This window comes from Pantoea sp. sgz302252 (assembly GCF_047713085.1).
GTDB lineage: Bacteria > Pseudomonadota > Gammaproteobacteria > Enterobacterales > Enterobacteriaceae > Scandinavium.
In genome coordinates this window covers 1-57671 of record NZ_JBLFJW010000029.1, presented here as the reverse complement: position 1 = coordinate 57671, position 57671 = coordinate 1, and the positions used below count along the sequence as shown (strand labels likewise).

Genomic DNA, 57671 nt, shown 5'->3' with positions numbered 1-57671 from the left:
TAAGGAAGGCGTTCAGTACAATTAAAAGCGGCATTTCACGCCGGACATGGCAGAAGTATCACTGTAGCTGTTGTGCAGCAGTGCCGCCCCAGTGATTAAGGGATGGCGTACGCCCAGCTTTAGCTGGGGGGGCGTTACGCGAACCGTCAATGGAGACGGTTTCACGTTCATTCTCACCCATCCAGACGGCTTGCTAATTAGTGATTAATAAAGTGATAGCGCTTAAACCCGGCGGATTATCTTTTCAGTTCACGAATGAGCCAGGAGAGTGCACAGCATGCGAGGGAAATATTCGCATGAATTATGTGTTGCAGGAAATTTACCTATTTGTGGTGTGGATTTAGCGCAAACTGAGACGAAAGGGTGATTTTTAGCAGGACGATCAGGCTTTTGCCTGACGGAAGAACGGGCCGGGCAGGGACATGCTGAAAGGAGAGATAAACAGGAGGACACAATGGCCTGGCGACCTTTTCTATTTCTGATTACCACGCAATATCCGCAGCTTTCGCATCGCCGTGGACGACTCACGTTGGTCCGATAACGTACTTTTGCGCGGGAATTCACGAAGCTTTTCCGATTTTTTTCTAAAAACAGATCGGTATTAGCCAGACGTTTTAATTCCTTTATCAAATTGATGCTGCCGGAAATACTGCGCCCATGACAACAAGGGGAGCAGACACCATGGCACGCACATCGCACTTATCTTTCCTGGCCACATTGGCCTTTATCACTTTTCAGGCGCAGGCGGTGAACGTCACCGTGGCGTATCAAACCTCCGCTGAACCGGCCAAAGTGGCACAGGCTGACAACACCTTCGCAAAAGAGAGTGGGGCGACGGTCGACTGGCGCAAGTTCGACAGCGGCGCGAGCGTGGTTCGTGCGCTGGCCTCCGGCGATGTGCAGATTGGCAACATCGGTTCCAGTCCGCTGGCGGTTGCGGCAAGCCAACAGGTTCCTATTGAAGTATTTTTGCTGGCCTCACAGCTCGGAAACTCCGAAGCGCTGGTGGTGAAGAAGAGCATCAGCAAGCCTGAGGATTTGCCAGGTAAACGCATCGCGGTGCCGTTTATTTCAACGACCCATTACAGCCTGTTGGCCGCACTGAAACACTGGGGTATCAAGCCCGGTCAGGTACAGATTGTGAACCTGCAGCCACCGGCCATCATCGCCGCCTGGCAGCGAGGAGATATTGATGGGGCGTATGTTTGGGCACCCGCCGTGAATGAGCTGGAAAAAGACGGCACGGTGTTGACGGACTCTTCCAAAGTCGGGCAGTGGGGAGCGCCAACCCTGGATGTTTGGGTGGTGCGCAAAGATTTTGCCCAGCAACATCCTGATATCGTTAAAGCTTTTGCCCGCAGCGCCATTGAGGCTCAACGTCCCTATATCGACAATCCTGACAGCTGGCTGACAAAATCAGAAAATCTGCAAAAACTGTCGAAACTGAGCGGGGTGCCGGAAGCTGACGTCCCGGGGCTGGTGAAAGGGAATACCTATCTGACGGCAGCACAACAGTCTGAACAGCTCAATGGCCCGGTCAATAAAGCGATTGTTGACACGGCTCAGTTCCTGAAGGAACAAGGCAAAGTGCCTGCGGTTGCGGCTGATTACAGTCAGTACGTGACTGACAAATTTGTGAAGTAGGGGAGATAAGCATGCTGCAAATCTCTCATCTGAGCGTCGATTACGGTGGCAAGCCCGTTCTGGACGACATCTCGTTAAGCGTTGACCGAAGAGAGCTGTTAGTGGTTCTCGGACCTTCGGGGAGCGGAAAAACCACACTGCTGAACCTGGTCGCCGGATTTATGCCTTACGAATCCGGCAGCATTACGCTGAACAATCAGCCCGTGCGCGGGCCGGGCGCTGAGCGTGGCGTGGTGTTCCAGAATGAAGGGCTGCTGCCCTGGCGTAACGTCCAGGACAATGTGGCTTTTGGGCTGCAGCTCGCGGGGATGAATAAGGAAGCCCGTAACGAAATAGCTCGTCAGATGCTGAAAAAAGTGGGGCTTGAAGGCGCAGAGAAGCGCTTCATCTGGCAACTCTCCGGTGGGCAACGTCAGCGTGTGGGCATTGCCCGCGCACTGGCGGCTGATCCCCAACTTCTGTTACTGGATGAGCCCTTCGGTGCACTGGATGCTTTTACTCGCGAACAGATGCAAACGCTGTTGCTGCGTTTGTGGCACGAAACGGGTAAGCAGGTTCTGCTGATCACTCATGACATAGAAGAAGCGATTTTCATGGCGACGGATCTGGTCTTGGTTTCCTCAGGGCCGGGTCGGGTCACTGAACGCCTGTCGCTCGATTTTGCGCACCGTTTTGTGGCGGGTGAATCTTGCCGCAGCATTAAATCCGATCCGCAGTTTATCGCCCAGCGTGAATATGTGCTGAGCCGCGTGTTTGAACACCGGGAGGCCTTCTCATGAGCATTCTCGTCACCGATAAACCGCGTCGTCAACGGACAAACTGGCGCTGGCCGCTTTCTCGTCAACTGACCCTGAGCATCGCGACGCTCGTTGTGCTTCTGGCTGTGTGGTGGCTGGTTACCGCGCTGCATCTGATTGCTCCGCTGTTCTTACCCCCGCCAGCTTTGGTTTTACACAAGTTAATCACTATAGCCGGGCCAGAAGGTTTTATGGATGCCACGCTGTGGCAGCATCTGGCAGCCAGTTTGACACGTATTCTGATCGCTTTGCTGGCGGCAGTTATCATCGGCATCCCGGTGGGGATTGCGATGGGGCTTAGCCCGACAGTGCGAGGGATACTCGATCCGTTGATTGAACTCTACCGCCCGATCCCGCCGCTGGCTTATTTGCCGCTGATGGTTATCTGGTTTGGCATCGGCGAAACGTCGAAGATCCTGCTTATCTATCTGGCGATTTTTGCCCCTGTGGCGATGTCGGCGCTGGCTGGCGTGAAAAGTGCACAACAGGTGCGACTGCGGGCAGCGCAATCGCTGGGCGCTTCCAAAGCACAGATTTTATGGTTTGTTATTTTGCCCGGCGCACTGCCGGAGATCCTGACCGGGTTGCGTATCGGGCTGGGTGTAGGTTGGTCAACGCTGGTGGCGGCTGAACTGATCGCTGCTACCCGCGGTTTAGGGTTTATGGTGCAGTCCGCGGGAGAATTCCTGGCCACCGACGTCGTGTTGGCCGGGATCGCGGTGATTGCCATTATCGCTTTCGTTTTAGAGCTGGGTTTGCGCGCATTGCAGTGCCGCCTGACGCCGTGGCATGGAGAAAGAGCATGAGTGAACGTCTGAGTATTACCCCGCTGGGGCCGTTTATTGGGGCGCAGGTTTCCGGGCTGGACGTGAGTCGGCCGCTCAGCGATAACCAATTTGAGCAGCTGTATCATGCGGTGCTACGCCATCAGGTTGTTTTCCTTCGTGAACAAGATATTACGCCTCAACAACAGCGCGGGCTGGCTTTGCGTTTTGGCGATTTGCATATCCATCCGGTTTATCCGCACGCTGAGGGTGTGGAGGAAATTATCGTGCTGGATACGCATAACGATAATCCGCCAGACAACGATAACTGGCATACCGACGTGACCTTCATTGAGACGCCTCCGGCCGGGGCAATTCTGGCGGCGAAACAGCTGCCGGAAACGGGCGGTGATACGCTCTGGACCAGCGGTGTTGCGGCCTGGGAAGCGCTCTCTGCGCCACTTAAAGCTCTGCTGAGTGGGCTGAAGGCTGAACATGATTTCCGAAAATCCTTCCCGGAATATAAGCACCGTCATTCTGAGGAAGAGCACCAGCGCTGGCTGGATGCCGTCGCAAAACACCCGCCATTGTTGCATCCAGTGATCCGCACGCATCCGGTAACGGGCAAGCAAGCGCTGTTTGTGAATGAAGGGTTTACGACCCGAATCGTGGATGTCACCGATAAAGAGAGCGAAGCGCTGCTCGGTTTTCTGTTCGCTCACGTGACCAAACCTGAGTTCCAGGTGCGCTGGCGGTGGCAGCAGGGTGATATCGCCATTTGGGATAACCGGGTGACGCAGCATTATGCCAATGCAGATTATTTGCCACAGCGGCGAGTCATGCACCGGGCAACCATCTTAGGCGATAAGCCTTTTTATCGGGCGGGATAAGAAAAAAGGAGACGCCCGGCAGCAAAAGCCGCCGGGCGTTAAGATCAACGCAGAATTTTCTTCTCTGCAAGATCCAGCGCGAAGTAGCTGAAAATCAAATCAGCGCCCGCACGCTTGATAGCACCCAGACTTTCAAGAACGACTTTCTCTTCGTCTATAGCACCCGCCTGAGCGGCGAATTTGATCATCGCGTACTCGCCGCTCACCTGATAGGCACCAATCGGCAGCTCGGTACGTTCACGAATATCCCGCAGAATATCCAGATACGCTCCCGCCGGTTTTACCATCAGGCAATCTGCGCCTTGAGCCTCATCAAGTAACGACTCACGAATCGCTTCGCGGCGGTTCAAGGGGTTCATTTGATACGTCTTACGGTCGCCTTTCAGCGCGGTGCCTGCGGCTTCACGGAAGGGGCCGTAGAAGGAAGAGGCGAATTTGGTGGAGTAAGACATAATTGCGGTGTCAGTGAATCCGGCGGCATCCAGTGCCTGGCGAATGGCCTGAACCTGACCGTCCATTGCCGCAGAAGGGGCGATAAAATCAGCCCCAGCTGCCGCTGCAACCACAGCTTGTTTGCCCAGATTTAGCAGGGTTGCATCATTATCTACGCCGTGATCGCACAGCACGCCACAATGACCATGAGAGGTGTACTCGCAGAAACAGGTGTCTGACATCACAATCATTTCAGGCACGGTTTGCTTACAGATGCGGGACATGCGTGCCACCAGGCCATCTTCCTTCCAGGCATCGCTGCCGGTGGCATCCGTGTGATGCGAAATACCGAAGGTCATCACCGAACGAATGCCCGCATTGGCGATGCGCTCAATCTCGCGGGCAAGGTGTTTTTCAGGAATGCGCATGACGCCAGGCATGGCTTCAATGGCTTTGAAGTCGTCAATGTCTTCTTCAACGAAGACAGGCAACACCAGGTCGTTGAGGGTCAGTGATGTCTCTTCAAACATAGCGCGCAACGCAGCGGATTTGCGCAGACGGCGAGGGCGAGTGATCAAATCGGTCATGATAAGCCTGAGAGTAAGGGAACATCCGATAAGTTTACCTGAATTATGGATGAAGTGTTTCACTATAGTGGTGGTTATGTTTAGGACTTTTCACTGTAACCTTAATTATTATTTTATCAAATGTTTTTATTCGATTTGATAACGAAACGGCCGTTTTATTTAAGAATATTTCCCACTTTGCATTTGTTGTCTGAATTATTAATGTGGTGGCGGTTAATATATAATTTAAACAGTGATGTGGGTCACTCATTCTGATTTTGTCTTTCCAGCTGCATGGATTGTCCGCATTCAAACTTTTAAAAGAGATTAATTGAACTAATGTACAGCGGACACGCATAATTCCGTGGCAAATTAATTTTGCCTTGATGGATCAACATAATTACGTCCCTGAGGAGGGATGACGAATGCACTCGTGGAAAAATAAACTAGTCGTATCACAATTGGCCGTAGCCTGCGCATTAGCAATCGCTTCTCAGGCAAATGCAGGCACGGATGTCTCTAACAACACCTATGAAACCTTTGTTCATTACAACGATGCAACCTATGCAGATGGCGTTTACTATCAGGGTTATGCAGGTTGGAACAACTACGGCACGGACAGTGCTTATAACGGCGATATTTATCCTGTTATTAATAACGCCACCGTTAACGGCGTTATCTCCACTTATTACCTCGATGACGGGTTGTCTACCAATACCAACACTAACTCGCTGAGTATCAAAAATAGTACGATTCACGGTATGATTACCTCCCAATGTATGACGGAAGAGTGTACTAACCGTGATACCACCGGGTATATCTACGATCGTCTGACTTTAGATGTCGATAACTCAACCATTGACGATAATTACGAACATTATACTTACAACGGTACCAACAGCGATAAAACTGCGGATACTCATGTTGTCGATGTTTATAATCTCGGCACCGCTATCACGCTGGATCAGGAAGTTGACCTGACCATCCAGAATAATTCACACGTTGCGGGAATTACGCTGACTCAGGGTTATCAATGGCCAGATACTGACGATAAAACCGTCAGCACGGGTGTCGACAGTTCTGAAGTCTTTAATAACACCATCGTGGTGAAAGATTCTGTTGTGACGTCTGGCTCCTGGAGTGACGAAGGCACCAGCGGCTGGTTTGGTCGTACTGACAATGCCAGCGACTATGCGAATGACGTAAATGCCGGTATGGAAGATGTCGCATTGGCTGTTATTGCGAATCCATCCGCAGATAACGCGATGCAGACCACGGCAACCTTCAGCAACTCTACGCTGACTGGTGACGTGCTGTTCTCCAGCAACTTCGATCAAAACTTCTTCCCTAACGGTGCGGATTCCTATCGCGATACTGATTCCAACCCAGACACCAATGGTTGGGATGGTACCGATCGTCTGGATCTGACACTGGACAACGGTAGCAAGTGGGTCGGTGCTGCAATGTCTGTCCATCAGGTTGATAGTGATGGTGATGGCGTTCTCGATGGCTACGCAGCAGGCACTGATGCAACAGCAACGCTGTATGACATTGAAGCCAACAGCCTGTGGCCGAGCTCAACTTACGGTGTTGATAATACCGATACCGCCTATAACGAAGCGGGCCATGTTGTCGGCAACGAAGTTTACCAGAGCGGTCTGTTTAACGTGACCCTGGATCATGGTTCAGAGTGGGATACGCGTAAATCTTCGCTGATCGATACCCTGACGGTGAACAACGGTTCTCAGGTTAACGTTGAAAATTCAACGCTGATTTCTGACAGCATCACCCTGAACAACGCATCCGACATGAACATCGGTGACCAGGGTTATGTGGCGGCAGACAGCGTGAGCCTGAACAGTGGCTCAACCCTGACCCTGACCGAAGAACTGGGTGAGCTGTATGCCAATACTATCAACGTAGACGGCAATGCACAGCTGAACCTGGGCTTGGGCCAGGTGGATACCGCAGATCTGAAACTCACCAATGGCGGTACTTTCAATATCGCCAGCCGTGATTATGTGCTGAACGGTGATATGACCAACGGCCACACCAACGATGAGTCTCAATCTAACTACGGTTATGGTGTTGTTGCAGCTAACTCCGATGGTCACCTGGCCGTGAACGGTGATGTTGCGGGTAACTACAAAGTTCGCATTGATAATGCGACCGGTGCGGGTTCTGTTGCTGATTACAACAACAACGAAATTATCCGTATTTACAACAATCAGGCGGATACTGTTGCCACCTTCTCAGCAGCAAACAAAGCTGACCTGGGTGCTTACACCTATCAGGCTAAGCAAGTGGGTGACACCGTTGTGCTGGAACAGCGTGAGCTGACCGACTATGCCAACATGGCGCTGAGCATTCCTTCTGCAAACACCAATATCTGGAACCTGCAACAGGATACGCTGGCTAACCGTCTGACCAACGCACGTCACGGTCTGGTCGACGACGGCGGTGTGTGGGTGAACTACTTCGGTGGTAACTTTGATGGCGATAACGGCGTGATCCATTATGATCAAGACGTTAGCGGCATCATGGTCGGTCTGGATACTCAGATTGACGGTAACTACGCGAAGTGGATCGTCGGCGGGGCAGCAGGCTTTGCGAAAGGTGATATCAGCGACCGTTCTGGTCAGGTTGATCAAGATAGCCAGTCTGCCTACGTCTACACCTCTGCTCGTTGGGCGAACGATGTCTTCCTCGACGGTAACCTGAGCTACAGCCGCTTCAGCAATGACCTCTCAGCAACCATGAGCAACGGTCAGTATGTTGATGGCGACACCACTAACGACGCCTGGGGCTTCAACCTGAAACTGGGTTATGACTGGAAATACAACGTAGCGGGTTACGTCACCCCTTACGCGGCAATTTCTGGCCTGTTCCAGTCTGGTGATGACTACCGTCTCAGCAATGAAATGCGTGTAGACAGCCAGTCTTACGACAGCATGCGTTATGAGTTGGGTATGGACACAGGTTATACCTTCACTTACAGCGAAGATCAGGCGCTGACCCCGTACTTCAAACTCGCTTACGTCTATGATGACGCGGGTAACGATGCTCACGTGAACGGCGATAACATCGATAACGGTGTTAAAGGTTCCGCAGTTCGCGTAGGTGCCGGTGCAGAGTTCAACTTCACTAAGAAGTTCAGCGCATACACTGATGCCAGCTATCTGGGGGGCGGCGACGTCGACCAGAACTGGGGCGCTAACGTAGGTGTGAAATACACCTGGTAATAGCCCACTGAATAAAAGCAGGGAATACGTTCCCTGCTTTTTTTTAAGTAAGGAACTGACACAGGAAGTGACGTCGTATGTTTGCCGTAAAACCCTTGTCCGCATTTGCTGTTCTTGATAAGGTTTTTTCACCTATCGCAGCTCCAATTACACTTTCAGTTTCTGAGAAACTCATCCTGAACACGGAATCACCTAAGGTGACGATCGTTCGTCAGGGGATCATTAAAATTGATCGTACTCAGGAAGAACTTCTGGTTTCTATTTCTCCCGCTCCCACCATCATTGATTTGCCCGGTGTGCACCTGACGGGTCATGAGATTTATCAGATAACCGCGCTAACGCCCTGCGAGGTTTATCAGTTGGATATGGCGGAATGCCAGGCTTTATTGGATAAACACCAGCTATGGCGTGAAGCCTTCGAGTGGGTGAGTTGGCTGTATCGGGTACTGGAACAACGAGATGTGCACTTGATCGGTAAGAGCTCATACAGCCAGATCAGAGCCACGCTGCAACATATGTCGCGCTGGGACCCAGCGCTACGAGCCAAAATTGGCGTAATGAATTATATCCAACAGCGCACGCACATTTCGCGTTCTGTTATTGCTGAGGTATTGGCGGCATTACGGGCAGGAAAATACATCGAAATGGATAAGGGCAAACTCATCACCGTACACCGTTTGCCCCTGGAGTATTAAAATCAGGACTCAGGAATCACCAGTGGTTTGTTACCGCTAAGTTCCGTCACCAGCCCGTTGATCCCATCACTCATGTTGACGAAACGCGTGAGAGGAGAGCGAGTCACCACGACAAATGCGCCGATGTTATGCTGCGGGATCATCGCCATATAGGTAATGAACCCGCCACCCCCACCGGTTTTTTGAATAATGCCGGGGTGACCATTTTTCGGTGCCATATAAACCCATCCCAGACCCAGTGCGTCTGCCTTTCCAGGCACATCCATACCAATGACTTTGGTTAACTGACTACGTTGATAAATCAACGTTTGCATTCTGTCGGCCTGCTGATTGCGCGTATAAAAATCAGAGGAAAGGAACTGTTGCATCCAGCGCATCATGTCGCCCGGGGTGGAATAGACGCCACCGCTGCCAATGGCTGCCAGCGTATTATCGCAAGGGCTGGCACCTTTTTCCGCGACCATCAGACGCTGACACTGATCGGGTGACGGCGTAAAGGTGGTGTCTTTCATGCCTAACGGGCGGGTTATCTGCTCTTCAAACAGCTGAGGGTAAGGTTTACCTGCCGCTTTACTCAACGCATCGGCCAATAAATCAAACGCCAGATTTGAATACGCGGCCTGTGATCCTGGTGTGGTTTTCAGCGTGGCGGTGCTGAGCCAGCTCCAGCGCTGATTATAGGTCGGCCAGACAAACACCGGACGGTGTGCCGCACCGCCTGGCTGCTCACGCGGCAGGCTGCTGGTATGTGTGGCAAGGTTCACCAGCGTAATCGGCGTACCCTGATACGTAGGGACTTTGGCACCCGGCGGCGCATACTTGCTCAGCGGATCGTTGAGTTGAACGACACCCTGATCGAGCATTTTCACCAGCATCTCGCTGGTCATCAGCTTGCTTAAGGATGCAATACGAATCACCGAATCCAGTTGCGGATGCACGTTGCTGCCAGGGCGGGTTTCGCCGAAGCTGCGAAAGACGCGTTGATTGCCATCAATGACAACAAGAGCCATGCCCGTCGCACCACTGCCGTAGTAAATGTGGTTGGCGTAACGGTCAACGATATCTGAGGCAAAAACCGGATCCGGAGAAGTTTGAGCGGCCTGAGCCACTGGCAGCGAAGCAGCACACAGCGCTGCAATAAAAAGCAGACTACGTTTCAAGGAAGGCATCCGTGAAGTGAAAGGGAAGGTTAATGCTTATTAAAACGATAATACGGCCGCTTGCAAAGCGCCTTGAGTCCCGTTTTGCGTAAGAAAAACGTAACGACGGGTAAACAGGACGATTTTTCTGCACGCCTTTACGCGCTTTTGTGAACTCGCGCGTATGATACTCTCAACCTTCACAGTCAGTTACGGAGCAAATGATGTCAGAGAAACGTGTTGTCATGGTGATTGATATGCAAAATGGTGTCTTCGCGACACCTCGCCGCCAACGGCAGGAATGTGTCGCAAAAATCAACCGTTTAATTGGCGCAGCCGACAGTGTCATCTTCATTCAGCACAGTGAAGACGGTGGGCTGGAGGAGGGGAGTGAGGGCTTCGCTTTGTTGTCAGAACTTGAGCAGCCAGCCGATGCGCTTTATGTCACCAAAACGGCCTGTGATGCGTTCTATCAAACCCAGCTTGAGCGAGTTCTGGCTGAGAAGAGTATCAGTAAATTTGTCATTTGCGGCTGTGCGACAGATTACTGCGTGGACACCACGCTGAAAATTGGCGCAAGTAAGGGCTACGGCATTACGGTTGCAGAGGATGCTCATACCACCGCTAACCGCCCGGCGGCCCAGGCCGAAACGCTGATTGCGCATTACAACGAAGTCTGGCGCACATTAACTGTACCGGGTAATCCGGTGAGTGTGAAACCCGTCGAAACAATTGTTGCGCAATGGCAAACGAACTAAGCGTTTTCCCGTAGGTCAGAGGGTAAGTCCAGGTACAGCACCACCTTTTGTCGCGGTGAATGCCGCACATTTTTTTTGTGGTACACAGCAACCTCAAAACGATAAGAATTCAGCAGGAGAGCAGTTATGTTTAAGTCTTTTTTCCCAAAGCCGGGGCCTTTTTTCCTCTCGGCTGCCCTTTGGGCACTGATCGCGGTGATCTTCTGGCAGGTGGGGGGGAATGCCTGGCTACAACACGCCATTGGAGCTTCCGCCACGGTTCCTGTAAGCGCCGCCCGCTTCTGGTCGCTGAACTTCTTTGCCTTTTATGTCTACTATCTGTTTTGCGTGGCTCTCTTTGCCGCGTTCTGGTTTGTGTACTCCCCGCATCGCTGGCAGTACTGGTCAATTCTGGGCACCTCGCTGATTATTTTCGTCACTTGGTTTAGTGTGGAAGTCAGCGTTGCGATCAACGCCTGGTATGTGCCTTTCTGGGATCTAATTCAGAGCGCCCTGAGCAAACCTGGCAGCGTGTCCATTGCTCAGCTCTATTCTGAAACCAGTATTTTTCTGACGATTGCGCTGATTGCGGTGGTGGTTGGGGTGCTGAATCTCTTCTTCGTCAGCCACTATGTTTTCCGGTGGCGTGCGGCCATGAACGAATATTATATGGATAACTGGCAGCGCCTGCGTCATATCGAAGGTGCCGCCCAGCGTGTGCAGGAAGACACCATGCGTTTTTCCTCCACCCTTGAGAACATGGGCGTCAGTCTGATCAATTCCGTGATGACGCTGATTGCGTTTTTGCCGGTTCTTATTGCGGTATCCCCCAAAATCCAGGCGTTGCCGATCATTGGTCATATTCCTTATGGTCTGGTGATTGCCGCGATAGTCTGGTCGCTTATGGGCACAGGGATGCTGGCGGTTGTAGGGATCAAACTGCCAGGTCTTAACTTTAAAAATCAGCGAGTGGAAGCAGCCTACCGTAAAGAACTGGTGTATGGCGAAGACGATCCAAATCGGGCCGCGCCACCGACGGTGCGTGAGTTGTTCAGTGCCGTGCGTCGCAACTACTTCCGTCTGTATTTTCACTACATGTATTTCAACATTGCCCGTATTTTGTACCTGCAGGCTGATACGGTGTTCGGGCTCTTCCTGTTGTTTCCGTCCATTGCGGCAGGAGCCATCACTTTGGGGATCATGAACCAAATCCTCGGCGCTTTCGGGCAGGTGAGCAATTCATTCCAATATTTGATAAATTCCTGGACGACGCTGGTCGAACTGATGTCCATCTACAAGCGTCTGCGCAGCTTCGAGCGCGAACTGGATAACCTTCCGGAACAGGAAGTGACGCAAACTTTTAGCTAACACAGGGAAGTACGATGGCGACTATTCGCAAGATCTCACCCTCTTTGACGCTGCTCGCTGGTGTCATCCTGGCGGGCTGTACTAGCCAGCAAGCGGAGCTAAAACCCGGTGAAAAACCCGTGGATGTCGCCACGGTGGTGAAGCAAAAAATGCCCGCCAGCGTGAAGGACAGAGAGGCCTGGGCGCAAAGCATCGCGAAAGCCTTTGAAAGTCAAAAACTGGCCCCGACAGAAGAAAATGTCTGCTCGGTGCTGGCTGTCGCGCAGCAGGAATCCAATTATCAGGCCGATCCAGCGGTTCCAGGGCTGAGCAAAATTGCCTGGCAGGAGATAGACAGACGAGCCCAGAACATGCACGTGCCCGTTTTTCTGGTCCACACGGCGCTGAAAATCAAATCACCCAATGGCAAAACCTACAGCGAGCGGCTGGATACCGTCCAGACCGAGAAGCAGCTAAGCGCGATTTTCGATGACTTTATCGATATGGTACCAATGGGACAAACGTTGTTCGGCTCGTTAAACCCTGTTCATACCGGTGGCCCAATGCAGGTCAGCATTGCTTTTGCTCAGGCACATGAGCGCGGATACCCGTGGAAAATGGAAGGCACTGTCCGTCAGGAAGTGTTCACCCTGCGAGGCGGGCTGTGGTTTGGAACCTATCATCTGCTGAACTATCCGGCCAGCTACACGGCTCCTCTGTATCGATTTGCTGACTTTAATGCTGGTTGGTACGCCAGCCGAAATGCTGCCTTCCAGAATGCCGTTAGCAAAGCGAGCGGGGTAAAACTGGCCCTGGATGGCGATCTGATTCGTTACGGCAGCGACGAAGCGGGGAAAACAGAACTGGCCGTTCGTAAACTGGCAAGCAAGCTCTCGATGAGCGACAGTGACATCCATCGTCAGTTACAGAAAGGGGACAGTCAGGATTTTGAAAGCACGACGCTCTACAAAGGCGTTTATAAACTGGCAGAAGCGAAAACCGGTAAACCGCTAGTGCGAGAGATGTTGCCTGGAATCCAACTGGAAAGCCCGAAAATTACCCGCAATTTGACCACCGCCTGGTTTGCAAAACGCGTGGATGAGCGCCGGGCGAAGTGTATGGCGCCAGGTCAGAAGTAGTGTCGCCAGCGTAACACCAGGGCCAAAACGCCCAATATTGCGCAGCCAGCAAGGAAGGGGACCAGGCCAAACAAGGTGCCGACGGCAATCCCCATTTCAACGCGTGGGCGACCGCTATCCTGAATTTGCATCAGATGCTCGAAAACGCCTGGCGCATGCACCACCAGGTTTAGCACCTGTGCACCGGCCCAGAAGCAGAGCAGAACGAACAGCGCATAAGCGATATTCCCCTTCGTGGAGGGGGCTCTTCCTTTCCCGGCAATAATGGGTTTTGAGAATGTGAAATCAGCCATGAGAACCTCCTGAGACTGCTTAGCGCCAATTCTGTCAGACCTTGTTATAAGCTGGCCTGCGCCAGAATTACGTGGGTAAGTTTGACAGGGGATCGCCGTTGTCAATATCAGATTCGTGGTAATTTCACTCAGGGAAGACTCCTAAAGTTGGCTTTTACGCTCTGCGTCACAAAGTCTCTCCTTAAGTGAAATCAGTGCATGTTAAGAATTTGCTAAGCGTCACGCAGACGCTGTCACAGGAATGTGCGAGGATAGGGTTTTCACTTGCGGAGTTGTTATGAAACTGCCTGATAAAATTCGCCGCGACTGGCATTACTATGCCTTTGCCATCGGCCTGATTTTTATTCTTAACGGCGTGGTCGGGCTGTTAGGTTTTGAAGCGAAAGGGTGGCAGACCTATGCGGTCGGTCTGGTGACCTGGGTGATAAGCTTCTGGCTGGCGGGGCTGGTGATACGCCGTCGTCCGGTCGATATCGAAGAAGAAAAAAGTTCTGAAGCCTGACCGGACATCCCTATAGATGCCCGGCCCATAACAGCTACCCGTTCATCGAGGTTTTCAGCGCCAGATTCGTTTGATGGCGCTCCATCGCAAGTTCAATCAGGCGAGTGATAAGGCTGGTGTAATCCAGACCGCTCGCCTGCCAGAGTTTCGGGTACATACTGATATTGGTGAAGCCCGGCAGCGTATTGATTTCGTTGATCACCACTTCATTTTCTGTTGTCAGGAAAACATCCACGCGCGCCATTCCACTGCATCCCAGCGCTTGATACGCTTCAACGGCAACCTGGCGAATCTTGTCGTTAATGGCAGGATCGATAGCCGCTGGAACCACCACTTTCGCGCCATTGTCATCGATATATTTGGTGTCGTAGGCATAAAACTCGCTGTTAAGCACAATTTCGCCACAGGTACTGGCCTGTGGTTCGTCGTTGCCCAACACTGCACATTCAATTTCTCTCCCCACGATCCCGGTTTCGACCACAACTTTATGGTCAAACTCGAACGCCAGCGCAACGGCGCGCTCATACTCTTCTGCTGTTTTGACTTTACTGACGCCAACCGATGAGCCCTGGTTGGCCGGTTTAACGAACAGCGGTAAGCCGAGTTTTTCCTTCACTTGCGCAAAAGAGTGGGTGTTGCGGTTTGAACGCGTGAGCGTGATGAACGGGGCAACAGCCAGACCTGCGTCGCGCAGCAAACGTTTAGTCACGTCTTTGTCCATACAGGCCGCAGAGCTCAGCACGTCTGAACCGACGAAAGGCAGATTAGCCATTCGCAGCATGCCCTGAAGAGAACCGTCTTCCCCAAGCGTGCCGTGCACAATGGGGAAAATCACATCAATGTCGGCCAGCGGTCCACCGTCTTCGGCGTTGATCAACTGCTGCGAGGTTTTACCCGGGATTTGCGCCAGCGTTATCTCTGACGGGCGAAGGGCGATTCGGGCCGGATCCTGAGGATTGAGCAAATAGTGAGTGGCATCGTTAACGTGCCATTGCCCTTGCTTATCAATTCCCAGCAGCACCACATCGAAACGTGTTTTATCCATCGCTTCAACAATGTTTTTGGCTGACTGTAAAGAGACTTCATGCTCAGCAGACTTCCCACCAAAAACGATCCCAACCCGCAACTTAGCCATTTCTGTACCCATCCGAAAACACACAAAGCCAATACCATAGCACGCCGACCCGCCGCTTGTGCAAAATCCTGGATGCCCGGTTGGGGTTTTAGGCTGTCGAAAGAGAGTGAGCATAACCCTCTGCGGAAGAGGGGACTCTTCGTGATATTGGTCACATAAAGGAGTAAAGAAGGCGTGCGTCCGCAGATTAGCAAGGCCGGCCGCCTTAGCGGAAAGGCCGCATTTGCTTCGCTCACCTATCCGGACCTGGTTATCAGTTTGTTTTTCACCACGATGGTTATTCAGCTGTGTAAGGGGTCTGTCGGTCCTGTTCTCGCCTGGTAATGTCGCCGGGCCGCTGATTGGGGCTTCCATCTCCGCGATGGCCGGTTTCCGCTGGGTATTTGTCGCCACGGCCATCGTCGTGCTGATTAATTTAGTGCAGTTAGCCATAATGCTCCGCCGTCGCCAACAGCAAGCCTAATTTAGCCAGCTAATTCTCAAGGGAGAGTATGAAATATCCACCCCTTCAAATTTTGGGTAATAATCCGGCGAGAGAAACGTTTCGCTACCAATTCAATTTGCATAAATTGGAATTTATAAAATAATTCTTATACCGACTAGGCGTTAGGGATCATCAGTGCTACCGTCTCAGGCATTCTCATAAGGAAGTCTCGTCATGAAAAATCTGATTGCAGAACTGTTGGTTAAGCTTGCGGAAAAGGAAGAAGAATCAAAGGAGTTAGTGGTTCAGGTTGAAGCCCTGGAGATTGTGGTCACGGCGCTATTACGTCATATGCGGCAGCCGGAACAACAAGCTCTGATTACCGATATTGAATCTGCATTAGACGAAGCCAAACCGGAATCTCAGGTGCCCGATCGCGATGCGGAATTATTAAATCAATATATAAAAAAGCTATTACGGCATCCGCGTAGTTAAGGCGAGTGCCGAATTCAGGCGCGACGATTGCTGTTTTATCGTCGCTGATAAAGTATTAATACCTTCCCGTCCAGACACGTGGTATCACTCTTTTTTTACCCGTTAAGTGGTTTTTCTCGTTTAAACGACCAGACTTACTGAGAGACTCTCACAGAAGGATGGTGCAATGAAAATAACATTACTGATGGCTTTACTGTTCGGCCTGGTGTTTCTCACAACGGTGGAAGCAGCGGAAAAAACAATGACCCCGCAACAGCAGCGAATGACGACCTGTAACCAACAGGCAACGGCTCAAACGCTGAAGGGGGATGCAAGAAAAACCTATATGAGTGACTGCCTGAAAAACAGCAGCTCAAAGCCTGCAGAGAAAAGCATGACCCCACAGCAGCAAAAAATGGGTGAGTGTAATGCCACGGCGACTCAGCAATCGCTGAAAGGTGACGATCGTAAGAAATTCATGAGCGCCTGCCTGAAAAAAACGGGGTAACACCACGCGCTAATAAAACGGGTGAACCGTCTCGCGGCTCACCCGTTGTTATCAGGCTTTGCTGAGCTTCTCTGATTTTTCCATGCAACTGACCATGGCTTCAATCACGGCAGAGCGGAACCCTTTTTCTTCCAGCACGCGAACGGCTTCAATAGTCGTGCCCCCCGGTGAACACACCATATCTTTCAGCTCGCCCGGATGAATCCCGGTTTCCAGCACCATCCTGGCTGAACCCATCACCGCTTGTGCCGCGAATTTATACGCCTGCGCACGTGGCATTCCGCCCAGTACCGCAGCATCCGCCATCGCTTCAATAAACATAAAGACATAAGCAGGTGCGGAACCGCTGACGCCCACTACCGGGTGGATCATCGGTTCAGCAATCACTTCGGCTTCGCCAAAGCTGCGGAAAATGGTCAGTACATCGGCCGTATCTTCACTGGTGACCAGCGCATTTGGCGTCACGGAGGTCATTCCGGCATTCACCAGCGATGGGGTGTTTGGCATCGCGCGAACGATTTTACGGTCATGTCCCAGCGCACGGGCGAGCTGGTCGAGCGTCACGCCAGCAGCAATCGACACCACCAGCGTCTCTTTATTGAAGCTGGAGGCCACTTCGCTCAGCACTTTGGTCATGATGGCGGGTTTCACCGCACCGAAGACGATATCGGCGATTTGCGCCACTTCCTGCGCGCTCTGTGCCGCGTTAATGCCATACTTTTCTTGCAGGGCGGCGACTTTGTCCGGCGAGGGCGTATAAACCCAAATTTGGCCAGGCTGCACTTGCCCACTGGCGATAAGCCCACCAAGAATGGCCTTACCCATATTACCGCAGCCGATGAATCCGATTTTCTTATCCATTCTGTCTCTCCCTCAGCGTTTTTTTGATAATGCGTATTAGCTTATCATCTTGTGGCTATGCCGACAGGGGAAAGCAGGCGACAATAGCGCAGTTATTTATTACAGGAGTGAATATGTCGATTTGGGTGGATGCCGATGCGTGTCCGAACGTGATTAAAGAAATCCTGTTTCGCGCAGCAGACAGAACACAAACACAGGTGACGCTCGTCGCCAACCAGAACCTGCGCGTGCCGCCGTCGCGCTTTATTCGCGCATTGCGTGTGCCTGCTGGCTTTGACGTGGCGGATAACGAAATTGTTCGCCAGTGCCAGCCGGGCGATCTGGTCATCACCGCCGACATTCCTCTGGCGGCAGAAGTGTTAGCCAAAGGCGGCGCAGCGCTCAACCCTCGCGGCGAGCGCTACAGTGAAGCGACCATTCGTGAAAGGCTAACCATGCGTGATTTTATGGATACGCTGCGGGCCAGCGGCATTCAGACCGGTGGCCCCGACAGTTTATCACAGCGCGACAGACAGCAATTTGCTGCGGAACTCGATAAGTGGTTGCTGGCAGTACAGCGCGGGCAGAACTAAACCCAGCTGTCGCCGCCGCCGAAATCATTGTAAGGCGCTGTCGGTTGCGCCTGGATATGTTGCGCAATCACGCTCCCGGCGTTAGCATCGCGCGGCGAACTTTGCTCCTCGGCTTGTTTCAGACGAGAGAAAAGGCCATCGATAAGGCGTTGTTCTTCAGATTGCATGGGTGAGTCCTCGGTCATACGAATGCTGTACGGCATAGTTTGTCTGAAACATTCATACTGTAAATATACGCCAGGTAAAGCTGTGCATAGATGTGTTACCTTTTGCACCTGCCCAGGGTTGTCAAAAGGCCATGCTTTCATGTAAGGTTGCCGCAACACTCGGTGACACTATTTCTTTACACCCTCATGATTTGCAGACCCCTTTATTCCCGGCAAAGAGATTGACGGATTATCAGGGTTGTAATTATTAATTTACACTTACTTGCGTACTAGTTTGATGGTATTCTTTCTCGCTCACACGCACAGCCTGCATTGCTGCAGTACCAGGGGGATTTCCAGGTGACAACAGAGCCTATTTTTCTTATCGGCGCCCGTGGCTGCGGAAAAACCACAGTCGGACAAAAGCTGGCGCAGGCCTGTCAATTTGATTTCCTCGATACCGATCAGATCCTTCAGCAACGTGAAGGCAGAAGCATTGCCGATATCGTGGCAAAAGAGGGCTGGCCCGCCTTTCGCAGTCGTGAAACACAAACGTTGCAATCGGTCACCGTGCCTCAGTCGGTTATTGCAACAGGTGGCGGCATTATTCTGGCTCCCGTGAACCGCGAATTTCTGCGTAAAAACGGCATCGTTATCTACCTGAAAGCGCCTGTGGCAGTCCTTGCTGGTCGCCTTGAAGCGTTTCCGGAAGAATCCCAACGCCCCACGTTAACCGGAAAACCGATCAGCGAAGAGGTCAGGGAAATTTTAGCCCAACGCGATGCGCTGTATCGGGAAACCGCACATCACGTTGTCGATGCCGCGTGCGATCCTGACGACGTCGTTGCGCAAATTCTGTCCGCGATCAACGCGCCATCAGCGGCCTGTATTCAGGCAAATTCGGCAACGGCGGGCTAACGCCTATACTTAAGGCTCTGACTCAAAAGAGGAAGAGCTATGCCTCTAATCCCCCGTATCCAGGACAAGCCCGGATTGTTGCCGTAGAAAAAGGCGAGCCGGGCACCAGTGTTACCTGGTATGAACTGTGTGCCGATCACCTCAAACCTGATTCGCTGATCAGTGAGCATCCGACTGAGGCTGAAGCCCTCGATGCCAAACGCCGTTATGAAGACCCCGGCAAGTCCTGAATCAAATCCTTCCTGTTGCGCAACGCCTGCCTTGAGTGGGCGTAAGTCACACTTTTTAGCTAAACTCATTGTTAATAAAACGTTAACCTCAAGATATTACTGGAGTGTGTCGGAGTCTTCTGGAATCTTTACAAACTGCGCCGGAGCGTAGCTGCTACGCTTCTGAACGGTTGAATTGTTAGCCATCAGGGGGGCTGTCATCGAGTCGTAAGCCTGTGTCGAAGCAGTGGTTGTCGTAATAAAAGGTAAATAACATGAGTGCGACTTTAGCGATTCTTACCATCGGCGTCGTTCCGTTGCGTGAGGTGTTGCCGCTATTAACAGAGCACATCAGGGAAGATCAGATAACCCACGTCAGTTTGTTGGGAAAAATGACTTGCGAAGCCGTCATGGACGCGTATGCGGTGGGGCCAGGAGAAGATGTTCTTATTGCCCTTCTCAACGACAATCGCATGGTGGAAATCTCCCGTCAGAAGGTTGAACACAACCTACAGGCGCTCGTTGAGGTGCTCGATAATCAGGATTATGACGTTATCCTGCTGATGAGCACGGCGCCGATCAGCGGCCTGGTGGCCCGTAAAGCGATGCTTATCGAACCGCAACGTATTATCCCGCCCTTAGTGAATTCCATTGTCGACGGCCATCAGGTCGGGGTGATTGTGCCGATCCCTGAGCTGATGAAAAACCAGCGGGTCAAATGGCAAGTGTTGCAAAATTCCCCGCTCTACGCGTTGGCAAATCCTGTTCACGGCAGCGATGAGGACTTAATCTCCGCCGGGAAAACGCTGATGAGCGAGGGTGCCGATGTGTTAATGCTCGACTGTCTGGGTTTCCATCAACATCACCGCGACGTATTACAAAAAGCGCTGGATGTGCCCGTGTTGTTGTCGAATGTGCTGGTGGCTCGCCTGGCGGCAGAACTGTTGGTCTGACGGATTTTTTGCGTGACAGCTTGCTGTCACGCCCCCTATATTGGGTTGGTATACAACAACGAAACCAATAAGGGCCAGTTATGCTTCAAAGCAATGAATACTTTGACGGGAAAGTGAAGTCCATCGGGTTTACCAGCAGCAGCACTGGCCGCGCCAGCGTGGGCGTTATGGCTGAAGGGGAGTATACCTTTGGCACGGCGCAGCCGGAAGAAATGACGGTTGTCAGCGGCGCGCTGAACGTCTTACTGGCGGGCGAAACAGAATGGAAATCCTACACTGCCGGGCAGGTCTTCAACGTGCCAGGCCACAGTGAATTTCATCTTCAGGTTGCAGAGCCAACCTCTTACCTCTGCCGCTACCTGTAAGTAAAAAGCCTTCCTGACGGAAGGCTTTCAGATTGCTGACAAAGAAGGAAAAAACGTGGTTTTTCCTTCTTTGTGGTTATCAGCCGAAAATCAATGAATTGATTTTCCTTGTTTTTTTTTCGGTCACTTATGGCAAATCTCATTCGTTAGAGGTTTGTCATCACTCTCAAGCCTTCCTGACGGAAGGCTTTTTACTCAGCGCTGGGCTTCGCCGCCCAGGCCTTCAACCAGTTGGGCAATCAAGGCTGCCAGCTCCCCGGTCATCAGGATAAAGTCAGCGTCAAAGCGCTGATCGTAATTTTCCCGTTCGATATCTTCGTTCTGATCGCGCAGTTCGTCGCAGAACTTCAGGCGCTTAATGGACGCATCTTCGCAAACCATAAACTGAATGCGCTGCTGCCAGTCCAGAGCCAGTTTAGTGACCACTTTGCCCGCTTCAATATGCACGGCGATTTCGTCGCTAACCAGTTCCTGCTTCTTGGCACGGATAACGCCACCGTCTTCCAGAATGGCTTTCAGCTCGGCTTCATCCAGCAACTGGAAGCCTTGTGCGACAGTGCCGGAGCGAACCCACTCGGTCAGCGTCAGCTCGATAGGATTTTCCAGCGCCATCGGAACCACCGGCAGCGAGCCGAGCGTTTTACGCAGCAGTGCGAGCGTGTCTTCGCCTTTCTTCGCACTGGCGCAATCCACCATGATCAGCTCGTTTACGGTGTCAATCCACAGCATTGTCTGGCTGAAACGGCTGAAAGCACGCGGCAGAAGCGAGTGCAGCACTTCATCTTTCAGGGAATCTTTTTCGGTCTTTTTAAGCTTACGACCCTGATCGGCTTCCAGTTTCAGAATTTTCGCTTCCAGCGCCTGTTTGATAACCGGTGCAGGGATAATTTTTTCTTCCTTGCGGGCGCAGACCAGAATCTGGCCGTTCGCTTCGTGCGTGAACGCGTCACTGTGCGAGCCCATAGGCGACACCCAACCGGTTTTCGCCATATCCTGACTGCCGCAGGGGGTAAACGCCAGCGCGGCTAACTGTTTTTCCATCTCATCGGCACGCAAAGAAATGTCGCGGCTAAGACGGTAAACCATTAAATTTTTGAACCACAGCATGATAATTTCCACGGCTTTGTCGTTAAATCCAGGACGCATGATAGCGAATTGTCGCTATGCTTGCATTGTTAATCAGGAAGGGGAGAGGCTACGGTGCGTATAGGAATCGATCTGGGTGGCACAAAAACAGAGGTCATCGCGCTTAGCGATCGAGGTGAGCAGCTGTTCCGTCATCGTCTGCCGACACCGCGCGACGATTATCAGCAAACGATAGAAACCATTGCCACGCTGGTCGCGATGGCTGAGAAGGAAACGGGGCAAACGGGCACGGTCGGCATGGGCATTCCAGGCTCCATTTCGCCTTATACCGGCGTGGTGAAAAACGCCAACTCCACCTGGCTCAACGGTCAGCCTTTTGATAAAGATTTAAGCAAACGCCTCAATCGAGAAGTTCGGCTGGCGAATGATGCTAACTGTCTGGCCGTTTCTGAAGCCATTGATGGTGCAGCGGCCGGGGCGCAAACCGTTTTTGCCGTCATTATCGGCACCGGCTGTGGTGCTGGTGTGGCCCTCGGTGGCCGGGCGCACATTGGCGGTAACGGCACGGCGGGTGAGTGGGGGCATAACCCTTTACCGTGGATGGACGAAGACGAGCTGTGCTATCGCGAAGAAGTGCCGTGCTATTGCGGAAAACAAGGCTGTATTGAAACCTTTATCTCTGGCACGGGCTTTGCGACAGATTACCATCGTCTTAGCGGCAAGCCGCTGAAAGGCAATGAGATCATGCGCTTGGTTGAAGAACAGGACGCGGTGGCGGAACTGGCGTTAAGTCGCTATGAACTGCGTCTGGCAAAATCACTGGCACACGTGGTGAATATTCTGGATCCGGACGTTGTCGTGCTCGGCGGCGGCATGAGCAACGTCGAACGGTTGTACAAAACGGTTCCCGGCCTGGTGACGAATTTTGTGTTTGGCGGTGAATGTGAAACGCCCATTCGCAAAGCGGTTCACGGTGATTCAAGCGGCGTGCGTGGCGCGGCGTGGTTGTGGCCGTTGTAGCAAAATCATTCTTTGTCACGATTGCTTCGTTCTGCGCTCAGAGCAGGCGATTCATCATCGCCTGGCCATCTGAGAAGGGGGCGTTCCATTATACAAACTCTGCATTATATATATCTGTTGCTGAGATAAGTGCTTACACTTACATGTAGTACAATCCGCGCTGAACAGGGGCTCGCAGGTGGTAAGTTTTCTTTTCACCACGCTGAGAATCTTATCATAGCTCGAACTCAACGGTTCGTTACGCGCTATAATGACTATATTACTCAGACATTTCGGGAGCATCGCTGGGGTTTCAATTTTCTGTTCCATCAGGCCAATCAGTAGCGCCTGGTGTCTCATTTTTAATTCAGGGAAACAGGAGAAGACCTCCCCGGCACACAAGTCCAGAATGATAATATCGGCGCAGATGATGTTCTTGGTATTGAACGCATAAAGAAATAACACTGTTTCACTATATTTCTCTGATAATAAAGAACCTAAAAACATCTCAAATCTATGACGATAGAATACATCGTCATCTTTAATCAGAACGCAGATCATGAATTTCACCATTTAATATATGACAAGTTTTATCTATGTCATGATAGTTAATTAATCTTTAATACATTTTTTTTTGTGAAATATGAATCGCTTCTCTTCATTTTCCGGCCTTAAAGGAAACTTCATTTTCGACACTATTTCCGTCATCATTGATCAGTGCATAATGAATGCTTTTCGGTTGCTCTTCTCTGTGGGTATCTAACGGCAGTGTTTTACTGCTAAAGGGGGCAAGCATGTCAATCGCCAGCGTATGCGACGCCGCGTTATTCTTGATATCAGCGGCATTGAAGGTTGCATAATACGGCGTAGGATTGGTCACCTTCAGTTGCAGTGTGCCGGGTTGTCTGAGCAGGGTGAATTGCAGTTTTTTCACCACGTCATCCACCGACGGAGTGAGGTTCGTGGGGCGCCAGAACATTTTTAGTTGCAGACGTATCGCCACCTTTACTGCTGAGACATTTGCCGGCAGGTGAGCATCTGTTGGCGGAATTTCGTAAATATTCAGCCAGTACAGTGATTCACGATCCAGAGGCTGTTTTACCTGCGTTGCCAGCAACCGGAGGTATTTTTTTTCCCCCGGTTCAAGCCGAAAAATTCCCGGCAGGGGGATTACCGGGACATCTGCTGCGTTTTCAGGCGTGCCATCAGGTGCGCCGTTATCGACCCAGGCCTGAACAATCACCGGGTAATCGTTATTATTGGATAACATTAACGAACGTTCTCGATCGCCTGCAGAAAAAATGACCCGGGAGGATTCGACCATGACACCTGCCGATGCCCTCAGACTCAGCAGGAGCAAAGTGGCTACCAGTACGCTGACTTTTCTCATTATTGCACCTGAATAATAATCTGTGCGGATGCGCTCACCGTCCCCGCGGTCACTGTTTGCCCCGGCAGCGCTTTTAGCGTCGCGTTCAGCGTTTTGGTATAGGTCGTAACGCCACTGACCACGCCACCGCTAACCGCATCATCCAGCACCGGATACCAGCCCGCCAGGTTGCCCCCTAGCACTGTACCGCTGAGCGAACTCAGTAAATTAAGCGGTGTTCCGTTGGTTCTGCTGATTTGAATGCCCACCCCGGTGGCAACGGAAGGATCCACACCATAGTTATCTGAAAGCAGATAGGTGACTCCGGAACCCGACGTACCAAATCCCAGCGAGGTTGCTTTGGCCGCATTCGCCGCATTGACCAGAATGCCCATCGCTGTCTGGTTGGCTGCTACGCCACTGGTCAACGCGGTTAGCCCTGTATTCGCCGGGCTCCCCGTCTGGCAACTGAAGGAGATGCTGATCGGTTTTTGGAGCGTTGCTCCTCCTCGCATCTGAGCGACGGTTGCTATCGGGAAAACGACTAACGGCGTGACATTATTGACCATACATGCTGCCGAGCGACGGATATAGAGACGGTTATAGAGGTTGACGGCACCAGGCCAGGCGCTGTAGAAGCCATCGTATTTGGTCGCTGAGTCCGCGCCGACGCTCAATCCAGAAGAAAAACCGCCGCCCTGAAAGGCAATGTACGTTGCCGGCTGGGACAGCGGATAAATTCCTGTGGCGGTTGCCCCCCAGCCACCGACACTGTTGCTAAGACGGAAAAGCTCCACTTTGGTGGTGCTGAAGTTTTTGGCCTTAACCAGCAGCCAGCCCTGTGAATCAGTATCAAGACCTGTCAACTGCCGGGCCTGCCAATAGCGGCTGTAATACTGCCCTGTCGACATGTTGGTTGCGCGTAGCGCCATTCCTGGGACATAGGTCTGGTAGCTTTGCGGTAGGCCTGCGGCGGTGCCGACCTCCGTCATCCCGGCGTAAGTTGAATCCCCGTTCGTTGCGTAGTATTCATAGAGGCTGCCCGCATCACTTGCCTGGCAGCGAAACAGGATCTGTTCTGCGTTATAAGTCTCCGCCCCCACAAGAGGGACAATTCCTGTCGCTAACAGCGTACCATCCGGCTGGAAGGTGCTGTTATTGAGATTGACCACGGTGGGGAGGGTGCCGATCGACCCTCCTCCATCAGACGCGCCCGACCAGCTCGCCGCGGTGCCTTTACCCGGCTCGGTGTAGTAGGACGATGTCGTGGAGGTCGTCGTGGTCGTGATTCGGTAACAAGTCGCCCATGTCGGTGCCGATAGTACGGAACCGATCACGAGGAGGGATGCTGCGTGTAGGTATTTTTTCATGAGCGGTTATCCACGTTAATTGCCGCGACATGGCAGCGTCAGGCGATATATTGACTGATTCATTTTTTGCTCTTTCAGGTCATAGTTCAGAGTGCATTGTTCCGCAGCGGAATCTCCCCATTTCACCTTCAGCGAGCCTTGCTTATTGTTTGCGCGTGCGTACACCTGGTTCCCCTGGCCCACAAGGCCAATAACGTCGTTTTTGCTGTCATAGACGTTGGCGCCCAGCGGCAGATTGCCGTTTGCTCCCGGAATCAGTTTGATTAACAACGCGTAACCCTCAAGGGTCTTAAAGCGCATTTTCACTATTGCCCCAGAGTAAGGTGCGACACGCTGTTGGTTCTCAACAAGCTCTGCGTTCGGATTGCTGATGTTTTTTGCATCCAGAGTCACGTCGTTATAGCTATAAGGGATCAGTGACGGGACAATGGCATAACCTGAACTATTGATTTTCGAGCCCATACCGCCATTCACTGCAGCTCCGCTGGCGCCATCTGCTTCAACCAGCGCAAAGGTATCTGCCAGATAGGGGCCAAGAGTCACCCCACCGGAATGTACTACCACTGCACCACGGGCGTTCGCGCCGTATTGTGTGTAATCCTTACTGTGGGAAAGGTTCCCCCCGAGCGTGACGAACGGCAGTTGCTGCGTGAGGCTGGCACCTTCACCAAGGCCGTTTCCATCGGAGCCGTAAGCACCGTTCAGGCTATATGTGGTGTTCTGCTCTTCTCCCAGTGTGCCAGTAAGCGACGTCTGATAGCTGTCGCCTCCCTCATTACCTGATCGATGGCTGTACCCGGACGATAGGATCGGTGACTTAGATCCTTCACCCAACGGAAGGGAGACCGAGAACATGACAATGTTTTCAGTTCTGCTGTTGCTGTTGCTGTTGTCAACGGTATTGTTGCCAGCTTGTCCGTTATAATTTGTGCTTCCAGTCTGCTGCCGACTCAGAGACAGGTTGTAGCTCAATGTGCCGTAGTTGTGTGAATAGCCCATTTGATACTGCGTATCTCGGCTACGCCCACCCCGGTAGGTACTGGTGGACCCCGACACATAGACTTGACCCAAATTGCCCAGTCCCTGGCTTACCGTGGCAACAAATTGGTTTCTCTGTTCGTAGGTGCTTGATGTCCAGGTATTACCCTGTTCAGCGGCATCGCGTATGCCCAGCACATCGCTCAAATCACGGTATCCCTCAGTGGAATAGCGATAACCCGCCAGCGCCAGGGTTGTGGCCGTTGGGGTGAACGTACGGCTGTAGGTTGTACCAAATCGCCAGCCGTTGAGATAATCGCCGAACATATTGGCGTGCGAATACACTGCGTTGACGCCTAAAGCCCCCCATTGGCTGGCGAGGACCATCCCACCCAGAAGTGCCTGGTAACCGTCTGAAATACGGGTACCGGTGTTGACAGTGATGGCGTTAGTTAAGCCAGTCTGGTAAGTCAGATCGGCGAACATATCATCACTGTTGCCAATATCACGTACCTGGCCTGCGGCAACGCTGATGTGTGAACGCCCTGGGCGCATGGAACCCGGCACTGCAGCGAACGGCACGGTAAACGAGGAGGTTCGACCGTCAGCTTCCTGAACTTCAACGACCAGATCGCCTTCGTAGCTGGTCGGGTAAAGATCGTCGATAACAAAAGCGCCGGGAGCTACGGTGGTTTGGTAGATCTGTGTGCCGGACTGACTAACCGTGACCTTCGCTGTCGTCGAAGCAATGCCACGGATCGTTGGTGCGTAACCGCGCTGCGATTCGGGTATCATACGGTCATCCGTCTCCAGGCCTATTCCGCGAAAGCCGATGCTGCTGAACTGGCTGCCAGAGGTATAGTTATCACCAAGGATCAGTTGGCTATTCACTCCCGGAAGAGGTCGTTGAAGATAGGTCCGGATTGATGTCCAGTGGCTGTTATCCGGGCCATTATTCGTCGTATAACGCGTATAACTGGACTGCTGGCGTAATTGCCACAGGCCGAGGTTTAGCCCGGAATTCAGACTCAGGTATGTCGAGTCGCTGTTGTAATTACCGCTGGCCTGAGTGCGATAAAAGTTAGTGTCGTAATTGGCAAACAGCGCTGTTTCACCGGCAGAAAGATTTTCCAGCGGTACCGCACCGCGTGCAGTGCGTGCCATCAATGCCTGAGGAACAAGTACATCCAGGCGCAGGCGGGCAAAATCAAATTGTGCGCTGGAGCCTTTCACCTGGTTTGCCAGATTCAGACATGTATCGTTGTTGTCTTTTGCCTGAATACTGCCCGGCAGGATCCCGATAGAAATGAGGAGGTCGCGAGAAAAACAGGGGTATACATCATCCTGTTTTCCAGTGGTGAATACCAGTGACTGACGATTATAAAAATTACCGTTGACGAAAATATCAACCTGATATTGACCGGGTTCTATCGCGTTCACTTTATTAAAACGGGCAATGCTTTTTTGATCTTTGGCCGAGCCTACCAGCATGCTGCTATCAAACTCATACTGCTCTGTGGTGGAGGTCGGTGTTGGTTCGTTAGTGGCTGAAATTGCCAATGGAGAAATCAGCCACAGCGCGAAAGCCAGTGGTTTAAGCTGTGTTTTACATCCTGGGATACTTCCTGGTATAACAGCATTTTCCAGGCGGAGGATATTGTCTTGGGAATCATTTTTATTAGCCGTGCACATTTCCGCCCCCTGCTATTAGAAAACACTGGCGATCCATAAACTCTATTTGGCAAGATCTGCTTCTGCACGGATTTGGCCACCGTAATCATTCACCAGTGTAAATTTTACGATCCTGGCACCAGACAGCGATTTTCCTGTTTTATTTAACATCCAACGTGCCGTGGATTTTGGTGGAATCATATTGACGGGGAATAAGACATCGTTCTTATCCACAACCACTGCGGCTGAAATCACCGAGGCGTAATAGCCGGATGTGTTCTCAGCAATTAATACCCAGCGGCCACTTTCTTCTTTTAATGAGAAATGGATCTGTTGTGGGACTTTATCAGGGTTACCGACAATTTCTTTTGGCCGATAGAATATTTTTACACGATTACGAAGAATCACCGCCATCTGGTTTTGATTGCTTTGTACAGTATTTTTAGGTGGGATCTGAACGGAGTTAAGATAAAAAATAGACTCACGGTCTTTCGGTAAATCTTTACCTGTAAACACGAGGCGAACGGATTGTCCTGTATTGGGCTCGACACGAAACAGCGCTGGAACAGCCATAAATGGCGCATTAGCGGTATCTGGTGTTGAAGCCGGGTCGTTAATATCAGACCATACCTGCATAACATACGGGAGATTGCCGTTATTGGTAAATTGAAGCGTTTGTGACTGGGCATCTGCCGGATAAATTACCCGAGTGTTAAGCATGACAACGCTTGCCATGGCTGGTGAGGTTAGCATCAAAATAGAGGCAAGGGTAAAAGTGGCTAGTTGACTGAATACTTTGGAAGTCATCTTAATTTCTCGTCTAAATAACCCCTTCCGGAGAATCGGAAGGGGGGGGGGAACTATTACTGATAGGAAACGGCGTATTGCACACTACCCAATACAGAACCCGCTGTAGCGGTGCCTTCTGCATAGTACTGAACTGCAAAATCGTGAGATGCGGATGTTGCATTCGCTGCCAGGTTCAGACCCGGAGCCCCAGTTTGACCAGTGAGATCCAGAGGCGTAGTCGGTGCAGCCGGGTCGATCAGCTGCAGAGAGACGTTAGTCGCCGTACCGGTGTTGCCCATACGCCCGTTGCTGGTCAGACTGTTTCCAACAAAAACAGTTTTGATAGCGGTTGCGGAGGTTGATGCTGTACAGCCTGTCAGGTTGATGGTGAAGTTGGTGTTACCTGCAGTCATGCCAGAACTTGCCAGAGAAGTTGCCGGTACTGTTGGCAATAAAACCAGTGGAGAAGAGGTACTGCCGTTGACATTGACAGCACATGTCTGATCTGCAATTTCTCCCTGGAACTTGATGGTGTTATCAGCGTAAGCGGAAGCTGCAGATAAAATTGCTGTGGCAGCAAACACAATAGTAATCAGGTTCTTTTTCATTACTCTTTCCTTAAATATTCATTTTATTCTGGGGCGTTTTTTTCATGTAAACTACGAGATCAAGGGTTAACTCTGTTTTATATGCCCTTTGTCAAGTTGCAGATATCTATCTATTTCCCTTTGCTAGCGCCCAATATATTAAATTTAAATTGGGAGGTGGATGCGTCCTGCTAATTAGAAAGTAATGGGAACGCTATTGATGGGGCAATTGTTATTTGCAATATTTTTGGACTTCTTTTGTATCAGTTATTTAACATTTAACGAGGATCTTGATGTGTTTGTAAGATTTTTAACGATTTTTGTTGTGAGGTATTCCTGTTTACGGAGGGTGTTTTTGGTTGTTTTGTTGTATGAATGTTAATCAAATGGTCCAGGAAAGGACTGTTTTCCTATTTTAAATACCACCATTCAGGAGGATAATCAAATATTTCAGGCGTCTTGAAAACAGTATTTACAGAGATTGTTAGTGATATGAATCATAATAGTATTGATAGTGAATTATCCGATTGCATGACATCGATTGTTTCTAAAAAACCAACTCAGAATATAGGTAAATTGTTAGAGTATATAGTCCCATATGGTGAAGAAATAGAGATTTGTAAGAGCGAAATCCTGCGTTATCAACTGAATGGGAAGCGTTTTTGCTATTTGCTTATGCGTGGTAGTGCCAGCCTTAATCGCCGTGGCGACGGGATGATCATTAATAGTGAACATAGTCCGTTTATCATGGGTATCAGTAATCAATTTTCAAGTGGGGATAAGCTTTATATTCGAGCTCTTGAACACTCCACTCTTATTCGCTTGCCACTAGAGCGTTTCAATCTTCTTATTGATAAATTTGTGCTTTGGGAACATGTATGTGCGTTGCTCGTTTATACAGCATCTCGGGTATACGAGCATTGCACGATGATTTCCCAAATGTCATCTTATGACATTGTGAAATACCAACTCAATCAACTTATGCTCGAGTCTCCTTTCTTTCGGGCTAACATCACTGCGGCCAATTACGTTAAAGAAAGAACGTATCTGTCACGCAGTGGAATAATGCGCATCATTAGCGATCTTCGCAATGCGGGATATATCTCACTGGAAAAAGGCGTTCTTATTAATATCAATAAACTTCCATTAAAGTATTGATATTAATGAGTTTATTTGATGAATATCAATGAATCATGCACCTTATCCATGGATGAGCTATCCTGTTAGATAAAGACCGTATTCGCTTGTGGTGCATACATGACCAGCCATCCCGATGGTTTCGCCGGTGATGCGTCCAATTAGTAGAACATGTATTTTTCAATGAAGGCCCCGATGACCTTTTCATGCAGCTCGACAGAGCGTGAGAAGCAGATTGTTTTTCGGACCAGGCGCTTGATGCGGGTTCTTAGCGTCAGATTGTTACGCTCAATACGCTGAGTCAATATTTTACCGGTCAGATGCTTCTCTATTCGGCACTTCTCGGGCATAACTGCCCCAGTCATCGCTGGTTAAGCGGTGGCCATGAGGGAACCTCAAAGTGAGTATTATACATCAATTCAACTAATTAGAGGCATCACCGATCTGAATTGTGGTATCGCTCATATAAAATATTTCTGCAGGCAGAATAAAGGAGCCGCCCCCTCTGAATCTCTCTGCCGTAGCGAATTTTCCCGGATGAGAGCGCTCTTCTTCAGCCATCGCCTGCTCTCTTCACTCCACCGCAAAAACCTTATCCAGCCTGCTATACCCCAGCCCGTTGATCTTCTTAACGCGGATCTGCACCGGAATTCTCTCTTTCATCGCTTCCACATGGCTTATCACGCCGATGACTTTGCCGCTCGCATTCAGCGCGTCCAGAGCATCGAGCGCGGTGTCCAGCGTTTCGCTGTCCAGAGTGCCGAAACCTTCGTCCAGGAAAAGGGAGTCAATTCTGGTTTTATGGCTCACCAGATCCGACAGGGCCAGCGCCAGCGCCAGGCTCACCAGGAAGCTTTCTCCGCCCGAAAGCGTGCGGGTGTCTCGCACGGCATCGGCCTGCCAGGTGTCCATCACTTCCAGTTCGAGCGCTTCGCTGGCTTTACGTTTCAGCAGATAGCGCCCATGCAGACGGCTTAACTGCTCGTTTGCCAGCCACACCAGATTATCGAGCGTCAGCCCCTGCGCGAATTTGCGGAATTTATCGCCCTCTTTCGAGCCGATCAGGGCATTCAGCCAACCCCAGTCTTCCAGCGTCTGGCTGGCGGTTTCCATTTGGGCCATCAACGCTTGCTGCTGTTGGCGATTATCGGCGTCTTGCTTTATCTGCTGACGGATTTCGCCCTGGGCAGAACTGTTTTCCCGCAGCTTCTGCGTCAGCTCTGCTAACTGGAACTGCACTTGTTCAGGTTGGATCTCAGCGGATAAATCTTCAGGACGCTGTTGTTGATGGCTGGCCTGTGCCGTTTGAGCCTGCGTCGCCAGCGCCTGTTGTTGCTGAAGCTGGCTTTCGAGCTGTTGCTTTAACTGTTCCAGGCGCTGGCGCGTCTGATCGTCGAGCAAGGCGGCCAGAAACGCCTGCTGATCGGCAAACTGGCTGTTGGCCAACGCGCTTTCAAACGCTTGTTGGGCCGCAAGCCTTGTTTGCTCAGTCTGCTCTTTTTGCTGTTGCAGCGTTTGCCACTGACTTTGCAGCGACACACAATCGTGATGAACCTGCTGCCAGCCTTCCAGTGGCACGGGCGTGAAGTCGTCTGATGGCGGCACTTCAGGCAGCGTTTCCCGCAGCGGTTGCAGGTGAAGAAGCTTCTGCTCAACCGACTGAAGCTGTTCGGTTTGCGTTTGCCACTGCTGGCTTTCGGCTTCACGCTCAGCAAGCCACGCAGCTTCTTCCCCGGTAGTCGGAAGCGCTAAATTGAAGCTGCTGAGGGCCTCACTTAAGCTGTTCTGACGAGCGGCCATCTCCTGCTCAAGCGCGGTACGCTGGGCTTGCAAATCAAGATGCTGTTTTTGCAGGTTAAGGCGCTGACTGTGTTGATACAGCTGCTGTTCCCAGCTTTCCTGCTCATTGAGCCAGCCGCCGATATCGTCTTCAGGCGTCAGTGAAATCGTCAGCGCGGTGACGGTTTCCTGCCATTGTGAGGTGAGTGCTTGCTCCTCCCCGGCGATCGATAGCAGCTCGCTTTGCTCGGCCTGTAACTGCTTCTGCAACCCATCAAGCTGCCCTCGCAGGCTGGCTCCGGCTTCGCCCAGTTGCTTCACTTCTTTTTCAAGCTGATCACGGCGGGCTTCATTTACGCCGGGTTTGAGCGCCTGATACTCCGCTACGGCCGGATGTTCCGTCGAACCGCACAGCGGGCAAGGGCCGCCCGGCTGTAAGCGAGCGCGTTCATCGGTCAGCTTCGCGATGATTTTTTCCTGCTCGCACAGCGTCTTCACATCGTTAAACTGCTGCAGCTTCTCTTTATAGTGCTGACGGCGCGTCACGAGCTCTGCTTCCCCTTTTTCCAGCTCCTGCTGACGCTGCACAAGCAGCGGCTGAAGCTGCTGGCGGCGCTTGCTGAGCGGCTGGAAACGGTTTTGCAGCGTGTTGAGCAACTGACGCAAAGGCCGGGCTGCCGTGTGTTTTTCGATGGCGGCGGTAACTTGCTTGTCGTCCAGCTCCAGCGTGCTGGCGGGCAGGGCATTCGATTGACGAATCAGCTCCGCTTCGCGTTGCGTCAGGTTTTGCACCTGCGATGCGTCGCGTGTTTGCTGGTTAAACGTCGCTCGCCAGCCCGCGAGCTCGCGGCCTAAAAGACGGAAGCGGTCGTTTGTTTTTAGCCACTCGCTAAGGGTTTTTTGTTGGGTGTTCAACTGCTGATATTGCGCATCCGCAGTCAGGCGTAAAACCGCCCGCTGCGCCAGTTGACGCTGTAAGCGAGTATTTACTTCTTCAGCCTGTTGATGCGTTTGAGCATAAGCGGCTTGCTGATCCTGAAGACGAACCCAAAGCGGGCGCAGCTGGTCGGCTGGCTGGGCAAGCGCCAATGCTGCCAGTTGCGGCTGTGCGTCGCTCAGTGCTTGCTGTGCACTTGCGAGGGCTGCTTGCGAACGCTGATGTGCTTCGCGCATTTCAGCCTCTCGGGTGAGCCATTGTTGCCAGCCCTGAATGCGAAGCTGCGTGCTCTGTTGCTGCTTTTCTTCGTCAGTGAGTGCCTGCAAACGTTGCTGCAAAGCCTGCTGTTGTTCGTCGCTTAGCAACACCATGCCCGATGCCTGAGCCTGTAGCTTTTCCAGACTGATTTTGGCTTCTTTGTGCTTCTCAAACACCATCGCGGAAATCTGACCGTAGATTTCTGTGCCGGTCAGTTCTTCAAGCAGCTCTGCTCGCTCTTTCGGTTTGGCATTCAGGAACGCGGCGAACTGGCCCTGAGAGAGCATCATCGAACGGGTAAAACGGCCGTAATCCAGCCCGGTGAGCGAGGCGGTAAGATCCAGCTTTTCTTTCACTTTCTCGGCAAGGATTTCGCCCGTGTCGCAGCGTGAGAGTTCCACTCGCGGCGCCTGGAGGTTACCGTCTGGCTGATTTCGTGCCCGGTTTTGGCTCCAGAAAGCGCGATAGGCGGTGCCCTTCACTTCAAACTCAACTTCGGCCAGACATTCGGCGGTATCGCGGGTCATCAAATCATTTTGCGATTGCGACAGCGTGCTGAGTCTCGGTGTCTCGTGATACAGCGCCAGACAGATGGCATCCAGCAGCGTGGTTTTCCCGGCTCCAGTGGGGCCAGTGATAGCAAACAACCCGTTGCTGGCGAAGGGCTCCTGGGTGAAATCGATTTTCCATTCGCCCTTCAGCGAGTTCAGATTTTTCAGCCGCAGACTTAAAATTTTCATGGCTGTTCCTCGCTGGACAGGGCGCTCAGGGTTTCGTTGAAGAGCTGATGGAGGCGTTGTTGTTGCGGTTCTTCTAAGGTTTCCAGCGCCAGACGGCGTTCAAACACTTCTTCTACTTTCAGTTCGCTCAGCGTTTCCCGATGCTCGCTTGCCATGATGCGCTCGCGTTGTTCGCGGCTGCGACGCACCAGCAGCACTTCGACGGGCAGCGTTTCGGTCAGGGTTTGAATTTTGCGTTGGATATCGTGCAGGTATTCGTCGCTGGTCATTTCGATGTCGAGCCACACCGGCTGGCTGTTATCGGCCTCTCGCCACTGTTCAAGCTGCGTACTGATGCTGCCAAAATCCCCTTTTAATACCGCCAGTGGCTGAGTGACTGGCACCTCCAGCGGCAGGACTTCCGCCAGTTTTCCGGCCTCAAAACTCACCAGATTGACGGTTTTGGTTTTGCCTGTTTCATCAAAGCTTAGGGAAATTGGGGAGCCGCAGTAGCGAATGTGCTCGGTGCCGCCAATCTTCTGTGCGCGGTGAATATGCCCAAGGGCGATGTAATCCGCAGGCGGGAAGTTCTGCGCCGGGAAGGCATCCAGCGTGCCGATATAGATGTCACGTACTGCGTCACTTTTGCTGGCGCCCACGGTGGTCAGATGCCCGGTGGCAATGATCGGCAACGTGCGCTCGCCGCGCAGGTCGCATGCCTGGCTGTACTGCTGCTGATAATACCCGGTGATGGCCTGTAATAAATGCTGCTGCTTTTCACCCGCAGAGGCACCAGCCTGGCTAACAATCACATCACGCGGGCGTAAAAAGGGGACTGGGCAAAGAATGGCACCTGGCGTGCCATCCCGAAGCATTAATTCACACGGGGGCGTGCCGCTGCCCGCGACAACTTTTGTATTCAGAAAGGCGAGAATATCGCGTGATTCATTCAGCGTGGCCACAGAATCATGGTTTCCCGCCAGCACGACCAACTGACAGCCTGTTTGCTGAAGCTGAACGACAAAACGGTTGTACAGCTCGCGGGCATAACTTGGCGGCGAACCGGTATCAAAAATGTCGCCCGCCACAATAATGGCATCCACCTGCTGCGCTTCGGCGGTCGCCAGCAGCCAGTCAAGAAAAGCTTGATGTTCGGCGGCGCGGCTTTTGCTGTAAAAATTCTGGCCGAGATGCCAGTCAGAGGTGTGTAGGATGCGCATAATCAGTCCATGGCGTGAAAGCGTGGCAGCAAGTATAAACATTTAACGATAACAGGGCGATGACTGCGCGGATTCGGTGTCATAATCAAAAAATCGCTATCATAAATCTGTCATAAAACTGACGCATACTAGCGCCGCATTGCATACATATGACTAATAACACGGGACAAATAATGGCGAGACGTATTCTGGTCGTTGAAGATGAAGCGCCGATCCGCGAGATGGTGTGCTTCGTCCTGGAGCAAAATGGCTTCCAGCCTTTAGAAGCTGAAGATTATGACAGTGCCGTTAACCAGATGAATGAGCCCTGGCCCGATCTGGTTCTGCTGGACTGGATGCTGCCGGGCGGTTCCGGGATCCAGTTTATCAAGCACCTGAAACGCGAAGCGCTGACCCGCGACATTCCGGTCGTGATGCTGACGGCGCGTGGCGAAGAAGAAGACAGGGTTCGCGGTCTGGAAACAGGCGCAGATGATTACATCACCAAGCCTTTCTCACCGAAAGAGCTGGTGGCACGTATTAAAGCGGTCATGCGTCGTATTTCGCCGATGGCCGTGGAAGAAGTTATCGAGATGCAGGGATTAAGCCTCGATCCGTCTTCGCACCGCGTGATGACCGGCGAAAATCCGCTGGACATGGGGCCAACGGAATTTAAACTGCTGCACTTCTTTATGACTCACCCGGAACGTGTTTATAGCCGCGAACAGCTGCTGAACAATGTCTGGGGAACCAACGTTTATGTGGAAGACAGGACGGTCGATGTGCACATTCGCCGCCTGCGTAAAGCGCTGGAACACAGTGGTCACGATCGGATGGTGCAAACCGTTCGCGGCACGGGCTATCGTTTCTCTGCCCGTTTCTGACAATTGACTGGAGTGTGACCCGTGCTTGAACGGTTGTCATGGAAAAGGCTGGTTTTCGAGCTGATCCTCTGTTGTATCCCGGCCCTGATCCTCGGGGCAATTTTCGGTTACTTGCCCTGGTTTTTACTGGTGGCGGTGACCGGGCTGCTGGTGTGGCATTTCTGGAACCTGCTGCGCCTCTCCTGGTGGCTGTGGGTTGACCGAAGCATGACGCCCCCGCCGGGCAGCGGCAGCTGGGAGCCCTTGCTGTACGGGCTTCACCAGATGCAGATGCGTAATAAAAAGCGCCGTCGCGAGTTGGGCAGCCTGATCAAACGCTTTCGCAGTGGGGCAGAGTCCTTGCCGGATGCGGTGGTGCTGACCACCGAAGAAGGGGCGATGTTCTGGTGTAATGGCCTGGCGCAGCAAATGCTGAATCTGCGCTGGCCGGACGATAACGGCCAGAACATTCTCAACCTGTTGCGCTATCCCGAATTCTCCCGTTACCTGAAAACCCGCGACTTCACGAAGCCGCTCAATCTGGTGCTCAACACCGGGCGGCATCTGGAAATTCGCGTGATGCCTTACACCGACAAACAGCTGTTGCTGGTGGCGCGTGATGTCACGCAAATGCACCAACTGGAAGGCGCTCGACGCAACTTCTTTGCCAACGTGAGCCACGAGCTACGCACGCCGCTCACAGTGTTGCAGGGCTATCTGGAAATGATGCAGGAGCAAACCCTGGAAGGGGCACCGCGTGAAAAAGCGCTGCACACCATGCGCGAACAAACGCAGCGAATGGAAGGGCTGGTGCGCCAGCTACTGACGCTCTCACGCATCGAAGCGGCACCGCTTGCGGCGTTGAATGAACGTATCGACGTGCCAATGATGCTGCGAGTCGTCGAGCGGGAAGCGCAAACGCTCAGCCAGAAAAAGCATACGCTGCATTTCGAGATAGATGATTCGCTCACGGTACTGGGCAGTGAAGAACAGTTACGTAGTGCGATGTCGAACCTTGTTTATAACGCAGTGAATCATACGCCTGAAGGCACGACCATTACCGTGCGCTGGCAGCGAGCGCCACACGGCGCGCTATTTAGCGTGGAAGATGATGGCCCAGGTATTGCGCCTGAACACATTCCGCGTCTGACTGAGCGCTTCTATCGTGTCGACAAAGCCCGTTCACGCCAGACAGGTGGCAGCGGTCTTGGGTTAGCCATTGTTAAGCATGCGGTGAATCACCACGAAAGCCGGCTCGATATCGAGAGCCAGCCAGGCAAAATGACGCGCTTTAGCTTCTTGCTGCCGGAACGTTTGATTGCCAAAAAAAGCGCCTGATTTCAGGACTGGCAGGAAAGATTGACACAAACCGGCGATAGCCGGTCTGAGAGTGATGACAAACCTCTAACGAATGAGATTTGTCATAGGGTACCGAATAAAAAAACAAGGAAAATCAATTTATTGATTTTCGGCTGCTCACCACAAAGAAGGGAAAACCACGCTTTTTCCTTCTTTGTCAGCAGTCTGAAACCGGCGAAAGCCGGCTTTTTTGCTTTCCAGTTAACCAAACGGCGGATAATGAGCAAACGTCTGATGCTTTTTTGTTCGCATGATAAGCCATGGGTTTTTCTTATAACTGGTTATTCATGCTGGTATGGGTTTTCATGTTGATATAATCCTCTGGTTTTGCGATCCCATATTGCTTTAAAACGTTATAAGCGTTTAAATTGCCCACGTTGCAGTCGCAGTCTGACTGCTTTCGCGTGGTAAACCCAATAACAATTCTTTCCACGCGAACATCGGGAGAATATCCCACTAACGATTACGCTCTTACCGTTGTTCTGTTCCGCAGGGATAAGCGCGACGTTTTATTTTTTCAACACCACATCCACAGGCAGTAAAGAGTTTATGACCCATCAGTTAAAATCACGCGACATCATCGCCCTGGGCTTTATGACCTTTGCGTTGTTCGTTGGCGCTGGCAACATCATCTTCCCTCCAATGGTTGGCTTACAGGCAGGCGAGCACGTCTGGACTGCGGCGATTGGTTTCCTGATAACCGCAGTGGGCCTGCCTGTGTTGACCATTATTGCTTTGGCAAAAGTGGGCGGCGGCGTGGACAGCCTGAGCACGCCTATCGGTAAAGTCGCCGGTATTCTGCTGGCAGTGGTCTGCTATCTGGCCGTTGGTCCGCTGTTCGCGACCCCGCGTACTGCAACAGTCTCCTTTGAGGTGGGCATTGCGCCGCTGACGGGTGACGGTGCGCTGCCGCTGCTGATTTACAGCGTTATCTATTTTGCACTGGTGATTCTGGTGTCGCTCTATCCGGGCAAACTGCTGGATACCGTGGGCAACTTCCTTGCACCATTGAAAATTCTCGCGCTGATTGTGCTGTCTGTTGCCGCCGTTATGTGGCCAGCAGGCTCTATCAGCCATGCGCTGGAAGCCTACCAGACTGCACCGTTTTCTAACGGTTTCGTGAACGGGTATCTGACCATGGATACGCTGGGCGCAATGGTCTTCGGTATCGTTATCGTTAACGCCGCGCGTTCTCGTGGCGTGACGGAAGCGCGCTTGCTGACCCGTTACACCGTCTGGGCTGGCCTGATGGCTGGCGTTGGTCTGACGCTGCTGTATCTGGCGCTGTTCCGTCTGGGTTCTGACAGTGCCACGCTGGTGGATCAAAATGCCAATGGCGCAGCCATCCTGCACGCTTATGTGCAGCACACCTTTGGTGGCGCAGGGAGCTTCCTGCTGGCAGCCCTGATTTTCATCGCCTGTATGGTGACCGCCGTTGGCCTGACCACCGCTTGTGCAGAGTTCTTCTCTCAGTACCTGCCGCTGTCTTACCGTTCGCTGGTGTTTATCCTCGGTCTGTTCTCGATGGTGGTGTCGAATCTGGGTCTGAGCCACCTGATTCAGGTGTCCATTCCGGTGCTGACGGCAATTTATCCGCCTTGTATCGCACTCGTGGTATTAAGTTTTACCCGCAGTTGGTGGCATAATTCGAGCCGCGTGATTGCCCCGGCGATGTTTATCAGCCTGGTGTTTGGTCTGCTGGATGGCGTTAAAGCTTCCGCCTTCGCGGACATCCTTCCGGCATGGACTTCGCATCTGCCGCTGGCAGAGCAAGGCCTGGCCTGGCTGATGCCGACCATCGTGGCCGCCGTGCTGGCCATTGGCTGGGATCGCGCAGCAGGCCGTCAGGTGACTTCAAGCGCGCATTAATTAGCGTTCCAGAAGTAAAATTAACCACGGGGCTACAGGCTCCGTGGTTTTGTTTTTTGGTAAGGCAGTGGAATTCATGGAAACAGAGAACAAACTAAAACGCGGGCTAAGTACCCGTCACATTCGCTTTATGGCGCTCGGGTCGGCTATCGGCACCGGTCTTTTTTATGGCTCGGCAGACGCCATCAAAATGGCCGGTCCCAGCGTGTTGCTGGCTTATATCATCGGCGGTGTTGCCGCTTACATCATCATGCGTGCGCTCGGCGAAATGTCCGTGCACAACCCGTCTGCCAGCTCCTTCTCCCGCTACGCGCAGGATAACTTAGGCCCTCTCGCGGGCTACATCACCGGCTGGACGTACTGCTTTGAAATCCTGATTGTGGCGATTGCCGACGTGACCGCGTTTGGCATCTACATGGGCGTCTGGTTCCCGGCAGTGCCGCACTGGATTTGGGTGCTGAGCGTGGTGCTCATCATCTGCGCCATCAACCTGATGAGTGTGAAGGTGTTTGGCGAACTGGAGTTCTGGTTCTCCTTCTTCAAGGTCGCCACCATCATTGTGATGATTGCGGCGGGCTTTGGCATCATCATCTGGGGTATCGGCAACGGCGGTCAGCCAACCGGCATTCACAATTTGTGGAGCAACGGTGGCTTCTTCAGTAACGGCTGGCTTGGCATGGTGATGTCGCTGCAAATGGTGATGTTTGCCTACGGCGGCATTGAAATCATCGGCATTACAGCCGGTGAAGCGAAAGACCCGGAGAAATCCATTCCGCGTGCGATTAACTCCGTGCCGATGCGCATTCTGGTGTTTTATGTGGGCACGCTGTTCGTCATCATGTCCATCTACCCGTGGAACCAGGTCGGCACTAACGGCAGCCCATTCGTGATGACGTTCCAGCATCTGGGCATCACTTTTGCGGCCAGCATTCTTAACTTTGTGGTGCTGACGGCCTCGCTTTCAGCGATTAACTCCGACGTCTTTGGCGTAGGGCGTATGCTGCACGGCATGGCCGAGCAGGGCAGTGCGCCGAAGATTTTCGCTAAAACCTCACGCCGCGGTGTGCCGTGGGTGACGGTGGCGGTCATGACAGTCGCGCTGCTGCTGGCGGTGTATCTGAACTACATCATGCCGGAAAACGTGTTCCTGGTGATTGCTTCGCTGGCGACCTTCGCCACTGTGTGGGTGTGGATCATGATCCTGCTGTCACAGATTGCGTTCCGTCGTCGTCTGCCGCCGGAAGAAGTCAAAGCGCTGAAATTTAAAGTGCCGGGCGGTGTCTTCACCACGATTGTGGGCCTGCTGTTCCTGGTGTTTATCATCGTACTGATTGGCTGGCACCCGGACACCCGCATTTCTCTGTACGTTGGTTTCGCGTGGATTGCCCTGCTGCTGATTGGCTGGCAATTCAAAGCCCGCCGCGACCGCCAACGAGCGCTTGTGCAGTAACGCTCTCAAACCCGGCCGAGCGCCGGGTTTTCTTTCCTTCCTCTCTTACGCTAAACTATCTCAATATTTTCTTTTTTTGAGATAGTTTGCATGTCCACTAAAGCTCCTCCTGCTTTGATCCCATTGAGCCAAATCACAGGGATGCAACATGAACACTATCAACACTATGCCAGGCTGCTGGACGATAAGGGCCGCTATTTGCCGTGGGATCAATTTCAGTATCGTGTTGAAAAGGGCGACGATCCTGTACTGGCCTGGGGCTTTACCCGTCGAGCCCGAAATGCAGCGATACAGTTTATTGACTATTCAAACGAACAAGGCCAGCAAGCAGGGTTGAATACCCTTCCCGCACTGTCTGAAATCTGTGAGCGGGTAGATAAGTACGCTACCGGACAGGCGCTCAGCCGGCAGCGGGAGCGGATACAGGGCATAGGCGCGGCGCTAAGCCAGTTCCAGCATGAAGAGGCGATCACCAGTTCACAGCTTGAGGGCGCAAATACCACAACGCGGGTGGCGCTGAATATGTTGAGAACCGGGCGCAAGCCGCGTACCGAGAGCGAGCAGATGATTGTGGGGAATGCCCGGCTTATGGCAGAGATAGTCGATCATCTTGATGAACCTCTGACAATAAGCTTGATCCGGCACTTTCATGCCGTGGGGATGGGAGGCATTGATGACGGGAAATATACGCCCGGTGAGTTTCGCCTCTCCGATGACATTGTGATCGCCGATTACGATGGCAACATCGTCCACCAGCCGCCTGCCGCAGAATATATTGCAGATCGCCTTCATCAGGTTTGCGCATGGGTGAATGCCAGCGAGGATCAGTATGTTCACCCTCTGATACGTGCCTCTGTCCTTCACTTTATGATCGCCCATGAACACCCCTTCAGGGACGGTAACGGGCGCACCAGTCGGGCGCTGTTTTACTGGTATATGCTGAAAAAGGGCTATGAGGCATTTCGTTATATCTCGATCAGCAGTCTGATTTATGCCGCTCCGGTGAAATACGCCCACAGCTTTCAATACACCGAAACCGATGGCATGGACCTGACGTATTTTCTCGACTACCAGGCTCGTATCCTCCATAGAGCGCTGGATAAATTTGAGGAACATATCGATGCGATAGTGATGCGTCGGGCCGCGGTTGATCGCCTGCTTTTCGACTCCGGCGCGCTTGCGCGGCTCACCCAACGGCAGGTTATGCTGGTGAACATTATGCTGGCGGAGCCGGGAGAAAGCGTGACCGCAGCACAGGTAAGTGAAAAGCTGGGGGTATCAGACAACACCGCCAGAACTGATCTACGGGCGCTGGTGCGGGAGAACATCGCTGAAGAACGGCAGGTCAACGGGCAGCAAACGGCCTACTGCATTCGGATCAGGCCATAAATCATAACCCGACTCTCCTCCCCCTTTATCCTCCCCCAATTCGCCGCATAATGATGAGTGATATGTAGCCAGACTGTGGCAAGGTGAACGCATTTTGGACAAAGGGGAAAAATGATGTTGAAGGCATGGCATCTGCCTGTTGCACCGTTCATTAAACAGCAACAGGACCGGCTGGCGATCACGCTATGGCTGAGCGGTGAAGTGCCGCCGCTGCGCGTGACGTTACGAGCAGAGGAAGACAACGAAGAGATTGCGTTGCCGATGCACCGCTTGCGCAGCGAACCGCAGCCGGGTGTGACGGCATGGCGGGCGGAGATCCCGTTGGCAAGCGGGCAACCGCGTCGCCGTTACAGTTTCAAACTGCTGTGGGAAAATCGCCAGCGCTGGTTTACGCCACAAGGATTTAGCCGTTTCCCGCCAGCACGCCTTGAACAGTTTGCGGTGGATGTGCCAGATATCGGCCCGCAGTGGGTGGCCGATCAGGTGTTCTATCAGATTTTCCCCGATCGTTTTGCCCGCACTGAGCCTCGTTCGGCGGAGCAGGACAATGTCTATTATCACCACGCTGCCGGGCGCGACATCGTGCTACGCGAGTGGGATGAACCGCTGACGGCCGAAGCGGGCGGCTCCACTTTTTACGGCGGCGATCTGGTCGGTATCAGCGAAAAGCTGCCGTACCTGAAAAAGCTCGGCGTCACCGCGCTGTATCTCAACCCCGTTTTTGTCGCCCCGAGCGTGCACAAATACGACACTGAAGATTATCGTCACGTTGATCCGCAGTTTGGCGGCGATCAGGCGTTATTAAGGTTGCGACACAACACTCGCCGTGAAGGCATGAAGCTTATTCTCGACGGCGTGTTTAACCACAGCGGAGATTCGCACGGCTGGTTTGACAGGCATAACCGCGGCACCGATGGCGCATGCCACAATCCTTCATCGCATTGGCGCGACTGGTACAGTTTTTCAGAGGAAGGCAAAGCGCTGGACTGGCTGGGCTACGCCAGCTTGCCGAAGCTTGATTTCAGCTCTGAAACGCTGATCAACGAAATCTATCGCGGGGAAGACAGCATTGTGCGCCACTGGCTTAAAACGCCGTGGAGTATGGACGGCTGGCGGCTCGACGTGGTGCATATGTTGGGGGAAGCGGGCGGGGCGCGGAACAATCTTCAGCATATCGCGGGGATCACCAAAGCGGCCAAAGAAACGCAGCCGGAAGCCTATATTCTGGGTGAACATTTCGGCGATGCGCGTCAGTGGCTGCAGGCCGATGCTGAGGACGCGGCGATGAACTATCGCGGGTTTACTTTCCCGCTGTGGGGATTCCTGGCGAATACCGATATCTCTTACGATCCGCAAATGATTGATGCCCAAACCTGCATGGCGTGGATGGACAATTACCGCGCTGGCCTGTCGCATCAGCAGCAGCTGCGCATGTTTAACCAACTCGACAGCCACGATACCGCGCGGTTTAAATCGCTGCTTGGCAAAGATGTGGCGCGTTTGCCGCTGGCGGTGGTGTGGCTGTTTACCTGGCCTGGCGTGCCGTGCATCTACTACGGCGATGAAGTGGGGCTTGATGGCAACAACGATCCGTTCTGTCGCAAGCCATTCCCGTGGCAGAAAGAAAAACAGGATCTGACATTGTTTGCCCTGTATCAGCGAATGGCGAAGCTTCGTCAACGCTCTCAGGCCTTGCGCCACGGCGGCTGTCAGGTGATTTACGCGGAAGATAACGTCGTGGTCTTTGTGCGTGTGTTGAAGCAACAGCGCGTGCTGGTGGCGATAAATCGCGGCGAGCCGTGTGAAGTGGTGCTCGACGCCTCGCCGCTGCTGGCTGTCAAAGAGTGGTTGCTAAAAGAGGGTAAAGGCACGTTGCAGGGCGATGTGCTGACGCTGCCTGCTATCTCCGCTTCTGTATGGTTGGGTAATTAGCTCCAGAGGTGCTGGGCGGCAAGGTAAATAGCAAAATCCTCTCTTGAGAGGATTTTTAGTGTTTGCCCCCTCGCCCTGTGGGAGAGGGGCCGGGGGAGAGGGCATCAGACCGCATAAACAGTTGACTGGTCGCCACCCGGCATATCTTCAATGGTACAAACGCTCCAAAACGTCATCGCTCAACAACGCTTCCCGCCACCAGCGCTGCGCCAGCCCGTCGCTGTGGTTGCGCCAGGCCATATAGGCCACGTCTTTTTCACGAAATGACACCACTTCTTTTTCCACCAGCTCGCCATTTTTCAGCCACGGACGTGCAATGTGCCGTGGCAGAAAACCGCAGCCCATTCCCGCGCGTAACAGCATCAGCTTAGAGTGAAAATCATCCACGCGTATTTGCGGCTGTTCATCCATGAGATTGCTGTTGATAGGCTGACAGCTGCGCGCGCTGTCGCTGATGACCACGGCTCGATGCAGACAAAGCTGATCGTTGGAAAGCGGCGTTTGTGTCTGCGCGAGCGGGTGAGAAGGGGCGACCACAAACACATTGTCCAGCGTGCCGAGCATTTTGTACGACCACGCGCCGGAGGTTGGCGGCTCGTTGATCGCCCCTATAATCATGTCCGCGCCGTGGTGGGTTAATTCTTCCCATGAACCGGCCAGCGTGTGATGGGTAAAGTTTAGCCGCGTTTGTTTGTTCAGAGCGTGGAACGCGTCAATCAGCGGTAAAAGTGCTGCAAACGGGAAAGAGTCATCCAGCGCAATCGACAGCTCTTTTTCCCAGCCGGACTGCACCTGCACCGCCTGTTTTTCCAGGTCTTTCGCGGCGTTTAGCAGCAGTCGCCCTTTTTCCAGCATCATTCGGCCAGTATCGGTAAATTTCGCTCGATGACCGGAGCGATCCAGCAGGGTAATGTCCAGATCGCTTTCCAGTTTCTGGATCATGTAGCTGAGCGCCGCAGGCGTTTTAAAAAGTGATTCAGCTGCGGTGGCAAAAGATCCGTGCTTATCGAGGGCATCGAGAATAAGCAACACTTCAAGATTTAAGCGCATGGCGGAAAAAGTCGGTGATCGGAGAATAAGTAAAGTCTTACTGAAGCGCTTATTCAATGCCAGTGAATAATTTAGAACGCAGGCGCGTAATTTTTTGACTAAGCCTGATAATAGTTGTCATAGGGAATGAGTTTTTCAGAATATATTCTCTAACTCGCTGGTCATAAAACAGAAAAATTTCTTTAATAACTCGTTAGAAATTTCCGCCTATACTCACTCTGCTTTCTCCGTCAGGATCCAACTGTTTCTACCCGTCATACTTCAAGCTGCAGGGGTGTTGGCTGCACTCCCTCACCCCAGTCACTTACTTAAGTAAGCTCCTGGGGATGAGCTCCCTTGCCGCCTACCTGCAACTCGAATTATCTAGGGTAGATAGCAGACTCAGGCTGTTGCCTTTGAACTATTAATTAAGAAGGTGTGTTATGTCTATTCGGGAACTGATCGACCCGCAGAATTCTGCGCTTATTTTTATCGACCATCAGCCGCAAATGTCTTTTGGCGTGGCAAATATTGACCGCCAAACGCTGAAAAATAATACCGTGGCACTCGCCAAAGCCGGGAAGATATTTAATGTGCCGGTGATTTATACCTCTGTCGAAACCAAAAGTTTTAGTGGCTATATCTGGCCTGAATTACTGGCTGTGCACCCTGATGTAAAACCGATTGAACGCACATCGATGAACTCCTGGGAAGATAAGGCGTTTGTTGATGCCGTGAAAGCGACCGGGCGTAAAAAGCTGATCATGTCTGCGCTCTGGACCGAAGTGTGCCTGACTTTCCCGGCACTGATGGCACTGGACGAAGGCTTTGAAGTTTACGTGGTGACGGATACCTCCGGTGGCACGTCTGTTGATGCGCACGAACGTGCTATCGACCGCATGGTACAAGCTGGCGCGGTACCTGTGACCTGGCAACAGGTGCTGCTGGAGTACCAGCGCGACTGGTCACGCAAAGGCACCTACGACGCAGTGATGGATTTGGTGCGCGAACACAGTGGCGCTTACGGCATGGGCGTCGATTACGCCTACACTTTGGTTCACGGTGCGCCGGAACGTAAAGCGTAACGCGGTGGCGGGCGTTCGCCCGCCTGTTTGCGACAGCAAGGAACCTTTGCCATGACGCAAAAAAAACATGTGACTCTGGTTATCACCCACGCTTTGCGGTCAGAAGATAGCGGGGAATACGAAGCGTGGCTGGGCAGGATAATGCCGGTCGCGGCGGAATTCCCAGGCCATCTGGGGGCTAACGTTATTCGTCCCACGGACGGGCAGGGCATGTGGAATATCATCATTCGCTTCGACACGCTCGAACACCTCTACGCCTGGACACAATCCGAAACCCGCAAACAACTGGTGGATGAAATCACGCCGCTGCTGGCCGAAGGCGATCATACTGAAGTCAAAACCGAGGCGGCTTTCTGGTTTACCCCGCCTGCGCCGCATGTGCGTCAACCCAGGCGCTGGAAACAGTTTCTCATCACGCTGCTGGTGATTTTCCCGAGCACCAACCTGGTGCCGGCTATCACCGGCCTGCTGTTTCCTGGCCTGAAAGGCACGTTGCTGCTGCATCTGATTAACGATGCCTGCGTGGTGGCGCTGGTTGTCTGGCTGTGGATGCCCATTGTTACCCGAATTTTTGCCGGCTGGCTGAAAAAAGCCTGAGCCGGTTTGAGGAGTCTGAAATGTCTCAACAAGCCACATTGATCCTGACCCATGGCGAAATCCATACCCTGGATCGGGAAAACCCTCTCGCGCAAGCGGTCGCGATCGCCAACGGTAAAATCCTCGCGACCGGTAGCCACGATCAAATCATGAGCTATGCCACTGACGGCACGCAGATTGTCGATCTTAAAGGCCACACGGTGATCCCGGGCCTGAATGACTCGCACCTGCACCTGATTCGCGGTGGGTTGAATTACAACCTTGAGCTGCGCTGGGAAGGCGTGCCTTCGCTCGCGGATGCGCTGCGAATGCTGAAAGATCAGGCCGATCGCACGCCGTCACCGCAGTGGGTGCGCGTGGTGGGCGGCTGGAGTGAGTTCCAGTTTGCCGAACGCAGGATGCCGACAATTGAAGAACTGAATGAAGCCGCGCCGGACACACCTGTTTTTGTACTGCATCTTTATGACCGTGCGCTGCTGAACCGCGCGGCGCTGAAAGCGGTAGGATACACCAAAGAAACGCCTGATCCTGCGGGCGGTGAAATCGTGCGTGACAGCAACGGTAACCCGACAGGCATGCTGGTGGCGAAACCCAACGCGATGATCCTCTATTCCACGCTGGCGAAAGGACCAAAATTGCCGCTGGAGATGCAGGTGAACTCCACGCGTCAGTTTATGCGCGAGTTGAATCGTCTGGGCTTAACCAGCGCCATCGACGCGGGCGGCGGTTTCCAGAACTACCCGGAAGATTACGAAATCATTGAGCAGCTCCACGCCAATGACCAAATGACTGTGCGCATAGCCTACAACCTGTTTACCCAACGGCCGAAACAAGAGCTGGAAGATTTCGAGCGCTGGACTGATATGCTCAAGCCAGGCCAGGGCACTGATTTTTATCGCGCGAATGGGGCAGGGGAAATGCTGGTCTTTTCCGCAGCGGATTTCGAAGATTTCCTCCAGCCGCGGCCTGATTTGCCACAAGGCATGGAAGACGAGCTGGAGCGTGTGGTACGCCATCTGGTGGAACACCGCTGGCCGTTCCGTCTGCACGCCACTTATGACGAATCCATCAGCCGGATGCTGGATGTGTTCGAGAAGGTGAATCGCGACATTCCGTTCAATGGCCTGCACTGGTTCTTTGACCATGCCGAAACCATCACCGAACGAAATATCGAACGCGTAAAAGCGCTGGGCGGCGGGATTGCGGTGCAGCACCGTATGGCGTTTCAGGGCGAGTATTTCGTCGACAGATACGGCAAAGAGGCCGTGAAACACACGCCGCCAGTGGCGAAAATGCTGGAGCTGGATGTGCCGGTTGGTTTGGGTACCGATGCGACTCGTGTCGCGAGCTACAATCCGTGGACGGCGCTTTACTGGCTGGTGTCCGGGCGTACCGTCGGCGGTTTGTCGATGTATGACGATAGCAATCGCCTGCCGCGTGACGTGGCACTGGAGCTGTGGACCGCCGGCAGTGCGTGGTTCTCCAGCGAACAGGGCAAAAAAGGTCGCATTGTTACTGATCAGCTTGCGGATTTGGTGGTGCTGTCAAAAGACTACTTCCGCGTGCCGGAAGAGGAAATCAAAGGCATTGAGTCAGTGCTAACGATTGTGGATGGCAAAGTGGTGTACGCCGCCGGGCATTTCACACCGCTTGCGCCGCCAGCGATTCCGGTTGTTCCAGACTGGTCGCCAGTCGTGAAAGTGCCGGGTCATTACCGTTCTGCGCCGCCAGCGATGGGGAAAGTGGGCGCAGTCGTACAGATGCACCAGTGCATCGGCAGCTGCGGTGTGCACGGGCATTCCCACGATATCGCGAGGAAGTCAGGCATTCCAGTGTCAGATGACCAGGCCTTCTGGGGTGTGCTGGGGTGCAGTTGTTTTGCTTTTTGATTATTGAGTTGTCTGATCCCCTCTCCCTAGCCCTCTCCCACAGGGAGAGGGAACTGTTCGGAGCTGGTTTTCGCCCTTTCCCGCGGAGGGAGAGAGTGGACCGGAGTTGGTTTTCTCCCTCTCCCTTTGGGAGAGGGTCGGGGAGAGGGGCTAACGCCGATCTCAACCCACAAAAAAGGCCCGCATTCGCGAGCCTTTCATCTATCCATCAGCGCTGATTACAGGCCGTTGACGTTCTCAGTCAGGTATTTCGCAACGCCTGCTGGAGAAGCGTCCATACCTTCTTTGCCTTTTTCCCACTGAGCCGGGCACACTTCGCCGTGCTCTTCGTGGAACTGCAGCGCGTCAACCATACGCAGCATTTCGTCGATGTTACGACCCAGTGGCAGATCGTTCACAACCTGGTGACGTACGATGCCGTTAGCGTCGATCAGGAAAGAACCACGCAGAGCCACGCCAGCGTCCGGATGTTCGATACCGTAAGCCTGCTGGATTTCACGTTTGATGTCCGCAACCATCGCGTATTTCACTGCACCGATGCCGCCTTTGTCGACAGGGGTGTTGCGCCATGCGTTATGGACAAATTCAGAGTCAAAAGAAACGCCAACCACTTCTACGCCACGCTTCTGGAATTCTTCGTAACGCTTGTCGAACGCGATCAGTTCAGACGGGCAGACGAAGGTGAAGTCCATTGGCCAGAAGAACAGGACAGTCGCTTTGCCAGCGGTGTGCTGTTTGAAGTTGAAGTTATCAACGATTTCGCCGTTACCCAGTACAGCAGCGGCAGTAAAGTCAGGAGCAGGACGAGTGACCAGAACCATGAGGTTCTCCTCTAATTTTATAAGGTTAATGGAACGCAACGCGGGCCAGTATAGGGAGAGGAAATAAACGATACAAAGAGGCACTGACAATCGTTGAGACAGGTTTTACCTATCAATCTTTATATTTCCAACTGTGTCAGCTTAGCGATTTTGTGATGAAGCGCAAGTTTTAAAGTGCTCTGGCCTGTGCCTGCGCCATCATGGCTGGGTAAAAAGACCAGAAGGTCTCTTCAAATTGATCGTAATGTGAGTCCAAATCCTGCCAGGAATCGCGTAACGCATCGAGGCGTGGACGACGGCTTGCCATTCCGTTAAGCACTCGCTGGATAAAATCCATCTCCCGGTAACGCTCAAGCCAGCGTTCAGACCACAAGTATTCATTCAGATTGACGAAGCGAGGTGGCGATTCAGGCAGAATTTCAGCGACCTGCGCGTGCGCGTAACGAACAAAATCAGGCAACGACATGGCTGGCGAAAGCTGTGACCAGTGACGCGAAAGAAAATGATCCCACATCACGTCCAGCGTAATCGGGGCAACACGACGGGTTTCAGGGCGAAACCTGTCACGGGCGGCTTTCACTTCCGGCAAACTATCCGTCAGCACGTCTATGCGACGGTGCATGTAGATCCCGCTCACGACCTCCGGGGAATACAGCTCATCCGGATTGCCGCGCACAAAATCGGCCAGTAAATTGCCCGATAACGAGCTGTCCGCCAGATGCGCTAAATGCAGGTGAGCGAGAAAGTTCATTTGTATGCTTTCCTTATTTAAAGGCTTACCGGTTGCAGCCAAAGCAGCCTGCCACTAGACTACCCGCCTCTTTATTATGTCTGAGTTACCGTCATGCGCGTCGCCGATTTTTCTTTTGAACTGCCCGAATCCCTGATTGCCCACTACCCACAGCCGGAGCGCAGTAGCTGCCGTTTGTTATCCTTAGACGGGCCAACGGGCGAGCTGACGCACGGTACTTTCACCGATCTGCTCGACAAGCTCAACCCTGGCGATCTGCTGGTCTTTAACAACACCCGGGTGATCCCGGCACGTCTGTTTGGCCGTAAAGCCAGCGGCGGCAAGATTGAAGTGCTGGTGGAGCGCATGCTCGACGATAAACGTATTCTGGCACATATTCGCGCGTCCAAAGCGCCGAAACCGGGCGCAGAGCTGCTGCTCGGTGACGATGAAAGCATTCATGCCACGATGGTTACCCGCCACGATGCGCTGTTTGAAGTTGAATTTAATGACCAGCGCCCGGTGCTCGATATCCTCAACGCCATCGGCCATATGCCGCTGCCGCCGTATATCGACCGCCCGGATGAAGACGCTGACCGCGAGCTGTATCAGACTGTCTACAGCCAAAAACCAGGCGCGGTTGCTGCGCCAACCGCTGGCCTGCATTTTGATGAACCGCTGCTGGCGAAACTGCGTGAGAAAGGCATTGAGATGGCGTTTGTCACGCTGCACGTGGGCGCGGGAACCTTCCAGCCGGTGCGCGTAGACAGCATCGAAGATCACATCATGCACTCCGAATATGCCGAAGTGCCGCAGGACGTCGTTGACGCGGTGCTGGCGGCAAAAGCGCGAGGAAGTCGAGTTGTCGCGGTAGGCACAACGTCCGTTCGTTCACTGGAAAGCGCGGCGCAGGCAGCGAAAACTGACCTGATCGAACCGTTCTTCGGTGACACGCAAATCTTTATCTACCCAGGCTATCAGTACCAAGTCATTGATGCGCTGGTGACCAACTTCCACCTGCCAGAGTCGACGCTCATCATGCTGGTGTCCGCCTTTGCGGGTTATCAGCACACCATGAACGCTTACAAGTCTGCGGTAGAACAAAAATATCGCTTTTTTAGCTACGGGGATGCCATGTACATCACGTACAATCCGTCCGCTATTCAGGAACGCGTTGGGGACTGATTCCGCAACGTTGGGTTAATACGTCAGACTGTCTTTCTGACGCTGGAGTCAACATGAAATTTGAACTGGATACCACAGACGGTCGCGCACGCCGCGGTCGCCTGGTCTTTGATCGTGGCGTAGTTGAAACGCCAGCCTTTATGCCTGTTGGCACTTACGGCACCGTAAAAGGGATGACGCCGGAAGAAGTTGAAGCCACTGGCGCGCAGATTATTCTCGGCAATACTTTCCACCTGTGGCTGCGTCCTGGCCAGGAAATCATGAAGCTGCATGGCGATCTCCATGACTTCATGCAGTGGAAAGGGCCTATCCTGACCGATTCCGGCGGCTTCCAGGTCTTCAGCCTGGGTGATATCCGTAAAATCACCGAAGCGGGCGTGCATTTCCGCAACCCGATCAACGGCGATCCGATTTTCCTCGATCCGGAAAAATCCATGGAGATTCAGTACGATCTCGGTTCCGATATCGTGATGATTTTCGACGAATGTACGCCGTACCCGGCGGACTGGGATTACGCCAAGCGCTCAATGGAAATGTCCTTGCGCTGGGCAAAACGCAGCCGCGATCGCTTCGATTCCCTGCAAAACAAAAATGCGCTGTTCGGCATTATTCAGGGCAGCGTTTACGAAGATTTACGCGATATCTCCGTCAAAGGTCTGGTGGAGATTGGCTTTGATGGCTACGCTGTCGGCGGCCTGGCTGTCGGGGAGCCAAAGGAAGACATGCATCGCATTCTGGAGCATGTTTGCCCGCAAATCCCGGCAGACAAACCACGCTACCTGATGGGCGTGGGCAAACCGGAAGATCTGGTGGAAGGTGTGCGTCGCGGTATCGACATGTTCGACTGCGTAATGCCAACGCGTAACGCCCGTAACGGACACCTGTTTGTCACCGATGGCGTGGTAAAAATCCGTAACGCGAAGCATAAGAGCGACACCAGCCCACTCGACGCTGAGTGCGATTGCTATACCTGTCGTCATTATTCACGCGCTTATTTGCATCATCTTGACCGTTGCAATGAAATTCTGGGCGCGCGTCTCAATACCATCCATAATCTTCGCTACTATCAGCGTTTAATGGCGGGTTTACGCAAGGCTATCGAAGAGGGTAAATTAGAGAGCTTTGTGACGGAGTTTTACCAACGTCAGGGTCGGGATGTCCCACCGTTGAACGTTGATTAATTTTAATAATGAGGGAAATTCAATGAGCTTTTTTATTTCTGATGCGGTAGCCGCTCCTGCTGCTGGTGCTGCGGGGCAAAGCCAGTGGACTTTGATTCCAATGCTGGTGGTGTTCGGTCTGATTTTCTATTTCATGATCCTGCGCCCACAGCAGAAGCGCACCAAAGAGCATAAAAAGCTGATGGACTCCATCGCCAAAGGTGATGAAGTGCTGACTAACGGTGGCCTGGTCGGTCGCGTAACCAAAGTAGCTGAAGCTGGCTACATTGCTATCGCCCTGAACGACACCACTGAAGTGGTCATCAAACGTGACTTCGTAGCTGCCGTTCTGCCGAAAGGCACGATGAAGGCGCTGTAATCCACTGTTTTCCCAAAGGGAACTGCCGTGTTAAACCGTTATCCTTTGTGGAAGTACATTATGCTGGTCGTCGTGATACTCGTCGGCCTGCTTTACGCACTTCCCAACCTGTATGGTGAGGATCCGGCTGTTCAAATCACTGGCGTGCGTGGTAACGCTGCCAGTGAGCAAACGCTGATCCAGGTCCAGAACACCTTAAAAGAAGAAAAAATTACCGCGAAGTCTGTGGCACTGGAAGAGGGCGCAATTCTTGCTCGCTTCGACTCCACTGACATCCAGTTGCGTGCGCGTGAAGCGCTGGTCAGCGTGCTGGGTGACAAGTATGTCGTGGCGCTTAACCTGGCTCCGGCCACTCCGCGTTGGCTGGCCATGATGCAGGCTGAGCCGATGAAACTCGGTCTTGATTTGCGTGGTGGCGTGCACTTCCTGATGGAAGTGGATATGGATACCGCGCTGAGCAAACTGCAGGAACAAAATATCGATGGTCTGCGCAGCGATCTGCGTGAGAAAGGCATCGGTTACAAGACCGTACAGAAAGCCGATAACTACGGTCTGAGCATCACATTCAGTGACAGCGCGGCCCGTGACCAGGCTATCAGCTACCTCACGCCGCGTCACCGTGATTTAGTTATCACCAGCCAGGGCGACAACCAGCTGCGGGTGACGATGACCGATGAGCGCCTGAAAGAAGCGCGCGAATATGCCGTTCAGCAGAACATCAATATCCTGCGTAACCGTGTCAACCAGCTGGGCGTTGCCGAGCCGGTGGTACAGCGTCAGGGTGCGGATCGTATCGTGGTTGAGCTGCCGGGTATTCAGGACACCGCGCGTGCGAAAGAAATTCTGGGCGCAACCGCGACGCTGGAATTCCGTCTGGTGAACACCAATGTCGATCAGTCTGCCGCCACTTCTGGCCGCGTACCGGGCGACTCTGAGGTGAAAGATTCCCGTGAAGGCCGGCCAATTGTGCTGTACAAGCGTGTGATCCTGACCGGTGACCATATCACCGACTCCACCTCCAGCCAGGATGAATACAACCAGCCGCAGGTTAACATCTCGCTCGACAGCGCCGGTGGTAACATCATGTCTAACTTTACCAAGGACAATATCGGTAAACCGATGGCGACCCTGTTCGTGGAGTACAAAGATAGCGGTAAGAAAGATGCGAATGGCCGTGCCGTTCTGGTGAAGCAGGAAGAGGTGATTAACGTCGCCAACATCCAGTCTCGCCTCGGTAACAGCTTCCGTATCACCGGTATTAGCAACCCGAACGAAGCCCGTCAGCTGTCGCTGCTGCTGCGTGCCGGTGCGCTGATTGCGCCAATCCAGATTGTCGAAGAACGGACCATTGGTCCAACTCTGGGTCTGCAAAACATCAAGCAGGGTCTGGAAGCGTGTCTGGCCGGTCTGGTGGTCTCCATTCTGTTCATGCTGTTCTTCTATAAGAAGTTTGGCCTGATCGCGACCTCTGCGCTGCTGGCGAACCTGGTGCTGATTGTTGGGATCATGTCGCTGCTGCCTGGAGCCACGCTCAGCATGCCGGGGATTGCGGGTATCGTGTTAACCCTTGCGGTCGCGGTCGATGCTAACGTACTGATTAACGAACGTATCAAAGAAGAGTTGAGTAACGGACGCTCGGTCCAGCAGGCCATCCATGAGGGGTATGCTGGTGCGTTTAGTTCCATCTTCGATGCGAACATCACTACGCTGATTAAAGTCCTGATCCTGTATGCAGTCGGTACTGGCGCCATTAAAGGCTTCGCCATCACCACCGGTATCGGTGTGGCGACTTCCATGTTTACCGCGATCGTCGGCACCCGTGCCATCGTAAACCTGTTGTACGGCGGCAAACGCATCAACAAGCTGTCTATCTGAGGAGTGCGTTGTGGCACAGGAATATACTGTTGAACAATTAAACCACGGCCGTAAAGTCCATGACTTTATGCGCTGGGACTTCTGGGCCTTTGGGCTCTCGGGCCTGCTGTTGGTGGCTTCCATCGTCATTATTGGCGTGCGCGGCTTCAACTGGGGTCTCGATTTCACCGGTGGTACGGTGATTGAAATTACGCTGGAAAAACCAGTGGATATGGAACAGACGCGTGCCTCGCTGGAAAAAGCGGGCTTCGTTGAGCCACTGGTGCAGAACTTTGGTAGCAGCCACGACATCATGGTGCGCATGCCTCCGGTGAAAACCGAAAGCGGCAGCCAGGAGTTGGGCAGCAAAGTTCTGGAGGTGATCAACGAATCCACCTCGCAGAACGCGGCTATCAAGCGCATTGAGTTTGTCGGGCCGAGCGTCGGGGCAGACCTGGCGCAGAGCGGGGCGATGGCACTGCTTGCGGCGTTGATCTCGATTCTGGTCTACGTGGGCTTCCGCTTCGAATGGCGTCTGGCGGCGGGGGTGGTTATCGCCCTGGCGCACGACGTGGTGATCACCATGGGCATTCTCTCGCTGTTCCACATCGAGGTTGACCTGACCATCGTGGCGTCGCTGATGTCGGTTATCGGCTACTCGCTGAACGACAGCATCGTGGTCTCGGACCGTATTCGTGAGAACTTCCGCAAGATTCGTCGCGGCACGCCTTACGAGATCTTTAACGTGTCCCTGACTCAGACGCTGCACCGTACGTTGATCACTTCGGGAACCACCTTAATGGTTATCCTGATGCTGTTCCTGTTCGGTGGCCCGGTGCTGGAAGGCTTCTCGCTGACCATGCTTATCGGTGTCTCCATCGGTACGGTGTCTTCCATCTACGTGGCTTCGGCGCTGGCGCTGAAACTCGGGATGAAACGTGAGCACCTGCTGGTACAGAAAGTGGAAAAAGAAGGCGCCGATCAGCCTTCAATCCTGCCGTAAGATCAGAAAGGCCAGTCGTTCGACTTAATGCCGTTCACTTAAGCCTCGCGTGACTTATAGCTGAACGGATATTTAGGCGGAATATAAAGCACCGAACGCTCGTATCGTCGGTGCTTTCTTTTTTCCGGAAGGATAAAGGCTTTTACATTTTCCCTCATTCCTTTCAGATGCTTAGGTATATTCCCCGTCGCGCCCTTACCACTCACCCTGACCTGCGATATCAGAATATTTAATGCCGCCACGAAACTTATCCGGGTTGGAATAACGCCGGCCTCTCCTGCAATATCCACCATTTCCTTTCTCAGCAGGTTGTACGACACCAGGATCCCCCACAGCTCCTGTTTTACCCCCTCCGGAAATCGGCTCCGCAGTGTGACCTCCCCCTTCAACTGCCGTCTTTTTAGCTCTCCATAGCCTAGTTCGATCTCCCAGCGTTCCCAGTAAATTCGCAGCAAATCTTCGACTGGCCAGGCGACCGGATCGGTCAGCGACGTTAAAAATCCCGTGATTTTCCCTTTACCGCCACCGCTGACATAACTCACCATCCTTGCCCGCCAGACTTCCGGGAGATGAGGCGCAGCCTTGCGAGCCTGAGGTGAAACCGGCATCTCAATCAGCATGTCGTAATCGCTGTATCGTTCGATAACCTCATAGCGGAGTTTACTTTTTACTGGTGTGAGCCAGTGTGTGCAGGCTCCGGCCTGCTGCCATTCCAGGAAAAAAGCCGCGCTGAAATAACAGCGGTCGAACAGGGTCAGCGTATGGTCAGGGGCGGAGGAAATCAGACGATGCGCCAGCGTTAGCTCCCCCTCGGCCACACCGCCAAACGCCGCATCCAGCAACATATGGGAATGGGTTGCCATCAGCCCGACCATCCGTACCTGCGGGAATGTCCCCGTGGACGGTTCGATAAACCCAAAAGCAGCGGCGTTCTCAGGTGAATCGGGCGTGCGAAAAAGTGTTCCGTCAACGCTCAGAACCCGGAGGCCATGGAACGTAGCGGGCCCGAGTGCCGCAGGTTGCCAGGCCTCGTTGCAGGCATGAAAAAGGTAGCGAAGTGGGGCTTCGCCCAGGCGCTGGCGTGCGGCAGTGAGTACGCTGGGGGCAAGGCTTTGATAACCGTCTTCAGGCTGGAGAACAATGTCGAGATGATGGCAGACATCTTTAATGGATAAGTCACGCAGCAACCCCATCATCAGAATAAGCCAGACAGCCTGCTCAGCAGGGAGGCGACGCCTGCGAATGCTGGCCTTCTGGCAGGCGCTTAATGCCTGGTGTATCCAGAGGGGGTCAAGGGAGCGAGAAAAAGCATCCAGCTCAGAGGCGAAAGCATCAACAACAAAATCCATATCCTGTTCAGACATAAAAAAATCCGGGAGCAGAGGGCTGTTCCCGGATTGTCTCTCACTGGCAGGATCGTTCAAGTACTCTTAAATGATCGGCATTA

General features: G+C 52.9%; 51 protein-coding genes and 3 pseudogenes. 34 read left to right on the top strand and 20 right to left on the bottom strand.

All coding sequences use genetic code 11. The annotated features are described in order from the left end of the window. Positions 1–21 precede the first annotated feature (21 nt). Positions 22–171, bottom strand: coding sequence for a hypothetical protein (locus tag ACLW56_RS19435; RefSeq protein WP_330985359.1), 150 nt, complete (start codon positions 169–171; stop codon positions 22–24). A 510-nt stretch (positions 172–681) separates the two neighbouring features. On the opposite strand from ACLW56_RS19435, the gene tauA reads away from it, so the two are divergent. The 4 genes from tauA to tauD are packed head-to-tail and all read left to right on the top strand — an operon-like array spanning position 682 to position 4095. Beyond that, positions 682–1644, top strand: coding sequence for a taurine ABC transporter substrate-binding protein (gene tauA / locus ACLW56_RS19430; RefSeq protein WP_330985358.1), 963 nt, complete (start codon positions 682–684; stop codon positions 1642–1644). A gap of 11 nt (positions 1645–1655) precedes the next feature. Continuing rightward, on the top strand, positions 1656–2423 hold the full coding sequence (tauB, locus tag ACLW56_RS19425; protein ID WP_330985357.1) for a taurine ABC transporter ATP-binding subunit: 768 nt from the start codon (positions 1656–1658) through the stop codon (positions 2421–2423). After that, positions 2420–3247 carry a taurine ABC transporter permease TauC gene (gene tauC, locus ACLW56_RS19420; protein ID WP_330985356.1) on the top strand — a complete coding sequence of 276 codons (828 nt, stop codon included), beginning with the start codon at positions 2420–2422 and terminating at the stop codon, positions 3245–3247. The genes tauB and tauC overlap by 4 nt, the downstream gene beginning before the upstream one ends. Next, positions 3244–4095 carry a taurine dioxygenase gene (tauD, locus tag ACLW56_RS19415; RefSeq protein WP_330985355.1) on the top strand — a complete coding sequence of 284 codons (852 nt, stop codon included), beginning with the start codon at positions 3244–3246 and terminating at the stop codon, positions 4093–4095. The genes tauC and tauD overlap by 4 nt, the downstream gene beginning before the upstream one ends. Positions 4096–4139: 44 nt before the next feature. Here the strand turns inward: tauD and hemB are convergent, their stop codons facing one another. After that, a complete protein-coding gene (gene hemB, locus ACLW56_RS19410; protein WP_330985354.1) occupies positions 4140–5114 on the bottom strand; it encodes a porphobilinogen synthase in 975 nt (324 codons plus the stop codon). A gap of 404 nt (positions 5115–5518) precedes the next feature. Here hemB and ACLW56_RS19405 point away from each other — a divergent pair, with 404 nt between their 5' ends. Together ACLW56_RS19405 and ACLW56_RS19400 are read left to right on the top strand one after the other, a co-directional pair. Beyond that, positions 5519–8335 (top strand): autotransporter outer membrane beta-barrel domain-containing protein, encoded by a 2817-nt coding sequence (locus tag ACLW56_RS19405; RefSeq protein ID WP_330985353.1) that lies wholly within the window; start codon positions 5519–5521, stop codon positions 8333–8335. Between the two features lie 77 nt (positions 8336–8412). Beyond that, on the top strand, positions 8413–9030 hold the full coding sequence (locus ACLW56_RS19400; RefSeq protein ID WP_330985352.1) for a helix-turn-helix domain-containing protein: 618 nt from the start codon (positions 8413–8415) through the stop codon (positions 9028–9030). A 2-nt stretch (positions 9031–9032) separates the two neighbouring features. Here ACLW56_RS19400 and ampH read toward each other — a convergent pair whose 3' ends face one another. Then, the gene (ampH, locus tag ACLW56_RS19395) at positions 9033–10190 is read right to left on the bottom strand and encodes a D-alanyl-D-alanine-carboxypeptidase/endopeptidase AmpH (protein ID WP_330985351.1); all 1158 of its coding nucleotides are present in this window, start codon (positions 10188–10190) and stop codon (positions 9033–9035) included. Between the two features lie 203 nt (positions 10191–10393). On the opposite strand from ampH, the gene ACLW56_RS19390 reads away from it, so the two are divergent. The 3 genes from ACLW56_RS19390 (at position 10394) to ACLW56_RS19380 (ending at position 13392) form a co-directional block, all read left to right on the top strand. Next, positions 10394–10927, top strand: a complete 534-nt coding sequence (locus tag ACLW56_RS19390) for an isochorismatase family protein (protein WP_330985350.1) — start codon at positions 10394–10396, stop codon at positions 10925–10927. A gap of 126 nt (positions 10928–11053) precedes the next feature. Beyond that, positions 11054–12274, top strand: a complete 1221-nt coding sequence (gene sbmA / locus ACLW56_RS19385) for a peptide antibiotic transporter SbmA (protein ID WP_330985349.1) — start codon at positions 11054–11056, stop codon at positions 12272–12274. Between the two features lie 14 nt (positions 12275–12288). Continuing rightward, on the top strand, positions 12289–13392 hold the full coding sequence (locus ACLW56_RS19380) for a DUF1615 domain-containing protein (RefSeq protein ID WP_330985348.1): 1104 nt from the start codon (positions 12289–12291) through the stop codon (positions 13390–13392). Here the strand turns inward: ACLW56_RS19380 and ACLW56_RS19375 are convergent. Beyond that, on the bottom strand, positions 13383–13685 hold the full coding sequence (locus ACLW56_RS19375) for a DUF2755 family protein (RefSeq protein ID WP_330985347.1): 303 nt from the start codon (positions 13683–13685) through the stop codon (positions 13383–13385). The genes ACLW56_RS19380 and ACLW56_RS19375 overlap by 10 nt on opposite strands. Positions 13686–13962: 277 nt before the next feature. Here ACLW56_RS19375 and ACLW56_RS19370 point away from each other — a divergent pair, with 277 nt between their 5' ends. After that, on the top strand, positions 13963–14187 hold the full coding sequence (locus ACLW56_RS19370) for a DUF2754 domain-containing protein (protein ID WP_330985346.1): 225 nt from the start codon (positions 13963–13965) through the stop codon (positions 14185–14187). Positions 14188–14221: 34 nt separating this feature from the next. Here ACLW56_RS19370 and ddlA read toward each other — a convergent pair whose 3' ends face one another. Beyond that, a complete protein-coding gene (gene ddlA, locus ACLW56_RS19365; RefSeq protein ID WP_330985345.1) occupies positions 14222–15322 on the bottom strand; it encodes a D-alanine--D-alanine ligase in 1101 nt (366 codons plus the stop codon). A 165-nt stretch (positions 15323–15487) separates the two neighbouring features. On the opposite strand from ddlA, the pseudogene ACLW56_RS19360 reads away from it, so the two are divergent. From ACLW56_RS19360 to psiF, 3 genes and pseudogenes are all read left to right on the top strand, one after another. Continuing rightward, a pseudogene (locus ACLW56_RS19360) lies at positions 15488–15785 on the top strand (hypothetical protein); the annotation flags it as partial. 195 nt (positions 15786–15980) lie between these two features. Continuing rightward, positions 15981–16241, top strand: a complete 261-nt coding sequence (gene iraP / locus ACLW56_RS19355; protein WP_330985344.1) for an anti-adapter protein IraP — start codon at positions 15981–15983, stop codon at positions 16239–16241. Between the two features lie 166 nt (positions 16242–16407). Next, complete coding sequence (gene psiF / locus ACLW56_RS19350) at positions 16408–16728, top strand: phosphate starvation-inducible protein PsiF (protein WP_330985343.1); 321 nt, start codon at positions 16408–16410, stop codon at positions 16726–16728. A 51-nt stretch (positions 16729–16779) separates the two neighbouring features. Here the strand turns inward: psiF and proC are convergent, their stop codons facing one another. Beyond that, positions 16780–17589 carry a pyrroline-5-carboxylate reductase gene (gene proC, locus ACLW56_RS19345; protein WP_330985342.1) on the bottom strand — a complete coding sequence of 270 codons (810 nt, stop codon included), beginning with the start codon at positions 17587–17589 and terminating at the stop codon, positions 16780–16782. 113 nt (positions 17590–17702) lie between these two features. On the opposite strand from proC, the gene ACLW56_RS19340 reads away from it, so the two are divergent. Continuing rightward, positions 17703–18161 (top strand): YaiI/YqxD family protein, encoded by a 459-nt coding sequence (locus tag ACLW56_RS19340; protein WP_330985341.1) that lies wholly within the window; start codon positions 17703–17705, stop codon positions 18159–18161. A 29-nt stretch (positions 18162–18190) separates the two neighbouring features. Here ACLW56_RS19340 and ACLW56_RS19335 read toward each other — a convergent pair. Next, positions 18191–18328: pseudogene (locus tag ACLW56_RS19335) on the bottom strand (DUF2076 family protein); the annotation flags it as partial. 339 nt (positions 18329–18667) lie between these two features. Here ACLW56_RS19335 and aroL point away from each other — a divergent pair. From aroL to ppnP, 4 genes are all read left to right on the top strand, one after another. Then, complete coding sequence (aroL, locus tag ACLW56_RS19330) at positions 18668–19225, top strand: shikimate kinase AroL (protein WP_330985340.1); 558 nt, start codon at positions 18668–18670, stop codon at positions 19223–19225. 17 nt (positions 19226–19242) lie between these two features. Next, entirely contained in the window at positions 19243–19455 is a 213-nt protein-coding gene (locus ACLW56_RS19325; protein ID WP_330985367.1) for a YaiA family protein, read from the top strand. Between the two features lie 254 nt (positions 19456–19709). Continuing rightward, entirely contained in the window at positions 19710–20387 is a 678-nt protein-coding gene (locus ACLW56_RS19320; protein ID WP_330985339.1) for an AroM family protein, read from the top strand. Positions 20388–20467: 80 nt separating this feature from the next. Further along, positions 20468–20752, top strand: coding sequence for a pyrimidine/purine nucleoside phosphorylase (gene ppnP, locus ACLW56_RS19315; RefSeq protein ID WP_330985338.1), 285 nt, complete (start codon positions 20468–20470; stop codon positions 20750–20752). 195 nt (positions 20753–20947) lie between these two features. Here ppnP and rdgC read toward each other — a convergent pair whose 3' ends face one another. Then, entirely contained in the window at positions 20948–21859 is a 912-nt protein-coding gene (rdgC, locus tag ACLW56_RS19310) for a recombination-associated protein RdgC (protein WP_330985366.1), read from the bottom strand. 93 nt (positions 21860–21952) lie between these two features. Between rdgC and mak the strand changes: the two genes are divergently transcribed. After that, positions 21953–22858, top strand: coding sequence for a fructokinase (mak, locus tag ACLW56_RS19305; RefSeq protein ID WP_330985337.1), 906 nt, complete (start codon positions 21953–21955; stop codon positions 22856–22858). Positions 22859–23495: 637 nt separating this feature from the next. Here mak and ACLW56_RS19300 read toward each other — a convergent pair. Genes ACLW56_RS19300 through ACLW56_RS19280 form a run of 5 tightly spaced genes read right to left on the bottom strand, consistent with a single transcriptional unit; the run spans position 23496 to position 29622 of the window. Continuing rightward, positions 23496–24227, bottom strand: coding sequence for a molecular chaperone (locus ACLW56_RS19300; RefSeq protein WP_330985336.1), 732 nt, complete (start codon positions 24225–24227; stop codon positions 23496–23498). Beyond that, positions 24227–25576, bottom strand: a complete 1350-nt coding sequence (locus ACLW56_RS19295) for a fimbrial protein (RefSeq protein WP_330985335.1) — start codon at positions 25574–25576, stop codon at positions 24227–24229. Before ACLW56_RS19295 ends, ACLW56_RS19300 begins: the two co-directional genes overlap by 1 nt. 15 nt (positions 25577–25591) lie before the next feature. After that, the gene (locus ACLW56_RS19290; protein ID WP_330985334.1) at positions 25592–28246 is read right to left on the bottom strand and encodes a fimbria/pilus outer membrane usher protein; all 2655 of its coding nucleotides are present in this window, start codon (positions 28244–28246) and stop codon (positions 25592–25594) included. 42 nt (positions 28247–28288) lie between these two features. After that, a complete protein-coding gene (locus tag ACLW56_RS19285) occupies positions 28289–29032 on the bottom strand; it encodes a molecular chaperone (protein ID WP_330985333.1) in 744 nt (247 codons plus the stop codon). Between the two features lie 56 nt (positions 29033–29088). Next, entirely contained in the window at positions 29089–29622 is a 534-nt protein-coding gene (locus tag ACLW56_RS19280; protein WP_330985332.1) for a fimbrial protein, read from the bottom strand. Positions 29623–30132: 510 nt separating this feature from the next. Between ACLW56_RS19280 and ACLW56_RS19275 the strand changes: the two genes are divergently transcribed. Continuing rightward, positions 30133–30759 carry a helix-turn-helix domain-containing protein gene (locus ACLW56_RS19275; protein WP_330985331.1) on the top strand — a complete coding sequence of 209 codons (627 nt, stop codon included), beginning with the start codon at positions 30133–30135 and terminating at the stop codon, positions 30757–30759. A 140-nt stretch (positions 30760–30899) separates the two neighbouring features. Here ACLW56_RS19275 and ACLW56_RS19270 read toward each other — a convergent pair. The 3 genes and pseudogenes from ACLW56_RS19270 to sbcD all read right to left on the bottom strand — a co-directional run. Then, a pseudogene (locus tag ACLW56_RS19270) lies at positions 30900–31113 on the bottom strand (IS1 family transposase); the annotation flags it as partial. Between the two features lie 198 nt (positions 31114–31311). Beyond that, on the bottom strand, positions 31312–34452 hold the full coding sequence (gene sbcC / locus ACLW56_RS19265; RefSeq protein ID WP_330985330.1) for an exonuclease subunit SbcC: 3141 nt from the start codon (positions 34450–34452) through the stop codon (positions 31312–31314). Next, the gene (gene sbcD, locus ACLW56_RS19260; RefSeq protein WP_330985329.1) at positions 34449–35651 is read right to left on the bottom strand and encodes an exonuclease subunit SbcD; all 1203 of its coding nucleotides are present in this window, start codon (positions 35649–35651) and stop codon (positions 34449–34451) included. Before sbcD ends, sbcC begins: the two co-directional genes overlap by 4 nt. 173 nt (positions 35652–35824) lie before the next feature. Here sbcD and phoB point away from each other — a divergent pair, with 173 nt between their 5' ends. The 6 genes from phoB to malZ all read left to right on the top strand — a co-directional run bounded on the left by phoB (position 35825) and on the right by malZ (position 44492). Further along, complete coding sequence (phoB, locus tag ACLW56_RS19255; RefSeq protein ID WP_330985328.1) at positions 35825–36514, top strand: phosphate response regulator transcription factor PhoB; 690 nt, start codon at positions 35825–35827, stop codon at positions 36512–36514. A gap of 21 nt (positions 36515–36535) precedes the next feature. Then, complete coding sequence (gene phoR, locus ACLW56_RS19250; RefSeq protein ID WP_330985327.1) at positions 36536–37831, top strand: phosphate regulon sensor histidine kinase PhoR; 1296 nt, start codon at positions 36536–36538, stop codon at positions 37829–37831. A gap of 570 nt (positions 37832–38401) precedes the next feature. Continuing rightward, a complete protein-coding gene (gene brnQ, locus ACLW56_RS19245) occupies positions 38402–39721 on the top strand; it encodes a branched-chain amino acid transporter carrier protein BrnQ (protein WP_330985326.1) in 1320 nt (439 codons plus the stop codon). Positions 39722–39797: 76 nt separating this feature from the next. Next, positions 39798–41171 carry a proline-specific permease ProY gene (proY, locus tag ACLW56_RS19240; protein ID WP_330985325.1) on the top strand — a complete coding sequence of 458 codons (1374 nt, stop codon included), beginning with the start codon at positions 39798–39800 and terminating at the stop codon, positions 41169–41171. Positions 41172–41261: 90 nt separating this feature from the next. Continuing rightward, positions 41262–42560: a Fic family protein gene (locus ACLW56_RS19235; RefSeq protein ID WP_330985324.1), complete on the top strand. Its 1299-nt coding sequence runs from the start codon at positions 41262–41264 to the stop codon at positions 42558–42560. A gap of 111 nt (positions 42561–42671) precedes the next feature. Further along, complete coding sequence (gene malZ / locus ACLW56_RS19230) at positions 42672–44492, top strand: maltodextrin glucosidase (protein WP_330985323.1); 1821 nt, start codon at positions 42672–42674, stop codon at positions 44490–44492. Positions 44493–44639: 147 nt separating this feature from the next. On the opposite strand, the gene ACLW56_RS19225 is transcribed toward malZ, so the two are convergent. Continuing rightward, positions 44640–45542 carry a LysR family transcriptional regulator gene (locus tag ACLW56_RS19225; RefSeq protein ID WP_330985322.1) on the bottom strand — a complete coding sequence of 301 codons (903 nt, stop codon included), beginning with the start codon at positions 45540–45542 and terminating at the stop codon, positions 44640–44642. 422 nt (positions 45543–45964) lie between these two features. Between ACLW56_RS19225 and ACLW56_RS19220 the strand changes: the two genes are divergently transcribed. From ACLW56_RS19220 to ACLW56_RS19210, 3 genes are read left to right on the top strand one after another with little or no spacing between them, the layout of a single operon-like run. Next, on the top strand, positions 45965–46606 hold the full coding sequence (locus tag ACLW56_RS19220) for a hydrolase (RefSeq protein ID WP_330985321.1): 642 nt from the start codon (positions 45965–45967) through the stop codon (positions 46604–46606). Positions 46607–46657: 51 nt separating this feature from the next. Beyond that, on the top strand, positions 46658–47203 hold the full coding sequence (locus ACLW56_RS19215) for an antibiotic biosynthesis monooxygenase (protein ID WP_330985320.1): 546 nt from the start codon (positions 46658–46660) through the stop codon (positions 47201–47203). Between the two features lie 20 nt (positions 47204–47223). Continuing rightward, positions 47224–49092 carry an amidohydrolase gene (locus ACLW56_RS19210; RefSeq protein ID WP_330985319.1) on the top strand — a complete coding sequence of 623 codons (1869 nt, stop codon included), beginning with the start codon at positions 47224–47226 and terminating at the stop codon, positions 49090–49092. Between the two features lie 218 nt (positions 49093–49310). On the opposite strand, the gene ACLW56_RS19205 is transcribed toward ACLW56_RS19210, so the two are convergent. Both ACLW56_RS19205 and acpH read right to left on the bottom strand, forming a co-directional pair. Next, the gene (locus ACLW56_RS19205) at positions 49311–49913 is read right to left on the bottom strand and encodes a peroxiredoxin C (protein WP_154160272.1); all 603 of its coding nucleotides are present in this window, start codon (positions 49911–49913) and stop codon (positions 49311–49313) included. 169 nt (positions 49914–50082) lie between these two features. Then, positions 50083–50664, bottom strand: coding sequence for an ACP phosphodiesterase (gene acpH, locus ACLW56_RS19200; RefSeq protein ID WP_330985318.1), 582 nt, complete (start codon positions 50662–50664; stop codon positions 50083–50085). A 93-nt stretch (positions 50665–50757) separates the two neighbouring features. Between acpH and queA the strand changes: the two genes are divergently transcribed. Genes queA through secF form a run of 5 tightly spaced genes read left to right on the top strand, consistent with a single transcriptional unit; the run spans position 50758 to position 56224 of the window. Continuing rightward, on the top strand, positions 50758–51828 hold the full coding sequence (gene queA, locus ACLW56_RS19195; protein WP_330985317.1) for a tRNA preQ1(34) S-adenosylmethionine ribosyltransferase-isomerase QueA: 1071 nt from the start codon (positions 50758–50760) through the stop codon (positions 51826–51828). Positions 51829–51881: 53 nt separating this feature from the next. After that, positions 51882–53009, top strand: a complete 1128-nt coding sequence (gene tgt / locus ACLW56_RS19190; protein WP_330985316.1) for a tRNA guanosine(34) transglycosylase Tgt — start codon at positions 51882–51884, stop codon at positions 53007–53009. 22 nt (positions 53010–53031) lie between these two features. Beyond that, positions 53032–53367: a preprotein translocase subunit YajC gene (yajC, locus tag ACLW56_RS19185; protein ID WP_330985315.1), complete on the top strand. Its 336-nt coding sequence runs from the start codon at positions 53032–53034 to the stop codon at positions 53365–53367. Between the two features lie 27 nt (positions 53368–53394). Then, a complete protein-coding gene (gene secD / locus ACLW56_RS19180; protein WP_330985314.1) occupies positions 53395–55242 on the top strand; it encodes a protein translocase subunit SecD in 1848 nt (615 codons plus the stop codon). 10 nt (positions 55243–55252) lie between these two features. Beyond that, a complete protein-coding gene (gene secF, locus ACLW56_RS19175) occupies positions 55253–56224 on the top strand; it encodes a protein translocase subunit SecF (RefSeq protein WP_330985313.1) in 972 nt (323 codons plus the stop codon). Positions 56225–56262: 38 nt separating this feature from the next. Here secF and ACLW56_RS19170 read toward each other — a convergent pair whose 3' ends face one another. Continuing rightward, positions 56263–57588: an IS4 family transposase gene (locus ACLW56_RS19170; protein ID WP_330983077.1), complete on the bottom strand. Its 1326-nt coding sequence runs from the start codon at positions 57586–57588 to the stop codon at positions 56263–56265. Positions 57589–57671: the final 83 nt, after the last annotated feature.

Excerpts from the sequence above, each read along its gene's own strand:
- ACLW56_RS19275 (WP_330985331.1), top strand. The coding sequence starts at position 30,133 with ATGACATCGATTGTTTCTAAAAAACCAACTCAGAATATAGGTAAATTG.
- phoB (WP_330985328.1), top strand. The coding sequence starts at position 35,825 with ATGGCGAGACGTATTCTGGTCGTTGAAGATGAAGCGCCGATCCGCGAG.
- sbmA (WP_330985349.1), top strand. The coding sequence starts at position 11,054 with ATGTTTAAGTCTTTTTTCCCAAAGCCGGGGCCTTTTTTCCTCTCGGCT.
- ACLW56_RS19405 (WP_330985353.1), top strand. The coding sequence starts at position 5,519 with ATGCACTCGTGGAAAAATAAACTAGTCGTATCACAATTGGCCGTAGCC.
- ACLW56_RS19300 (WP_330985336.1), bottom strand. The coding sequence starts at position 24,227 with ATGAGAAAAGTCAGCGTACTGGTAGCCACTTTGCTCCTGCTGAGTCTG.
- iraP (WP_330985344.1), top strand. The coding sequence starts at position 15,981 with ATGAAAAATCTGATTGCAGAACTGTTGGTTAAGCTTGCGGAAAAGGAA.
- ACLW56_RS19320 (WP_330985339.1), top strand. The coding sequence starts at position 19,710 with ATGAGTGCGACTTTAGCGATTCTTACCATCGGCGTCGTTCCGTTGCGT.
- sbcD (WP_330985329.1), bottom strand. The coding sequence starts at position 35,651 with ATGCGCATCCTACACACCTCTGACTGGCATCTCGGCCAGAATTTTTAC.
- ACLW56_RS19235 (WP_330985324.1), top strand. The coding sequence starts at position 41,262 with ATGTCCACTAAAGCTCCTCCTGCTTTGATCCCATTGAGCCAAATCACA.
- ACLW56_RS19375 (WP_330985347.1), bottom strand. The coding sequence starts at position 13,685 with ATGGCTGATTTCACATTCTCAAAACCCATTATTGCCGGGAAAGGAAGA.
- tauA (WP_330985358.1), top strand. The coding sequence starts at position 682 with ATGGCACGCACATCGCACTTATCTTTCCTGGCCACATTGGCCTTTATC.
- tauB (WP_330985357.1), top strand. The coding sequence starts at position 1,656 with ATGCTGCAAATCTCTCATCTGAGCGTCGATTACGGTGGCAAGCCCGTT.
- psiF (WP_330985343.1), top strand. The coding sequence starts at position 16,408 with ATGAAAATAACATTACTGATGGCTTTACTGTTCGGCCTGGTGTTTCTC.
- hemB (WP_330985354.1), bottom strand. The coding sequence starts at position 5,114 with ATGACCGATTTGATCACTCGCCCTCGCCGTCTGCGCAAATCCGCTGCG.
- ddlA (WP_330985345.1), bottom strand. The coding sequence starts at position 15,322 with ATGGCTAAGTTGCGGGTTGGGATCGTTTTTGGTGGGAAGTCTGCTGAG.
- ACLW56_RS19435 (WP_330985359.1), bottom strand. The coding sequence starts at position 171 with ATGAACGTGAAACCGTCTCCATTGACGGTTCGCGTAACGCCCCCCCAG.
- rdgC (WP_330985366.1), bottom strand. The coding sequence starts at position 21,859 with ATGCTGTGGTTCAAAAATTTAATGGTTTACCGTCTTAGCCGCGACATT.
- ACLW56_RS19380 (WP_330985348.1), top strand. The coding sequence starts at position 12,289 with ATGGCGACTATTCGCAAGATCTCACCCTCTTTGACGCTGCTCGCTGGT.
- brnQ (WP_330985326.1), top strand. The coding sequence starts at position 38,402 with ATGACCCATCAGTTAAAATCACGCGACATCATCGCCCTGGGCTTTATG.
- acpH (WP_330985318.1), bottom strand. The coding sequence starts at position 50,664 with ATGAACTTTCTCGCTCACCTGCATTTAGCGCATCTGGCGGACAGCTCG.
- ACLW56_RS19370 (WP_330985346.1), top strand. The coding sequence starts at position 13,963 with ATGAAACTGCCTGATAAAATTCGCCGCGACTGGCATTACTATGCCTTT.
- ACLW56_RS19225 (WP_330985322.1), bottom strand. The coding sequence starts at position 45,542 with ATGCGCTTAAATCTTGAAGTGTTGCTTATTCTCGATGCCCTCGATAAG.
- proY (WP_330985325.1), top strand. The coding sequence starts at position 39,798 with ATGGAAACAGAGAACAAACTAAAACGCGGGCTAAGTACCCGTCACATT.
- tauD (WP_330985355.1), top strand. The coding sequence starts at position 3,244 with ATGAGTGAACGTCTGAGTATTACCCCGCTGGGGCCGTTTATTGGGGCG.
- ACLW56_RS19390 (WP_330985350.1), top strand. The coding sequence starts at position 10,394 with ATGTCAGAGAAACGTGTTGTCATGGTGATTGATATGCAAAATGGTGTC.
- queA (WP_330985317.1), top strand. The coding sequence starts at position 50,758 with ATGCGCGTCGCCGATTTTTCTTTTGAACTGCCCGAATCCCTGATTGCC.
- ACLW56_RS19400 (WP_330985352.1), top strand. The coding sequence starts at position 8,413 with ATGTTTGCCGTAAAACCCTTGTCCGCATTTGCTGTTCTTGATAAGGTT.
- ACLW56_RS19220 (WP_330985321.1), top strand. The coding sequence starts at position 45,965 with ATGTCTATTCGGGAACTGATCGACCCGCAGAATTCTGCGCTTATTTTT.
- ACLW56_RS19340 (WP_330985341.1), top strand. The coding sequence starts at position 17,703 with ATGTCGATTTGGGTGGATGCCGATGCGTGTCCGAACGTGATTAAAGAA.
- malZ (WP_330985323.1), top strand. The coding sequence starts at position 42,672 with ATGATGTTGAAGGCATGGCATCTGCCTGTTGCACCGTTCATTAAACAG.
- ACLW56_RS19215 (WP_330985320.1), top strand. The coding sequence starts at position 46,658 with ATGACGCAAAAAAAACATGTGACTCTGGTTATCACCCACGCTTTGCGG.
- sbcC (WP_330985330.1), bottom strand. The coding sequence starts at position 34,452 with ATGAAAATTTTAAGTCTGCGGCTGAAAAATCTGAACTCGCTGAAGGGC.
- yajC (WP_330985315.1), top strand. The coding sequence starts at position 53,032 with ATGAGCTTTTTTATTTCTGATGCGGTAGCCGCTCCTGCTGCTGGTGCT.
- ACLW56_RS19170 (WP_330983077.1), bottom strand. The coding sequence starts at position 57,588 with ATGTCTGAACAGGATATGGATTTTGTTGTTGATGCTTTCGCCTCTGAG.
- proC (WP_330985342.1), bottom strand. The coding sequence starts at position 17,589 with ATGGATAAGAAAATCGGATTCATCGGCTGCGGTAATATGGGTAAGGCC.
- tgt (WP_330985316.1), top strand. The coding sequence starts at position 51,882 with ATGAAATTTGAACTGGATACCACAGACGGTCGCGCACGCCGCGGTCGC.
- ACLW56_RS19280 (WP_330985332.1), bottom strand. The coding sequence starts at position 29,622 with ATGAAAAAGAACCTGATTACTATTGTGTTTGCTGCCACAGCAATTTTA.
- ACLW56_RS19285 (WP_330985333.1), bottom strand. The coding sequence starts at position 29,032 with ATGACTTCCAAAGTATTCAGTCAACTAGCCACTTTTACCCTTGCCTCT.
- ACLW56_RS19205 (WP_154160272.1), bottom strand. The coding sequence starts at position 49,913 with ATGGTTCTGGTCACTCGTCCTGCTCCTGACTTTACTGCCGCTGCTGTA.
- tauC (WP_330985356.1), top strand. The coding sequence starts at position 2,420 with ATGAGCATTCTCGTCACCGATAAACCGCGTCGTCAACGGACAAACTGG.
- ACLW56_RS19210 (WP_330985319.1), top strand. The coding sequence starts at position 47,224 with ATGTCTCAACAAGCCACATTGATCCTGACCCATGGCGAAATCCATACC.
- ACLW56_RS19290 (WP_330985334.1), bottom strand. The coding sequence starts at position 28,246 with ATGTGCACGGCTAATAAAAATGATTCCCAAGACAATATCCTCCGCCTG.
- ppnP (WP_330985338.1), top strand. The coding sequence starts at position 20,468 with ATGCTTCAAAGCAATGAATACTTTGACGGGAAAGTGAAGTCCATCGGG.
- ACLW56_RS19295 (WP_330985335.1), bottom strand. The coding sequence starts at position 25,576 with ATGAAAAAATACCTACACGCAGCATCCCTCCTCGTGATCGGTTCCGTA.